This window comes from Streptomyces sp. NPDC030798, from assembly GCF_055572275.1.
In genome coordinates, this window is sequence record NZ_JBVIDR010000021.1 from 56,719 (window position 1) to 114,389 (window position 57,671).

The 57,671-nt window shown below is 72.3% G+C and carries 44 protein-coding genes, 1 tRNA gene and 1 pseudogene (2 of these 46 only partly in view); 18 read left to right on the plus strand and 28 right to left on the minus strand.

Features of this window, described 5'->3' with window-relative positions; translation table 11 throughout:
- Positions 1 to 583 carry the 5' portion of an NADH-quinone oxidoreductase subunit D gene (locus ACZ404_RS34570; protein ID WP_468446938.1) on the minus strand. The gene continues 569 nt to the left of window position 1, outside the view, so only the first 583 of its 1,152 coding nucleotides appear in the window; its start codon is at positions 581 to 583; its stop codon lies off the left edge, out of view.
- Positions 584 to 614: 31 nt separating this feature from the next.
- Between ACZ404_RS34570 and ACZ404_RS34575 the strand changes: the two genes are divergently transcribed.
- Both ACZ404_RS34575 and ACZ404_RS34580 read left to right on the plus strand, forming a co-directional pair.
- Positions 615 to 1,118: a PH domain-containing protein gene (locus tag ACZ404_RS34575; RefSeq protein WP_468446940.1), complete on the plus strand. Its 504-nt coding sequence runs from the start codon at positions 615 to 617 to the stop codon at positions 1,116 to 1,118.
- Between the two features lie 44 nt (positions 1,119 to 1,162).
- Positions 1,163 to 2,488 carry a PH domain-containing protein gene (locus tag ACZ404_RS34580; RefSeq protein ID WP_468447039.1) on the plus strand — a complete coding sequence of 442 codons (1,326 nt, stop codon included), beginning with the start codon at positions 1,163 to 1,165 and terminating at the stop codon, positions 2,486 to 2,488.
- Between the two features lie 140 nt (positions 2,489 to 2,628).
- On the opposite strand, the gene ACZ404_RS34585 is transcribed toward ACZ404_RS34580, so the two are convergent.
- Together ACZ404_RS34585 and ACZ404_RS34590 are read right to left on the minus strand one after the other, a co-directional pair.
- Positions 2,629 to 3,993: a hypothetical protein gene (locus tag ACZ404_RS34585; protein WP_468446942.1), complete on the minus strand. Its 1,365-nt coding sequence runs from the start codon at positions 3,991 to 3,993 to the stop codon at positions 2,629 to 2,631.
- A gap of 110 nt (positions 3,994 to 4,103) precedes the next feature.
- On the minus strand, positions 4,104 to 5,231 hold the full coding sequence (locus ACZ404_RS34590; protein ID WP_468446944.1) for an alpha/beta hydrolase: 1,128 nt from the start codon (positions 5,229 to 5,231) through the stop codon (positions 4,104 to 4,106).
- A gap of 232 nt (positions 5,232 to 5,463) precedes the next feature.
- On the opposite strand from ACZ404_RS34590, the gene ACZ404_RS34595 reads away from it, so the two are divergent.
- From ACZ404_RS34595 to ACZ404_RS34620, 6 genes are all read left to right on the plus strand, one after another.
- Positions 5,464 to 7,278, plus strand: coding sequence for a phosphatidylglycerol lysyltransferase domain-containing protein (locus ACZ404_RS34595; RefSeq protein WP_468446946.1), 1,815 nt, complete (start codon positions 5,464 to 5,466; stop codon positions 7,276 to 7,278).
- Positions 7,279 to 7,415: 137 nt separating this feature from the next.
- Complete coding sequence (gene folP / locus ACZ404_RS34600; protein WP_468446948.1) at positions 7,416 to 8,318, plus strand: dihydropteroate synthase; 903 nt, start codon at positions 7,416 to 7,418, stop codon at positions 8,316 to 8,318.
- Entirely contained in the window at positions 8,315 to 8,854 is a 540-nt protein-coding gene (locus ACZ404_RS34605) for a nuclear transport factor 2 family protein (RefSeq protein ID WP_468446950.1), read from the plus strand. The genes folP and ACZ404_RS34605 overlap by 4 nt, the downstream gene beginning before the upstream one ends.
- Before the next feature lie 249 nt (positions 8,855 to 9,103).
- Positions 9,104 to 9,463, plus strand: coding sequence for a dihydroneopterin aldolase (gene folB / locus ACZ404_RS34610; RefSeq protein WP_199211435.1), 360 nt, complete (start codon positions 9,104 to 9,106; stop codon positions 9,461 to 9,463).
- Complete coding sequence (folK, locus tag ACZ404_RS34615; RefSeq protein ID WP_468446952.1) at positions 9,460 to 10,071, plus strand: 2-amino-4-hydroxy-6-hydroxymethyldihydropteridine diphosphokinase; 612 nt, start codon at positions 9,460 to 9,462, stop codon at positions 10,069 to 10,071. The genes folB and folK overlap by 4 nt, the downstream gene beginning before the upstream one ends.
- A 58-nt stretch (positions 10,072 to 10,129) precedes the next feature.
- Complete coding sequence (locus tag ACZ404_RS34620; RefSeq protein WP_468446954.1) at positions 10,130 to 10,618, plus strand: DUF3180 domain-containing protein; 489 nt, start codon at positions 10,130 to 10,132, stop codon at positions 10,616 to 10,618.
- A 22-nt stretch (positions 10,619 to 10,640) separates the two neighbouring features.
- On the opposite strand, the gene folE is transcribed toward ACZ404_RS34620, so the two are convergent.
- The 6 genes from folE to dacB form a co-directional block, all read right to left on the minus strand.
- On the minus strand, positions 10,641 to 11,246 hold the full coding sequence (gene folE / locus ACZ404_RS34625) for a GTP cyclohydrolase I FolE (protein WP_468446956.1): 606 nt from the start codon (positions 11,244 to 11,246) through the stop codon (positions 10,641 to 10,643).
- Positions 11,247 to 11,380: 134 nt separating this feature from the next.
- Positions 11,381 to 13,420 (minus strand): ATP-dependent zinc metalloprotease FtsH, encoded by a 2,040-nt coding sequence (gene ftsH / locus ACZ404_RS34630; RefSeq protein WP_468446958.1) that lies wholly within the window; start codon positions 13,418 to 13,420, stop codon positions 11,381 to 11,383.
- A 195-nt stretch (positions 13,421 to 13,615) separates the two neighbouring features.
- Positions 13,616 to 14,176 carry a hypoxanthine phosphoribosyltransferase gene (hpt, locus tag ACZ404_RS34635; protein WP_003999117.1) on the minus strand — a complete coding sequence of 187 codons (561 nt, stop codon included), beginning with the start codon at positions 14,174 to 14,176 and terminating at the stop codon, positions 13,616 to 13,618.
- 86 nt (positions 14,177 to 14,262) lie between these two features.
- Positions 14,263 to 15,321, minus strand: coding sequence for a tRNA lysidine(34) synthetase TilS (tilS, locus tag ACZ404_RS34640; protein WP_468446960.1), 1,059 nt, complete (start codon positions 15,319 to 15,321; stop codon positions 14,263 to 14,265).
- Positions 15,322 to 15,513: 192 nt separating this feature from the next.
- On the minus strand, positions 15,514 to 16,647 hold the full coding sequence (locus tag ACZ404_RS34645; RefSeq protein ID WP_468446962.1) for a zinc-dependent metalloprotease: 1,134 nt from the start codon (positions 16,645 to 16,647) through the stop codon (positions 15,514 to 15,516).
- Positions 16,648 to 16,727: 80 nt separating this feature from the next.
- Positions 16,728 to 18,326, minus strand: coding sequence for a D-alanyl-D-alanine carboxypeptidase/D-alanyl-D-alanine endopeptidase (gene dacB, locus ACZ404_RS34650; protein ID WP_468446964.1), 1,599 nt, complete (start codon positions 18,324 to 18,326; stop codon positions 16,728 to 16,730).
- 79 nt (positions 18,327 to 18,405) lie between these two features.
- Here dacB and ACZ404_RS34655 point away from each other — a divergent pair, with 79 nt between their 5' ends.
- Positions 18,406 to 18,897: an inorganic diphosphatase gene (locus ACZ404_RS34655; protein ID WP_055708033.1), complete on the plus strand. Its 492-nt coding sequence runs from the start codon at positions 18,406 to 18,408 to the stop codon at positions 18,895 to 18,897.
- A gap of 114 nt (positions 18,898 to 19,011) precedes the next feature.
- Positions 19,012 to 20,667: a threonine/serine exporter family protein gene (locus tag ACZ404_RS34660; protein ID WP_468446966.1), complete on the plus strand. Its 1,656-nt coding sequence runs from the start codon at positions 19,012 to 19,014 to the stop codon at positions 20,665 to 20,667.
- Positions 20,668 to 20,681: 14 nt separating this feature from the next.
- Here ACZ404_RS34660 and ACZ404_RS34665 read toward each other — a convergent pair whose 3' ends face one another.
- The gene (locus ACZ404_RS34665; RefSeq protein WP_468446968.1) at positions 20,682 to 21,593 is read right to left on the minus strand and encodes a DedA family protein; all 912 of its coding nucleotides are present in this window, start codon (positions 21,591 to 21,593) and stop codon (positions 20,682 to 20,684) included.
- A gap of 146 nt (positions 21,594 to 21,739) precedes the next feature.
- Between ACZ404_RS34665 and ACZ404_RS34670 the strand changes: the two genes are divergently transcribed.
- The gene (locus ACZ404_RS34670) at positions 21,740 to 22,066 is read left to right on the plus strand and encodes a YbjQ family protein (protein WP_468446970.1); all 327 of its coding nucleotides are present in this window, start codon (positions 21,740 to 21,742) and stop codon (positions 22,064 to 22,066) included.
- Between the two features lie 28 nt (positions 22,067 to 22,094).
- On the opposite strand, the gene ACZ404_RS34675 is transcribed toward ACZ404_RS34670, so the two are convergent.
- Positions 22,095 to 22,862 carry a MerR family transcriptional regulator gene (locus ACZ404_RS34675; RefSeq protein WP_468446972.1) on the minus strand — a complete coding sequence of 256 codons (768 nt, stop codon included), beginning with the start codon at positions 22,860 to 22,862 and terminating at the stop codon, positions 22,095 to 22,097.
- Positions 22,863 to 22,976: 114 nt separating this feature from the next.
- Between ACZ404_RS34675 and ACZ404_RS34680 the strand changes: the two genes are divergently transcribed.
- The gene (locus ACZ404_RS34680) at positions 22,977 to 24,263 is read left to right on the plus strand and encodes an ion channel protein (RefSeq protein ID WP_468446974.1); all 1,287 of its coding nucleotides are present in this window, start codon (positions 22,977 to 22,979) and stop codon (positions 24,261 to 24,263) included.
- Positions 24,264 to 24,300: 37 nt separating this feature from the next.
- The gene (locus ACZ404_RS34685) at positions 24,301 to 25,707 is read left to right on the plus strand and encodes a glutamate decarboxylase (RefSeq protein WP_468446976.1); all 1,407 of its coding nucleotides are present in this window, start codon (positions 24,301 to 24,303) and stop codon (positions 25,705 to 25,707) included.
- A 4-nt stretch (positions 25,708 to 25,711) separates the two neighbouring features.
- On the opposite strand, the pseudogene ACZ404_RS34690 reads toward ACZ404_RS34685, so the two are convergent.
- From ACZ404_RS34690 to ACZ404_RS34710, 5 genes and pseudogenes are all read right to left on the minus strand, one after another.
- Positions 25,712 to 25,885 (minus strand): annotated as a pseudogene (locus tag ACZ404_RS34690) (ABC transporter permease); the annotation flags it as partial.
- Positions 25,886 to 25,917: 32 nt separating this feature from the next.
- On the minus strand, positions 25,918 to 26,559 hold the full coding sequence (locus ACZ404_RS34695; protein ID WP_468446978.1) for a PadR family transcriptional regulator: 642 nt from the start codon (positions 26,557 to 26,559) through the stop codon (positions 25,918 to 25,920).
- 78 nt (positions 26,560 to 26,637) lie between these two features.
- Positions 26,638 to 27,204, minus strand: coding sequence for a DinB family protein (locus tag ACZ404_RS34700; protein ID WP_468446980.1), 567 nt, complete (start codon positions 27,202 to 27,204; stop codon positions 26,638 to 26,640).
- 114 nt (positions 27,205 to 27,318) lie between these two features.
- Positions 27,319 to 28,779: an aldehyde dehydrogenase family protein gene (locus ACZ404_RS34705; RefSeq protein ID WP_468446982.1), complete on the minus strand. Its 1,461-nt coding sequence runs from the start codon at positions 28,777 to 28,779 to the stop codon at positions 27,319 to 27,321.
- 70 nt (positions 28,780 to 28,849) lie between these two features.
- A complete protein-coding gene (locus ACZ404_RS34710; RefSeq protein WP_468447042.1) occupies positions 28,850 to 29,674 on the minus strand; it encodes a helix-turn-helix domain-containing protein in 825 nt (274 codons plus the stop codon).
- A gap of 354 nt (positions 29,675 to 30,028) precedes the next feature.
- Here ACZ404_RS34710 and ACZ404_RS34715 point away from each other — a divergent pair, with 354 nt between their 5' ends.
- A complete protein-coding gene (locus tag ACZ404_RS34715; RefSeq protein ID WP_468446984.1) occupies positions 30,029 to 30,502 on the plus strand; it encodes an ATP-binding protein in 474 nt (157 codons plus the stop codon).
- 76 nt (positions 30,503 to 30,578) lie between these two features.
- Here ACZ404_RS34715 and ACZ404_RS34720 read toward each other — a convergent pair whose 3' ends face one another.
- A complete protein-coding gene (locus tag ACZ404_RS34720; protein ID WP_190016948.1) occupies positions 30,579 to 30,848 on the minus strand; it encodes a DUF397 domain-containing protein in 270 nt (89 codons plus the stop codon).
- Positions 30,849 to 31,253: 405 nt separating this feature from the next.
- Here ACZ404_RS34720 and ACZ404_RS34725 point away from each other — a divergent pair, with 405 nt between their 5' ends.
- Together ACZ404_RS34725 and ACZ404_RS34730 are read left to right on the plus strand one after the other, a co-directional pair.
- The gene (locus tag ACZ404_RS34725; protein ID WP_468446986.1) at positions 31,254 to 31,736 is read left to right on the plus strand and encodes a hypothetical protein; all 483 of its coding nucleotides are present in this window, start codon (positions 31,254 to 31,256) and stop codon (positions 31,734 to 31,736) included.
- 105 nt (positions 31,737 to 31,841) lie between these two features.
- The gene (locus ACZ404_RS34730) at positions 31,842 to 32,357 is read left to right on the plus strand and encodes a DUF4232 domain-containing protein (protein ID WP_468446988.1); all 516 of its coding nucleotides are present in this window, start codon (positions 31,842 to 31,844) and stop codon (positions 32,355 to 32,357) included.
- Between the two features lie 25 nt (positions 32,358 to 32,382).
- Here ACZ404_RS34730 and ACZ404_RS34735 read toward each other — a convergent pair whose 3' ends face one another.
- A complete protein-coding gene (locus ACZ404_RS34735; RefSeq protein WP_468446990.1) occupies positions 32,383 to 33,507 on the minus strand; it encodes a DUF2786 domain-containing protein in 1,125 nt (374 codons plus the stop codon).
- Between the two features lie 158 nt (positions 33,508 to 33,665).
- On the opposite strand from ACZ404_RS34735, the gene ACZ404_RS34740 reads away from it, so the two are divergent.
- Both ACZ404_RS34740 and ACZ404_RS34745 read left to right on the plus strand, forming a co-directional pair.
- A complete protein-coding gene (locus tag ACZ404_RS34740; RefSeq protein ID WP_468446992.1) occupies positions 33,666 to 34,436 on the plus strand; it encodes a Clp protease N-terminal domain-containing protein in 771 nt (256 codons plus the stop codon).
- 536 nt (positions 34,437 to 34,972) lie between these two features.
- The gene (locus ACZ404_RS34745; RefSeq protein ID WP_468446994.1) at positions 34,973 to 36,670 is read left to right on the plus strand and encodes a bifunctional 3'-5' exonuclease/DNA polymerase; all 1,698 of its coding nucleotides are present in this window, start codon (positions 34,973 to 34,975) and stop codon (positions 36,668 to 36,670) included.
- Between the two features lie 7 nt (positions 36,671 to 36,677).
- On the opposite strand, the gene ACZ404_RS34750 is transcribed toward ACZ404_RS34745, so the two are convergent.
- From ACZ404_RS34750 to topA, 10 genes are all read right to left on the minus strand, one after another.
- Positions 36,678 to 40,625 carry a BTAD domain-containing putative transcriptional regulator gene (locus ACZ404_RS34750; RefSeq protein WP_468446996.1) on the minus strand — a complete coding sequence of 1,316 codons (3,948 nt, stop codon included), beginning with the start codon at positions 40,623 to 40,625 and terminating at the stop codon, positions 36,678 to 36,680.
- Positions 40,626 to 41,324: 699 nt separating this feature from the next.
- The gene (locus ACZ404_RS34755) at positions 41,325 to 42,527 is read right to left on the minus strand and encodes an alpha/beta hydrolase family protein (protein ID WP_468446998.1); all 1,203 of its coding nucleotides are present in this window, start codon (positions 42,525 to 42,527) and stop codon (positions 41,325 to 41,327) included.
- Positions 42,528 to 42,694: 167 nt separating this feature from the next.
- Positions 42,695 to 43,378, minus strand: a complete 684-nt coding sequence (locus ACZ404_RS34760) for a LuxR C-terminal-related transcriptional regulator (RefSeq protein WP_468447000.1) — start codon at positions 43,376 to 43,378, stop codon at positions 42,695 to 42,697.
- Positions 43,369 to 44,895 (minus strand): sensor histidine kinase, encoded by a 1,527-nt coding sequence (locus tag ACZ404_RS34765; protein WP_468447002.1) that lies wholly within the window; start codon positions 44,893 to 44,895, stop codon positions 43,369 to 43,371. The genes ACZ404_RS34760 and ACZ404_RS34765 overlap by 10 nt, the downstream gene beginning before the upstream one ends.
- A gap of 349 nt (positions 44,896 to 45,244) precedes the next feature.
- The gene (locus ACZ404_RS34770; RefSeq protein ID WP_468447004.1) at positions 45,245 to 47,728 is read right to left on the minus strand and encodes a GH92 family glycosyl hydrolase; all 2,484 of its coding nucleotides are present in this window, start codon (positions 47,726 to 47,728) and stop codon (positions 45,245 to 45,247) included.
- Positions 47,729 to 48,002: 274 nt separating this feature from the next.
- Positions 48,003 to 48,079, minus strand: a tRNA-Thr gene (locus ACZ404_RS34775).
- Positions 48,080 to 48,187: 108 nt separating this feature from the next.
- Entirely contained in the window at positions 48,188 to 49,825 is a 1,638-nt protein-coding gene (locus ACZ404_RS34780; RefSeq protein ID WP_468447006.1) for an alpha/beta hydrolase, read from the minus strand.
- A gap of 162 nt (positions 49,826 to 49,987) precedes the next feature.
- Positions 49,988 to 51,193, minus strand: a complete 1,206-nt coding sequence (locus ACZ404_RS34785; RefSeq protein WP_468447007.1) for a DNA polymerase III subunit delta' — start codon at positions 51,191 to 51,193, stop codon at positions 49,988 to 49,990.
- Positions 51,194 to 51,429: 236 nt separating this feature from the next.
- Positions 51,430 to 54,837, minus strand: a complete 3,408-nt coding sequence (gene tmk / locus ACZ404_RS34790) for a dTMP kinase (protein WP_468447009.1) — start codon at positions 54,835 to 54,837, stop codon at positions 51,430 to 51,432.
- A 161-nt stretch (positions 54,838 to 54,998) separates the two neighbouring features.
- Positions 54,999 to 57,671, minus strand: the 3' portion of a protein-coding gene (gene topA, locus ACZ404_RS34795) for a type I DNA topoisomerase (protein ID WP_468447011.1). 186 nt of this gene lie beyond the right edge of the window; the window shows 2,673 of its 2,859 coding nt (coding positions 187-2,859); its start codon lies beyond the right edge, outside the window; its stop codon occupies positions 54,999 to 55,001.

Here is a 57,671-nt window from a genome sequence, read left to right on the forward strand (position 1 = left end):
TGCGCGAGCGCACGGCGGCGACGGCGGCACGCGCGCGTGCCGTCCATCCGGCCGGCAGATCCTCCTTGAGGCCGCCGACGCGGTTGAACATGTAGTGCATGCGCCCGCCGGAGATCTCCTCCATCACGTTCTGGAGCACCTCGCGCTCCCGGAACGCGTAGAACACGGGCGTGATGCCGCCGAGCTCCAGCGGGTACGACCCGAGGAACATCAGGTGGTTGAGCACCCGGTTCAGCTCGGCGAGCAGCGTGCGCGTCCACACCGCACGCTCGGGCACCTCCATGCCGAGCATCCGCTCGACGGCGAGGACCACACCCAGCTCGTTGGAGAACGCCGACAGCCAGTCGTGACGGTTGGCGAGCATGATGATCTGCCGGTAGTCGCGCGCCTCGAAGAGCTTCTCGGCGCCGCGGTGCATGTAGCCGACCACCGGTTCCGCGTGCAGGATGCGCTCGCCGTCGAGCACGAGCTTGAGCCGCAGCACGCCGTGCGTGGACGGATGCTGCGGGCCGATGTTGAGCACCATGTCGGTGCTTTCCGCGGCGCCGCCGATCCCGACCGTGGTCTCCGTCGTAGGAGTCATGGCCCCAGTCTCCCCTACGTACTCTGGGCGCATGGAAACGGGGAGCCCGGCGGAGACCGGGGTGGCGGGGGACGAGCCCGTGTGGCGGGGGCTGCCGCCCGGCCTGCTGCGGATGCGCCGGCTGCTGCTGGCGGTGTGGACGGCGGTGCCGGCCCTGGCGGCGGGGCTGCTGCCCGGCCTGCTCGCCGGGCCGCCCTGGGCCGCATGGGCGCTGCTCCCCCTGGCGCTGGGGGCCTGGGGCCAACGGCTGCTGGGCCGCAACTGGCGGTCCTGGCGGTACGCCGAGCGCGCCGACGACCTGCTGATCAGCCGCGGTGTGCTGTGGCGCGAGGAGACCGTGGTGCCGTACGGGCGGATGCAGCTGGTGGAGGTCACCTCCGGGCCCGTGGAGCGGTACTTCGGGCTGGCCAGCGTGCAGTTGCACACGGCTGCCGCGGCGACCGACGCGACCATTCCCGGCCTCGACCCGGCCGAGGCGGAGCGGCTGCGCGACCGGCTCACCGAGCTGGGTGAGGCCCGATCGGCGGGCCTGTGACGACGCCCCGCCCCGACGGCCCGCCGCCGCCCGGCGCCGACGACATACCCGCGCCCGCGGGCGCCGACGTACCGGCGCGTCCGTCCGTCGCCGAGCGGCGGCTGCATCCCGTCACGCCCTTCCGGCGGGCCTGGGCGCCGGTCGCCGTACTTGTCGGCTGGGCCGTGCACGACCCCGACGCGGCGCAGGAACAGCTGACTCGGCTGACCGGCACCATGCTGCTCGTCGCGCTCAGCGTGCTGGTCCCGGCGGCCGGTCTGTACGGCTTCCTGTCCTGGTGGTTCACGCACTTCGCGGTCACCGACGCCGAACTGCGCATCCGCACCGGCCTGCTGTTCCGGCGCACCGCGCACATCCGGCTCGAGCGCATCCAGGCCGTCGACGTCACCCGGCCGCTCCTCGCGCGCGTGGCAGGTGTCGCCAAGCTGCGGATCGACGTCGTAGGGGCGGACAAGAAGGACGAACTGGCGTTCCTGGGCGAGGGGGAAGCACGCGCCCTGCGCGCGGAACTGCTCGCGCGCGCCGCCGGTTTCGCGCCCGAGACGGCGCACGAGGTCGGCGAGGCACCGGCGCAGGTGCTGGTGCGCGTGCCCCCGCGCGAGCTCGCGCTCTCCCTGGTGCTGACGGGCGCCACCTGGGGCTCCCTGTGCGCCGCCCTCGTCGTTCCGCCTCTGCTGTGGCTCGCCACCCACAGCGTGTGGACGGTCCTCGCCACCGGCCTGCCCCTGCTCGGCGCGGCGGGGGCGAGCAGCGCGGGACGGTTCGTCACCGAGTACGACTGGTCGGTGGCCGACTCGCCGGACGGGCTGCGCATCGACCACGGGCTGCTCGACCGCGCGCACGAGACGGTGCCGCCGGGGCGGGTGCAGACCGTGCGGATCCTGGAGCCACTGCTGTGGCGGCGCCTCGGCTGGGTGCGCGTGGAGCTGGACGTGGCCGGGTCCGACAACTCCGTGCTGGTGCCGGTCGCCCCGCGCGCGGTCGCCGAGTCGGTCGTCGCGCGCGTGCTGCCCGGGGTGACCGTACCGGCGCGGCTGTCCCGGCCGCCGCGTCGGGCCGGCCGGTGCGTACCGGTGTGGTGGCGGGGGCACGGCCTGGCGGTCACCGACGCGGTGTTCGCGGCCCGGCACGGCCTGCTGCGCCGCCGGCTGTCGCTGGTCCCGCACGCGAAGGTGCAGAGCGTACGGCTCACCCAAGGCCCCTGGGAGCGGTGGTGGCGGGTCGCCGACGTGCACGTGGACACGGGCGCCGGAAAGACCGTCACGGCCCGTCTGCGGGACGCCGAGGAGGCCGCGCGGCTCCTGTACGCCCAGGCGGACCGCTCCCGGACGGGCCGCAGGGACGCCCGCCCGGACCGCTGGATGGCCTGAGCGAAGCCGTCCCGGCCGTGCCCCCGCACGGCTCCCGCTCGGCCACCGACCGGCCGTCGCTCAGGCATCGCGCGACCGAGCCCGGCCCTCTGGCGGGAGGACCGGGCTCAGCGGGCCGGGGGACGGCGGGTGGCGGCGGGTCAGGAAGCGGCGCTGCGCAGACGCTGGACGTCGATCTGCTCGGTCTCGTCGTGCGCGGTCAGGTCGATGACCTGACCGACGCCGCGCGACTCCGGATCGGCGGGCTTGTAGTGGCCCTCGGTCTCCGCCTTGTGCAGCGCGAGCGCCTCCTGGCCGACGACGTCCGCGAGGTCCTCGTTCTGCACGGACTCCAGCGCGGAGGACGACGTCTGCTTCTGGGTGCCGAAGAAGTCGAACCCGCCCTCGACCGCCGGGCGCCGCGCGGGGGCGGCGGGTACGACGGCCACCGCGGTCGGCACGGTGAAGTGCCCGGCGGGCCGCCGGCCCTGGGCCGGGGCGGAGTCGGCCGGTGCCGTCGGGGTGGCGGCCGCGCGCGCGTGCCCGTCGGCCGCCCCGGACTGCCCCTGGGCCTCGTCCTCCTGGGCGGAACCCTCGGTCCCGGCGGCCTCGGCAGCCGCCGTCACGCCTTCTGGGGCGCCTTCTCCTTTGGCGGGCTCGGCCACGGCGGACCGGGTCGCAGTGGACTCGGGCGCGGAGGACTCGGGCGCGGTGGACTCGGCCCGGGTGGACTCGGGCGCGGTGGACCCGGCCCGGGTGGACTCGGGCGCGGTGGACTCCGCCCGGGTGGACTCGGGCGCGGTGGACCCGGACGGCGCCGGCTCGGGTGCCGTCGGCCCGGACGTCGCCGTTGCGGGCTCCGCCGCCTCGGACTTGGCGGGCGCCTCCGGGTCGAGCCGGGCCAGCGCCGCGCCCGCCCGCAGGAACAGCCGGGAACCCTCGGGCGAGAACACCGCGTACGCCGTCGGCTCGTCGTCGGTCTCCGTGCGGGCGGCCTCGGCGCCCTCCGGCACCTCGGCCTCCGGCTCGCCCTTGCGCGCGGGCGGCAGGGCCAGGGAGCCGGACGGCTCGGTCGCCTCGATCTCCAGCAGCCGGCGCCCCTCCAGGGCGCTCGCCCGCTCGGTCTCGGCGGTGGCGTAGCGGCGCAGCAGGGCCGCGTGCTCGTTGCGCAGCCCGGCCAGCTCCGCGCGCTTGGCGCGCAGCCGCTGCTCGAGCTTGGTGCGCAGCTCGCGCGACTCCTCCAGGTCGGTCTCCAGTTCGGCGACCCGCTCCTCGTAGCGCCACTCGTCGCTGGCACGCGCGCGCGTGAGGTCGGCGACCTGCTTGCCGGCCTGGCTGTCCCAGCGGCGCATCACGACCGCGCCGACGACCGCCGTCGCCGCGGCGGCCGCGGCGAGCGTGCGCAACACCGTGGCCTCGGAGAACACCCAGGGCCCCAGCGCGCAGACGACGGAGACCCCGGCGATCGCCGAGGGAGGCAACAGCCGGTGCAGAGGTGGGGAATGGCGGTGGCGTCCACGTGGCATGGCCAGAAACTTACCGCGCGTAGGCGGATCGTGGACCCCCGCCCCGCAAAAACACGGCCACACCGAAGGCTTCACAGCGCATCAGGCGGTCTCGGACGGCCCCCGGCGGCTCAGCGGTCGCTGAGCCGGCCGCTGAGCCACTGCAGCGTCGCCGGGATCTCCCGCCGCCAGGTGTTGAAGTTGTGGCCACCGCTGTCGAGGATGATCGACGAGATCCGGGTCAGATTGGTGGCCTGCACACGCTGTATGAACCGCAGTGTGTCCGGGTAGTTGTGCTCGCCGATCCTGCTGCTGGTGACCAGCAGAGAGGTGTCCGGGGCCGGCTGGTGCTTGAGCATCCACCACAGATCTGCACGATTCTGCAGATTCCGGTCGCCACGGAAGAGGTCACCGGTCGTGGGGTCGATCGGCGCCTTGTAGTACGGCGACAGACCCGCGCCCGCCGCGTAGACGTTCGGGTGGTGCATCGCGAGCTTGAGCGCGCAGTAGCCGCCCGTGGAGTCGCCGACGACGCCCCAGCTTCCCGGCCGCTTGCCCACCCGGTAGTGCGCGAGCACGGCCTCCGGCAGATCCTTCGCGAAAAACGTTTCCGTCTGCGGCCCGCCCGGAACGTCCACGCACTCGGTGTCCCTCGGCGGCGCCACGGTCGGCCGCAGCATCACCAGGATCATCGGCTGCATCCGCCCGTTCTTGCCCAGCTCCTGCGCGATGCGCGGATAGTGCAGTTTGTCGACCAGCGCCTGCGCCGTACCGGGGTAGCCGGTCAGCACGACGGCCGCCGGGAACGTCCGCGTGCGGTACTGGGGCTGGAAGTACTCGGGCGGGAGATAGACGTACGCCGGTGTGGCGATGTGGGTCGTGCGGCCCACGATGTCCACCTTCTGGATCTGCCCGCCCGTCTCCGGCCGGGAGCCGGACGCGCCCGGCACCTGTGCGGTGGACACCACCTGGAGCGGGCCGCCCGTACTGCCGTTGGCCGAGTGGTCGACGACCACGCCCTGTTCCGTCTCCCGGCCGAACAGGTCCGCCCAGCTGGCGTAGAAGCCGAAGGCCTGGTTGGTGGCGACCCCCAGGGAGGCGAAGAGGGCGAGCTGCGTGGCAAGGAGCAGGCCGATCCGGCCGCTGACGGCACGCCAGTTCCGCGGCGCGAGCCGCGGCCACAGCCACACCGTGGCGACGAACAGCGCCGCGGCGCACACGATCGCCAGCACCAGCACTTTGTTGCTCGTGAGACCCATGGCTGTTTCCTGCCTGCGCTTTCCGCTTCCGCCTCTGGCCGCCCACGCACCGTTGCGAGGACTTGCCCGGGGCTTTCCTTGGCCTTTGACCCGACTTTCCGGAGGAGAGTGAACCTCTCTCCCGGAGACACCGTCCTAGAGGGCGCAATGTCGCCGGATGCCCCGATCGGCACCGGATTCAAGGTCTCTCGCAGAACTACGGGATGCGATGTCTGTCAGGATAGATGGGGAAATGTCGGGCGGGGTTCCGAGCCGATCAAGCCGGGCGCGGCGCATACTGCGCGGCCCGCGCCCCGAGGCCGCACCCGCTCTGGTCGCCAGGGCGTGTGCCCTCGTGGGCGTTCTGGACATTGCCGCGGGCGTGTTCCCGCGCTTCCGTCACAGCCGGATGCACGCCATGGCCGAGGTGCTGCCCGGCTCCTTCGGACCCTTCGCCGCGGCGCTCTCGCTCAGCGCCGGCGTGCTGTTGCTGCTGCTCGCGCACGGGCTCAAACGGCGCAAGCGCCGTGCGTGGCGCGCCGCCGTCGCGCTGCTGCCGGCCGGTGCGGTCGCCCAGTTCGTCTACCGGCACTCGATCGTCGGCATGCTGATCTCGGTGGCCCTCCTGGTACCGCTGCTGCGCCACCGCGACGAGTTCGCCGCCCTGCCCGACCCGCGCAGCCGCTGGCGGGCCCTCGCCAACTTCGTCCTCATGAGCGCCGGTTCCCTCGCGCTCGGCCTGGTCATCGTCAGCGTCCACCCGGACCGCACCATCGGCGACCCCAGCCTGGCCGACCGGCTGACCCATGTCCTGTACGGCCTGTTCGGCTTCGAAGGCCCCGTGGACTACGCCGGCAACACCTCCTGGACGGTGGCCTTCTCCCTCGGTGCCCTCGGCTGGATCACCGTGGCCACCACCGCCTACCTGGCCTTCCGCCCCGAACACCCGGCCGCCCGCCTCACCGAGGAGGACGAGGCCCGGCTGCGCGCCCTGCTGGACAAGCACGGCCGCCGCGACTCCCTCGGCCACTTCGCGCTGCGCCGCGACAAGGCGGTCGTCTTCTCCCCCAGCGGCAAGGCGGCGGTCACCTACCGCGTCGTCTCCGGCGTCATGCTCGCCAGCGGCGACCCGATCGGCGACGTCGAGGCCTGGCCCGGCGCCATCGAGCGGTTCATGGACGAGGCCAAGGCGCACTCCTGGACCCCTGCCGTCATGGGCTGTTCGGAGACCGGCGGTGAGGTGTGGACCCGCGAGACCGGCCTCGACGCCCTCGAGCTGGGCGACGAAGCGGTGGTGGACGTGGCGGATTTCTCGCTCGCCGGACGCGCGATGCGCAACGTGCGCCAGATGGTCAAGCGCATCGAGCGGGCCGGCTACGAAACGCGGGTACGGCGCATCCGTGACCTCGGCGACGCCGAACTGGAGCGCATCCGCCGGGCCGCAGAGGACTGGCGCGGCACCGACACCGAACGCGGCTTCTCCATGGCGCTCGGCCGCATCGGCGACGCCGCCGACGGCGACTGCCTGATCGCCACCGCGCACAAGGCGGACGAGGCCGCCGGGGAGTACGGCGATCTGAAGGCGATCCTGCACTTCGTGCCCTGGGGCACGGACGGCGCCTCCCTGGACCTGATGCGGCGCGACCGCAGTGCCGACCCAGGCATGAACGAGCTGCTCATCGTCGCCGCCCTGCAGGCCGCACCCAAGTTCGGCATCACCCGGATCTCGCTGAACTTCGCGATGTTCCGCTCCGCCCTCGCGCGCGGGGAGAAGATCGGCGCCGGTCCGGTGCTGCGTGCCTGGCGCGGGCTGCTGGTGTTCCTCTCCCGCTGGTTCCAGATCGAGTCGCTGTACAAGTTCAACGCCAAGTTCCAGCCGCGCTGGGAACCCCGCTTCGTCGTCTACCGCGCCTCTGCCGACCTGCCCCGCATCGGCTTCGCCGCCATGCAGGCCGAGGGCTTCGTCACCCTCGCCCTCCCGCTGCCGCGCTTCCTGCGCCGGCACCGCGCGTCGACCCGGCGCCCCTGCGCCCACGCGATGGCAGAACGCGACGTCAGAGCGGCCTGACCACGCACCCGCCCGACGTCGTCCCGGCGGTCCCGTCACGACCCGGCGGTCCGGTTGGGAACCCTCCCCCTCAGTACGGTGGCTCCCGCCCGGGCCGTGGCACGTGGGGTGACCCGCCCTGGGCCTACGCTGAACGTATGAACAACCTCAGCGGGCGCGGCCAGGTGGCGGGTCTTCCGGCATGGGACCGGTGCGCGGTCATGGGCGTCGTCAACGTGACCCCCGATTCCTTCTCCGACGGCGGCCGCTGGTTCGACACCACCGCCGCCGTCAAGCACGGCCTCGAGCTGGTCGCCGAGGGCGCGGACCTGGTCGACGTCGGCGGCGAGTCCACCCGCCCCGGCGCCATCCGGGTCGACGAGGCCGAGGAACTGCGCCGCGTCATCCCCGTCGTCCGCGGCCTCACCTCCGAGGGCGTCGTCGTCTCCGTCGACACCGTCCGCGCCTCCGTCGCCGAGCAGGCCCTCGCGGCCGGCGCGGCCCTCGTCAACGACGTCAGCGGCGGCCTCGCCGACCCCGACATGATTCCCGTGGTCGCCGCGACGGGCGCCCCCTTCGTCGTCATGCACTGGCGCGGCTTCCTCCAGGGCGGCAACGTCCACGGCGTCTACGAGGACGTCGTCACCGAGGTCGTGGACGAGCTGCACGCGCGTGTGGAAGCCGTCCTGGCGGGCGGCGTCGCCCCCGACCGCATCGTCGTCGACCCCGGCCTCGGCTTCTCCAAGGAGGCCGAGCACGACCTCGCCCTGCTCGCCCACCTCGACCGCCTGCACGCCCTGGGCCACCCCCTGCTCGTCGCCGCCTCCCGCAAGCGGTTCCTCGGCCGGGTCCTCGCCGGACCCGAGGGCGCGCCCCCGCCGGCCAGGGAGCGCGACGCCGCCACCGCCGCCGTCTCCGCGCTCGCCGCGCACGCCGGCGCATGGGCCGTGCGCGTCCACGAGGTGCGCGCCACGGCGGACGCCGTTCAGGTCGCACGCGCCGTGGAAGGGGCGCGGACCGCCGCGACAGGGCGGACGACCAGCGCGGAAGGAGCGCGGTGAGCGCCCCCCACACGGATGTCGAGCAGGTGGAGGCCGCCAACACGGCCTTCTACGAGGCGATGGAGCGCGGTGACTTCGAGGAGCTCTCCTCCGTCTGGCTCGCGCCCTCCGACCTGGGCGTCGACGAGGAGTACCACGACCCGGCCGACACCGGCGTGATCTCCTGCGTCCACCCCGGCTGGCCGGTGCTCACCGGCCGCGGCGAGGTCCTGCGGTCGTACGCGCTGATCATGGCGAACACCGACTACATCCAGTTCTTCCTGACCGACGTGCACGTCTCCGTCACCGGCGACACCGCCCTCGTCACCTGCACCGAGAACATCCTCAGCGGCGGACCCGCCCCGGAGGAGGGGGAGGAGCTCGGTCCCCTGGTCGGCCAGCTCGTCGTCGCCACCAACGTCTTCCGCCGCACCCCGACCGGCTGGAAACTCTGGTCGCACCACGCCTCCCCCGTTCTGACGGAAACCGACGAAGAGGAAGAAAACGGGTCAGGAGGGATCAACGGGGTGGATCCGGACGGCGACCCCCTCGCCTGAGCGGGCATACATCCACCGGGACCAAGAAGTGGTCGGAATCACGAGCCCCGGGGCAGGTGCCGCTTCCCACCCCTGGCCCGGGAGGGTTTCCCCAGGGGGAACACCGGGTGAACCCTGCGGGACCCGCCCCGGATGCGCGCCACCGCGGCCCGGCCTTGTCCGTGCCCGCAGGTAGATTCGTCTGAGGCCGGTGTGCCGCCCGCACGCGTCACCGACCGGCCGTTCCCGACGATTGCAGGAGTGATTCGCGTGGATCGTGTCGCGCTGCGCGGCCTGAAGGCCCGCGGGCACCACGGAGTGTTCCCCAAGGAGCGCGAGGAGGGCCAGACCTTCCTCGTCGACCTCGTCCTGGGGCTGGACACCCGGCCGGCCGCGGCCGACGACGACCTGACGAAGACCGTGCACTACGGCATCGTGGCCGAGGAGGTCGTGGCCGTGGTCGAGGGCGAGCCGGTGAACCTCATCGAGACGCTCGCCGAGCGCATCGCCCAGACCTGCCTGAAGCACGAAGGGGTCCAGGAGGTCGAGGTCTGCGTCCACAAACCGGACGCGCCGATCACCGTCCCCTTCGACGACGTGACCGTCACCATCACCCGGAGCCGAGTATGACCCGACCGTTCCTCCAGGGTCAGAGCGACCCGACCGTCCAGCCGGTGCCCGCCTCCGTCGTCGAGCAGGTCGACGCCGCCGACACGACGCTCAGCAACCCCAAGTGGGCCGTCATCTCCATCGGCTCCAACCTCGGCAACCGCCTGGAGACCCTCCAGGGGGCCGTCGACGCCCTCGAGGACACCCCCGGTGTCCGCGTGAAGGCCGTCTCGCCGGTGTACGAGACGGAGCCGTGGGGCGTCGAGCCGGGCAGCCAGCCGTCGTACTTCAACGCGGTGATCGCCCTGAAGACGACCCTGCCCCCGTCCTCCCTCCTGGAGCGCGCGCACGCCATCGAGGAGGCCTTCAACCGGGTCCGCGACGAGCGCTGGGGACCGCGCACCCTGGACGTCGACATCGTCGCCTACGCCGGCGTCACCTCCGACGACCCGCACCTGACCCTCCCCCACCCGCGCGCCCACGAACGCGCCTTCGTGCTCGCCCCCTGGCACGACGTCGACCCGCAGGCCCAGCTGCCCGGGCACGGCACGGTCGCCGACCTGCTGTCGGCCCTCACCCGCGACGGCGTCGAAGCCCGCACGGACCTGGAACTCCGACTGCCCGAGTAGCCGTTAAGGTCAACACGAGCACAGTCCGGGAGCGGTCCGGGGGAGCTGAAGGGACACCGTGAAACAGCTGCGCATCAGGGTGCTGGTCGGCGTGTTCGTCGTGGCCGGAATCCTGTCCTGGGCGGGCGCCCGCCTCTGGAACTCGATCGGGACGCTCCCCAGCGTCCCCCTGGCCGCCCCCGTCGTCCTCGCCCTGATCGCCGTGGTGCTCCTCGCCACGGCGCTCTCACTGCGCGCCCGCCTCAGGGCCCAGCGCGAGCGCCGCCCCGGCGCCAAGGGCGTCGACCCCCTGATGGCCGCCCGCGCGGTCGTCTTCGGCCAGGCCAGCGCCCTGGTGGCCGCCCTGGTCGCCGGCATGTACGGCGGCACGGGCGTCTTCCTCCTGGAACTCCTCGACATCCCCAACCGCCGGGACCAGGCCTTCTACGCGGGCTTCTCCGTCGTCGCCGGCATCGCCGTGATAGCGGCGGCCCTGTTCCTGGAACGGGTCTGCAAACTCCCCGAGGACGACGACCAGAACCACCCGGGCGCGGAGCCGGTGGCCTGACCACCGGCTCCGCGAGGGGCGTTCAGCTCGCCATGATGAGGCTCATCGCCTCGTTCCGCGTCGCCGCGTCCCGCAGCTGACCACGCACGGCCGAGGTGATGGTCTTCGCGCCCGGCTTACGGATGCCGCGCATCGACATGCACATGTGTTCGCACTCCACGACGACGATCACGCCGCGGGGCTCGAGAATCTCCATCAGGGAGTCCGCTATCTGCGTCGTCATGCGCTCCTGCACCTGGGGGCGGCGGGCGTAGACGTCCACGAGACGGGCAAGCTTGGACAGCCCGGTAATTTTGCCGGAAACGGACGGAATGTATCCGACGTGGGCAACCCCCCTGAAAGGCACCAGGTGGTGCTCGCAGGTCGAGTACACCTCGATGTCCTTCACGAGCACCATCTCGTCGTGCCCCAGGTCGAACGTCGTCGTCAGGACGTCCTCCGGCGCCTGCCACAGACCCGCGAAGATCTCCCTGTACGCCCGGGCCACCCGTGCCGGCGTCTCGCGCAGGCCCTCGCGGTCCGGGTCCTCGCCGACCGCGATCAGCAGCTCCCGTACCGCGTTCTCGGCGCGCTTCTCGTCGAACTCGCCGATGGTGCCCTCGCCGTCCAGCGTCACCGGGTCGGTCATCTGGTTCCTCGTTCCTGTACCTGCCACGCGTGGGGCCACGTGCTCTCTTCCGCGGGCATATGAAAATGCCGCGCCCCCCAGGCTAGAACCTGGGGGGCGCGGCAATCATTCCGGGCCTTGTCGGCCGGAAACGGTCAGCTCTCGGAGCGGTCCTCCGGGGTCTGTTCCGTGACCGGGGCCGACTCCGCGGCCGTGGACTTGGCCGTGCTGATCGCCGCCGTCGCACCGTTCGCGCCGTTGGTCAGTGCCAGCTCCTTCGGGGAGAGCACCGGCGGGCGGGTGGACGGGGTGCGGCGGGAGGAGCCGGTCCAGGCGGGCCGGGGCGGGCGCTTGACGATGGGGGCGAAGATCTCGGCGATCTCCTCCTTGCCCAGGGTCTCCTTCTCCAGCAGCTGCAGGACGAGGTTGTCGAGGACGTCGCGGTTCTCGACCAGGATCTCCCAGGCCTCGTTGTGCGCCGTCTCGATGAGCTTCTTGACCTCTTCGTCGACCAGCGCGGCGACCTCTTCCGAGTAGTCGCGCTGGTGAGCCATCTCACGTCCGAGGAACGGCTCGCTGTTGTCGCCGCCGAACTTGATGGCGCCGAGCCGCTCGGTCATGCCGTACTGCGTGACCATCGCGCGGGCCAGGTTGGTGGCCTTCTCGATGTCGTTCGCGGCGCCGGTGGTCGGGTCGTGGAAGACCAGTTCCTCGGCCGCGCGGCCGCCCAGCATGTATGCGAGCTGGTCGAGCATCTCGTTGCGCGTGGTCGAGTACTTGTCCTCGTCGGGCAGGACCATCGTGTAGCCGAGGGCGCGGCCGCGGGACAGGATCGTGATCTTGTGGACCGGGTCGGAGTTCGGCGAGGCCGCCGCGACCAGAGCGTGGCCGCCCTCGTGGTACGCGGTGATCTTCTTCTCCTTGTCCGACATGATCCGGGTCCGCTTCTGCGGGCCCGCGACCACGCGGTCGATCGCCTCGTCCAGCGCCCTGTTGTCGATCAGCTTCTGGTCACCGCGGGCGGTGAGCAGCGCTGCCTCGTTGAGCACGTTCGCCAGGTCGGCACCCGTCATGCCGGGGGTGCGGCGGGCGACGGCGGCGAGGTCGACGTCGTGGGCGACGGGCTTGCCCTTCTGGTGGACCTTGAGGATCTCCAGGCGGCCCTGCAGGTCCGGCGGGTCGACCGCGATCTGGCGGTCGAAGCGGCCGGGGCGCAGGAGGGCCGGGTCGAGGATGTCGGGCCGGTTCGTCGCAGCGATGAGAATCACACCGCCCTTGACGTCGAAGCCGTCCATCTCGACGAGGAGCTGGTTCAGGGTCTGCTCGCGCTCGTCGTGACCGCCGCCGAGGCCGGCGCCGCGGTGGCGGCCGACCGCGTCGATCTCGTCGACGAAGACGATCGCCGGGGCGTTCGCCTTGGCCTGCTCGAAGAGGTCGCGGACACGGGAGGCACCGACACCGACGAACATCTCGACGAAGTCGGAACCGGAGATCGAGTAGAAGGGCACTCCGGCCTCGCCGGCGACGGCGCGCGCGAGGAGCGTCTTGCCGGTGCCGGGGCGGCCGTAGAGGAGCACGCCCTTGGGGATCTTGGCGCCGACGGCCTGGAACTTGGCCGGTTCCTGCAGGAACTCCTTGATCTCGTGGAGTTCCTCGACGGCCTCGTCGCAGCCGGCGACGTCGGAGAAGGTCGTCTTCGGGGTGTCCTTGGTGATGAGCTTGGCCTTCGACTTGCCGAAGTTCATCACCCGGGAGCCGCCGCCCTGCATCTGGTTCATCAGGAACAGGAAGACGACCACGATGAGGACGAAGGGCAGCAGGGAGAGCAGGACGCCGACGAACGGGTTCTGCTTGGACGGCGAGACCGTGTAGCCGTCCGGAATCTGCTTGTCCTGGAACTTGGTCTGCAGCGTGCCGGCGATGGTCACGCCCTGGTCGCCGATGTAGCTCGCCTGGATCTTCGAGCTGCCGTCGACCTTCTGACCGTCCTTGAGCGTGACCTTGACGGTCTGCTCGTCACCGGTGGTGAGCTTGGCCGACTGGACCTTGTTCTCGTTGATCGCCGCAACGACCTGGCCGGTGTCCACCGTCTTGTAGCCGCCGGACGAGCCGACGACCTGCATCAACACGACCACGGCAAGGACGGCCAGCACGATCCACATGACCGGCCCACGGAAGTATCGCTTCACGTCCATCCATACGGAGCGGTGCCGCCCCGTCCCTCCTGCCATAGTGAGTTTGATAAGACAGTTCTTCTGACGGTACCCCAGCATTGTTGCCCGAAGCCGCACGGAGCGGCACGGACGGCAGGCAATCCCGTCTCTGCATGCTCCAACGCGGAGAAACCCGCTGGGGTTCCCGATCGTCTTACAAGGGCTCGCCCTGTTGGCTCAGCCGCCGTAGACGTGAGGCGCGAGCGTACCGACGAACGGCAGGTTTCGGTACTTCTCGGCGTAGTCGAGGCCGTAGCCGACGACGAACTCGTTGGGGATGTCGAATCCGACCCACTCGACGTCGATGGCGACCTTGGCGGCGTCGGGCTTGCGCAGCAGCGTGCACACCTTGAGGGAGGCGGGCTCGCGCGAGCCGAGGTTGTTGATCAGCCAGGACAGGGTCAGGCCGGAGTCGATGATGTCCTCGACGATCAGGACGTGCTTGCCCTTGATGTCGGTGTCGAGGTCCTTGAGGATGCGGACGACACCGGAGGACTGGGTGCCCGCGCCGTAGGAGGACACGGCCATCCAGTCCATGGTGACGGGGGTGGACAGCGCCCGGGCGAGGTCCGCCATGACCATCACGGCGCCCTTGAGGACACCGACGATGAGCAGGTCCTTGCCCGCGTACTCCGCGTCGATCTTCGCGGCCAGCTCGGCCAGCTTCGCGTCGATCTCTTCCTTGGTGATGAGTACCTGCTTGAGGTCGGCACCCATGTCTTTCGCGTCCACCCGCATCACTTTCGGTCGTCCCGCACTTACGGCCGCTGGTACGGCCTCCGGCCGGCTCGGGCCCGCCGGAGGGTTTCTCCGAGGGGCGCGGCTCAGCCCTGCCGAATCACCAGTCTGCCACCCTGGCGCTGGGCGACGACTTTGCCCGGGAGATTGATGGCTCCCTGGCCGCGCCAGCCGGTGATCAGCCGGTCGACTTCCTCGATGTGGCGGGCGAAGAGGGACCCGGCCGGGGCGCCGGCCTCGATGGCGGCGCGGCGCAGGATGCGGCGGCGCACGGCGGGCGGCAGGGCGTAGAGCTTGGCGCACTCCAGCAGGCCCGCGGCGTCGCGCACGGAGGCCTCGGCCTGGCTGGCCCAGGCGTCGAGGGCGTCGGCGTCGTCGCGGGAGAGCTGGGCGGTGCGGGCGAGGGCTTCCACGACTCCTTTGCCGAGGGCCTTCTCGAGGGCGGGCAGGCCCTCGTGGCGCAGGCGGGAGCGGGTGTAGGCCGGGTCGGCGTTGTGCGGGTCGTCCCAGACCGGCAGGGACTGGACCATGCAGGCCTTGCGGGCGGTCTGCCGGTCCAGGTGCAGGAAGGGGCGCCGGTAACGGCCGCCGGCCCCCGAGACCGCGGCCATGCCGGACAGGGAGCGGATGCCGGAGCCGCGGGCGAGGCCGAGCAGGACGGTTTCGGCCTGGTCGTCGCGGGTGTGGCCGAGGAGGACCGCGGCGGCGCCGTGGCGAACGGCGGCGGCGTCGAGGGCGGCGTAGCGGGCGTCCCGGGCTGCTGCCTCGGGGCCGCCTTCGCGGCCGACACGCACGGCGACCGACTCGGCGGGGTCGAGGCCGAGTCCGCGCAGCCTGAGGACGACTTCCTCGGCACGCAGGTCGGAGCCGGGCTGGAGGCCGTGGTCGACGGTGATGCCGCCGGCGCGGATGCCGAGTTTGGGGGCCTCGAAGGCGAGGGCGGAGGCGAGCGCCATGGAGTCGGCGCCGCCGGAGCACGCGACGAGGACGAGCGGGGAGGGCGGCCGCTCGGCCGGGGTGCCCTGGTCGGGGGCGCGCCGGGTGTGTCCGGGGTGTTCGTCGGCGGGGCTGTGGTCGGTGAGGATGTCGTGGAGGACGCGGCGGACCGCCAGGCGTATCGCCGCGACCGCAGGATGGGGACCCATGTCCGGTTCCCTTCATGAAGTTTTCGGGGGGTGAGCCCGAGGTCGGTCACTCAGAGTGTGTAGATGGTGACAGAAGCGGGCCGTTCCCCGAGCATTGCACGCCTACCCCTGGCTCACGGTCCCTCGGACGGGTGATTGCAGGGGCGTCCGCCTGCCGTCGGCCGGATTCGTTTCACGCCCGCCGTACGTCCTTCACGACTCGGGCTTGCGGTGCACCCGTGCGACCCAGTCCGCCGGTTTGGCGATCTCCGCCTTGGTGGGCAGGGTGTTGGGGGAGGTCCACACGCGGTTGAAGCCCTCCATGCCGACCTGTTCGACCACGGCGCGCACGAACCGTTCGCCGTCCCGGTACTGCCTGAGTTTGGCATCCAGACCCAGCAGCTTGCGCAGGGCGAGGTCGAGGCGGGAGGCACCCTTGGCGCGGCGCTGCTGGAACTTCTCGCGGATCTCGGAGACGGTCCGTACGACATCTGGACCCACTCCGTCCATGACGAAGTCGGCGTGGCCCTCGAGCAGGGACATCACGGCGGTGAGACGGCCGAGGATCTCGCGCTGGGCCGGGGTCTGGACGAGTTCGACGAAGGAGCGTCCGCCGTCGTCCTCCTCGCCCTCGGGGCGGCCGCCGGCGAGGGACTGCGCTGCTTCCCGGACGCGTTCGAGGACGGTCATCGGGTCGACGTCGGTCTCCGCCAAGAACGACTGGATTTCGCCCTCGAGGTGGTCGCGGAGCCAGGGCACGGCGGTGAACTGGGTGCGGTGGGTCTCCTCGTGGAGGCAGACCCAGAGCCGGAAGTCGTGCGGCTCGACGTCGAGTTCGCGCTCGACGTGGACGATGTTGGGGGCGACGAGGAGCAGGCGGCCGCCGCCGTTCTCGCCCGCGGGGAGGTCGCGGCCGGCCGGGGCGAAGGTCTCGTACTGGCCGAGGACGCGGGAGGCCAGGAAGGACAGCAGCATGCCGAGTTCGACGCCGGTGACCTTGCCGCCGACGGCGCCGAGGACGGCGCTGCCGGGGTTGCCGCCGCGCCGTTCCTGCATCTTCTCCAGGAGGGGTTTGAGGATCTCCCGGAAGCCGGCGACGTTGGCCCGGACCCAGCCGGGGCGGTCGACGACGAGAACCGGGGTGTCGTGGGTCTCCTCGGTGCCCAGACGAGTGAAGCCCCGGACGTGTCGCTCCGAGGCTTTCGCGTGCCGGCGCAGCTCCGCGACGACGGCCCTGGCCTCGTCGCGGCTGACCTCCGGGCCCGGTCGTACGAGCCGTGTCGCGGTCGCCACCGCGAGGTTCCAGTCGACCATCCCGGGAGATGCGGTGCCACCGAAGCTCGTCATGTGTCAACCGTACGTGAGCCTCCCCACTTGGGGCAGGCCGTGTGGGGGGCGGGGCGGCGGGAGGGCCGTGGGCCGGCGGCTCAGTCGCAGCCGCAGCCCGCCAGGGTCGTCGCCGTCCTGTCCAGGGCCGACTGGGCCGCTGCGGCGTCGGTGGTGTCGGAGGCGAGGAAGGCGAAGGCCAGGAGGTGGCCGTCCGTGTCGACCACGGTGCCGGCCAGGGTGTTGACGCCGGTGAGGGTGCCGGTCTTGGCGCGTACGACGCCGGCCGCGCCGTCGGTGTAGCGGTGGGTCAGGGTGCCCGTGAAGCCGGCGACGGGCAGGCCGGTGAGGACCGGGCGCAGGCCGGGGCGGGCGGGGTCGCCGGCCGTGACGAGCAGGGCGGTCAGCAGGTTCGCGGTGAGCTTGTCGTTCCGGTCGAGCCCACTGCCGTCGTGGAAGGAGGCGCCGGCCAGCGGCAGCCCGAGCTTGCGGAGCCGGGCGGCGATGGCCTGGGCACCGCCGGCGAAGCTGCCGGGCCGGCCGCTGGCGAGCGCGGTCTGGCGGGCCAGGGCCTCGGCGATGTCGTTGTCGCTGTTGGTCAGCATGCGCTCGACCAGCGCCGACAGCGGGGGCGAGGAGACGGTGGCGAGGGTCTCCGCGCGCGTGGAGGCCTTGGAGGGGCCGGGGGCCGTGGTCTTCACGCCGGCGGCCCGGAGGAGGCCGGCGAACGTGTCGGCCGCGGCCTTCGCCGGGTCGCTGACGCGGGTCGCCGGGCCGCCGGCGGAGTCGTCGGTGCGGCCCTCGTCGGCGACCAGGGCGCTCACGGGCGCGAGGTTGTCGTTCACACCGATGGGGTGCAGTGACGGCCCGGAGAAGAGCGTGGTGTCGTACGACAGCGTGACCTTGTGGATGCCGCGCTCGGTGAGCGCGGCGGCGGTGTCGGCGGCGAGGGCGCGCAGGTCGGCCCAGCCCCCGGCGTTCTTGCGGGCGGTGAGGGTCGGGTCGCCGCCGCCCACGAGGACCAGTTCCCCGGTGTCGGGTTCGAGGGCGGCGCGGGTCGTGAACCGGTGGTCGGGGCCGAGCGCGGACAGGGCGGCGACAGCGGTGGCGATCTTGGTGGTGGACGCGGGCGTGAAGGGCTTGTCGGCGCCGGCGCCGTAGAGCCGCTTGCCGGTGCTGACGTCGACGACGGCGGCCGCGTGGCCGCCGGGGAGCGCGGGGACGTCCAGGAGGGGCCCCAGGACGTCCGTGAGGGCCTTCTCGGCGGGCGGGGCCTTCTTGGTGCTGACGGTGCCCGTGGCGCTGCCCAGGCCCGCCAGGACGGCCGCGGCGCTCGGTGCGGGCGCGGGTGCCCGTGCCGCCGTACCGGCGCCGTGATCTGTGCCACCCGGCCGCTCCAGGGCAGCGGCGCGGTCCCGCTCGGCCGTACGCTGACCGTTGGCGTCCCAGGGCCCGGCGGCGGTCACCACACCGGCGGCGAGTGCCAGCCCGGCGGTGGCGGCGCCCGCGGTGTACTGCCAGGTCCTCACGGTCCGCGGACGACGCAGGTGGGCACGCGGGGACCGGACGGCTCGGGCCAGCCGCGCGACCCGCGGCCTCGCGGCCGTCGCGGCGCGGGCCAGCCGCGGTCGTACGGCGTTCGCGATCCGCTCCACCTGCGGTCTCGCGGCTCGCCAAGGCCCGAGCTCTGGCACGACCACCAGCCCCTTTCGCGATCACACACCTGCGTGAGGGACACTTAATCACCAGAACTATGTGTTGATCATGGAGGAGCCACCGGTGGAGTTCGACGTCACGATCGAGATCCCTAAGGGTTCGCGGAACAAGTACGAGGTGGACCACGAGACCGGTCGGATCCGCCTGGACCGTCGTCTCTTCACCTCGACCGCCTACCCGACCGACTACGGCTTCGTCGAGAACACCCTCGGCGAGGACGGCGACCCGCTGGACGCGCTGGTCATCCTGGACGAGCCGACCTTCCCGGGCTGCCTGATCAAGTGCCGCGCGATCGGCATGTTCCGCATGACGGACGAGGCCGGCGGCGACGACAAGCTGCTGTGCGTCCCGGCGACGGACCCGCGTGTGGAGCACCTGCGTGACATCCACCACGTGTCGGAGTTCGACCGCCTGGAGATCCAGCACTTCTTCGAGGTGTACAAGGACCTGGAGCCCGGCAAGTCGGTCGAGGGCGCCAACTGGGTGGGCCGTACGGACGCCGAGGCGGAGATCGAGCGGTCGTACAAGCGCTTCGAGGAGCAGGGCGGTCACTGACCCCCGCGCTCGGTACGGGCCGTACGCGCACGCGTGCGGCCCGTTTGCGTGTCCGCTGTGCGTGCATGCGCATACTGAGGCTTACGTGAGGTGTCGTGCAGGGAGCGGTGCGAGGTGACGGAGGCGGAGGACAGCAAGCCCCGGTCGGACGAGGCGCGCTACGACCCCGAGATCACGTCCGAGTTCGCCGTCCCGGTGGGCCTGGAGCTGTCCCGGGTGGTGGCCGGGCCGGAGACCACGTCCGAGTTCGCCGTACCCGAGGGCCTGCAGGCGCCGCAGCCGTCGAGCGCCGAGCCGGAGGGATCGGCGTTCACCCCGCCGCGCACCTACAGCGCCAAGGACGCCCCGGCCGCGTTCACCCCGGCGACCGGCATGCCGGCGGTCAGCCTGGTCAAGGACGCGCCCTGGCAGGACCGGATGCGCACGATGCTGCGCATGCCGGTGGCCGAGCGGCCGGCGCCCGAGCCCGTGCAGCGGGCGGAGGAGGGCGTGCCCGCGATCCCGCGCGTGCTCGACCTGACCCTGCGCATCGGTGAACTGCTGCTGGCCGGCGGTGAGGGCGCGGAGGACGTGGAGGCCGCGATGTTCGCGGTGTGCCGGTCCTACGGCCTGGACCGCTGCGAGCCGAACGTCACCTTCACGCTGCTGTCGATCTCCCACCAGCCGTCCCTGGTGGAGGACCCGGTGACGGCCTCGCGCACGGTGCGGCGGCGGGGCACCGACTACACGCGGCTGGCGGCCGTGTTCCGGCTGGTGGACGATCTGACCGACCCGGAGACCCATGTCTCTCTGGAGGAGGCCTACCGGCGGCTGGCGGAGATCCGCCGCAACCGGCATCCCTATCCCGGCTGGGCGCTGACCCTGGCGAGCGGGCTGCTGGCCGGTGCGGCCTCGGTGCTGGTCGGCGGTGACCTGATCGTGTTCGTGGCGGCTGCGGTGGGCGCGATGCTCGGCGACCGGCTGGCCTGGCTGTGCGCGGGGCGCGGGCTGCCGGAGTTCTACCAGTTCACGGTGGCCGCGATGCCGCCCGCGGCGATCGGCGTGGCGTTCGCACTGGCCCAGGTCGACGTGAAGGCCTCCGCCGTCGTCACCGGTGGGCTGTTCGCGCTGCTGCCCGGGCGGGCGCTGGTGGCGGGCGTCCAGGACGGCCTGACGGGCTTCTACATCACCGCCTCCGCGCGCCTGCTGGAGGTCATGTACTTCTTCGTCGGCATCGTCACCGGCGTGCTGATCGTCCTGTACTTCGGCGTGAAGGTCGGCGGCAAGCTGAACCCGGACGCGGCGCTGGGCATCAACGAGCGGCCGCTGGTGCAGATCGCGGCGTCCATGCTGCTGTCGCTGACGTTCGCGGTGCTGCTCCAGCAGGAGCGGTCGACCGTGCTGTGGGTGACGCTCAACGGGGGTGTCGCCTGGTCGGTCTACGGCGCGATGCACTACCCCGGGGGCATCTCGCCGGTGGCCTCCACGGCGGTGGCGGCCGGGCTGGTCGGGCTGTTCGGGCAGCTGCTGTCGCGGTACCGGTTCGCGTCGGCGCTGCCCTACACGACGGCCGCGATCGGGCCGCTGCTGCCCGGGTCGGCGACCTACTTCGGGCTGCTGTCCATGGCGCAGAACGACGTGGACAAGGGGCTGGTGTCCCTGGCGAAGGCGGCGTCCCTGGCGATGGCCATCGCCATCGGGGTGAACCTGGGCTCGGAGATCTCCCGGATGTTCCTGCGGATCGGCTCCGCCGGGAAGCGCAGGGCGGCCAAGCGGACCCGGGGGTTCTGACCCCCGCGCCCCTGTCAGCGGTTGCGGTGGTCGTAGGGGTACTGCCCCTGGTGGTACTGGTTCTGGCCGTACTGGCTCTCGTCGTACTGCTGCTGGGGGTGCTGCTGCGGATACTGCTGCTGGTGCGGGTACTGCTGGTGCTGGTCGTAGTACTGGTTGTCGTAGCCGCCCTGGTCCCAGTACTGCTGCTCCTGCTGGGCGCCGTACGGCTCGTTCGGGTCGATGCGGCGCAAGCGGGTCGTGGCGTCGTCCATGACCGGCGGCGCCGGGCGCGCGGCTTCCGGTGCCGGCTGCGCCGCCGCCTTCTTGTTCTTGCCGCGCGCGCGGAGGAACTCGATCGCGACCGGGACCACGGAGACGAGGACGATCAGGATGAGGATCGCCTCGATGTTGTCCCTGACCAGCTTGTGGTTGCCCAGCCAGGAGCCGAGCAGGGTGACGCCCGCGCCCCACAGGACGCCGCCGATGATGTTGAACACCACGAACGAGCGGTACCGCATGCCGCTGACGCCCGCGATGATCGGCGTGAACGTACGCACGATGGGCACGAAGCGGGCGAGGATCAGGGACTTCGGGCCGTACTTCTCGAAGAACTCGTGTGCCTTGGTGACGTTCTCCTGCTTGAACAGGCGGGAGTCCGGGCGGTTGAACAGCGACGGGCCGACCTTCTTGCCGAACATGTAGCCCGCCTGGTCGCCGAGGACCGCGGCGAGGCAGATCAGGGCGATCGCGCCCCACAGCGGGAAGTCCAGATCGCCGGACGTGATGAGCAGACCGCACGTGAACAGCAGCGAGTCACCCGGCAGGAAGAAGCCGATGAGCAGGCCGGACTCGGCGAAGACGATGAGCAGCAGGCCCCAGACGCTGTACGTCTGGAGCAGGTGGTCGGGATCCAGCCAGCTCGGGCCGAGGGCGAGTGTCGTCACGAGTCCGGGCTCCTGAGGGGGTGAGGCGGCTACGGCGGCTGACGTCGATGAGTGCCGCACAAAGCTATCAACGCGGGCCGACCGCCCCAGGTTCCACCGAGGTCTCCGGGATGCGCTGTGGGAGGACGGGGAGAAAGCTGTGACTCATGGGACTCGACGACTACGGCGGCGGCCAGGGGCCCCGGCCGGACGTGCTGGTGGTGACGACCAACGACGTGCCCGGACACCGGGTGGAGCAGGTGCTCGGCGAGGTCTTCGGGCTGACCGTGCGCTCGCGGCATCTGGGCAGCCAGATCGGCGCCGGGCTGAAGTCGATGATCGGCGGCGAGCTGAAGGGGCTCACCAAGACGCTCGTGCAGACCCGCACGCAGGCCATGGATGTGCTGGCGTTCCGCTTCGACGTGACGGAGGCCGCCGACGCCGGCACCGAGGTGTGCGCGTACGGCACGGCGGTGGTCCTGGCCCGGGAGTGAGCGCCGGGCCCACCCGGGCCAGGACCGGTCAGGAGGTGTGCCGGTCGGCGTTGGCGAGGATCGCGGCCCGCAGGTGCACGGCGAGATCCGGCCCCATGGAGTCGTAGTACGCCTTGAAGCGCTCGTCGGAGACGTACATCTCCGCGAAGCACCGGTGCATCTCGTAGGGGACCGCGAAGAACCAGCGGTTCATGTGCTGCCGGTGTTCCTCGGCCATGTCCATGGCCGCCTCGCCGGTCGGCTCCTCCCCGGCGGCCACCAGGGCGGCGTAGCGCTCGCCCCAGTCGTCGACCTCGTCCTTGATCCGCTTCCAGTCCTCCTTGGTGTAGCGGGCGGCGCGGCGCTGGGACTCGGCCCATGCCTCGGTGCCGCCCCAGCGCTGCTCGGCCTCCTGGGTGTACCCCTCGTTGAACGGGTCCTTGTCGCCGAACACCTCGAACCGCTCCTCCGGCGTGAGGTTGATGCCCATCGTGCGTGCCTCCATGGCGTGCTCCACGGCCGCGGCCATCTTCTGCAGCTTCTCGATCCGGGCGGTCAGCAGTTCGTGCTGGCGGCGCAGGTGCGCGCGCGGGTCCGCGTCCGGATCGTCGAGCAGGGCCGCGACCTCCTCGAGCGGGAAGCCGAGCTCCCGGTAGAACAGGATCTGCTGGAGCCGGTCGAGGTCGGCGTCGTTGTAGCGCCGGTGGCCGGCGTACGTGCGCTCGCCGGGCACGAGCAGGCCGATCTCGTCGTAGTGGTGCAGGGTGCGCACCGTCACGCCGGCGAACCCCGCGACCTGTCCCACGGAGTAGCTCACTGTTCCGCTCCTTGTCGTCGGTACGCCGTCCACGCTGAGGCCTCACGCGGCGTGAGGTGCAAGCCGGATTCGGTTCGGGATGTTGGGAGGGATTTGTCCGCTTATGGTGAGTCAGTGGCCCAGGAGACCGCGCAACAGGCGCCCCCGACCGCTCCCACGGCCCCGGCACGCGCGCTGCTGCCGTTCATCCTGCCCGCCGCGGTCGTGGGCGTGGCCGCGAGCCTCGTCTTCGTCGGCGTGAGCGTGGCCGCCGAGCAGCTCCAGCGGGTGCTGTGGGGCCCGCTGCCGGACGCGCTGGGAGTGGGCCGGTACTCGGCGCTCTGGGTGTTCGTCATGCTCATCGCGACCGGGATCGCCGTCGGGCTGGTCGTCTGGAAGGTGCCGGGGCATGCCGGGCCCGACCCGGCCACCCTGGGCCTGAACGCCCCGGTGATGCCGCCGCTCGTGCTGCCGGGCCTGGTGCTCGCCACCGCTCTGATGCTGGCGGGCGGCCCGAGCCTCGGCCCGGAGAACCCGATCATCGCGGTGAACGTGGGCCTCGCGGCCTGGCTCGGCGGGCGTTTCCTGCCCCGCCTGCAGGGAGCGCTGTGGCCGGTGCTGGCGGAGTCGGCGACGATCGGAGCGCTGTTCGGCACGCCGGTTGCGGCGGCGCTGGTCATCTCCGAGGCGCTGGCCGGGCGGCCGATGCGGGGGCGGCTGTGGGACAACCTGTTCGCGCCGCTGACCGCCGCCTCGCTGGGGTCGATGACGACCGAGCTGGTGTCCCGTCCGAGCTTCGACCTGAACCTGCCGTCCATGGGCCGTCCGGACGGCGGGGATCTGCTGGCCGCCCTGGTGATCACCTCGGTGGCGGCGGTGCTCGGCATGTGCGCCGTCTACGCCTTCCCCTACGTCCACCGGGCCTTCGGGCGGCTGCGGCACCCGATGCTGGTGCTGCCGGCCGGCGGGGTCGTCCTGGGGGCGCTGGGGGTCCTGGGCGGTCATCTGACGCTGTTCAAGGGGCTGGCGGAGACCACCGAGCTGGCGCGCCACCCGGAGGGCTGGTCGGCGGGGCAGTTCGCGACGATGGCCGTCGTCAAGCTGGCCGCGCTGCTGGTCGCCGCGTCCTGCGGTTTCCGGGGCGGCCGGATCTTCCCGTCCGTGTTCGTCGGCACCGCGCTGGGCCTGGGCGCCCACGCGCTCGTTCCGGCCGTCCCTCCGGCGCTGGGCGTGGCGACGTGCGTGCTGGGCATGCTCCTGGCGATCACCCGGCAGGGCTGGGTCAGCCTGTTCACGGCCGCCGTCCTGGTCGCCTCGCCCGCCATCATCGCCGTCCTGTGCATCGCCTCGCTGCCGGCCTGGCTGCTGGTGACGGGGCGGCCGCAGATGCAGTTGCGGGAGGACGGCACCCCGGTCCGCTGAATTCCTTCCCGGAAACCTTCTCTCTGGAGGCATGTCCATGGCCCTGCACAAAGGTCCCGCGAAACACCAGGAGCGGGCGCTGTCGGTCAACCCGTTCTACGGGGAGGCGAATCCGGTCGGCGGGATGGCCGAGGCCCCTCCCACGCACCGGCTCCCGGACGCCCCGCTGGCGCCGTCGACGGCGTACCAGCTGGTGCACGACGAGTTGATGCTGGACGGCAACTCCCGGCTGAACCTGGCCACGTTCGTCACCACCTGGATGGAGCCGCAGGCCGGGGTGCTGATGGGCGAGTGCCGGGACAAGAACATGATCGACAAGGACGAGTACCCCCGCACGGCCGAGCTGGAGCGGCGCTGTGTGGCGATGCTCGCCGACCTGTGGAACGCCCCCGACCCGGCGGCGGCCGTGGGCTGTTCGACGACCGGTTCGAGCGAGGCCTGCATGCTGGCCGGGATGGCGCTGAAGCGGCGCTGGGCCCAGCGCAACGCCGACCGCTATCCAGGAGCGCGGCCGAACCTGGTCATGGGCGTCAACGTCCAGGTGTGCTGGGAGAAGTTCTGCACCTTCTGGGAGGTCGAGGCGCGGCAGGTCCCCATGGAGGGCGAGCGTTTCCACCTCGATCCGCAGGCTGCGGCCGAGCTGTGCGACGAGAACACCATCGGCGTCGTGGGCATCCTCGGCTCGACCTTCGACGGGTCCTACGAGCCGATCGCCGACCTGTGCGCGGCCCTGGACGCCCTCCAGGAGCGCACCGGACTCGACGTCCCGGTGCACGTGGACGGTGCCTCCGGGGCGATGGTGGCGCCCTTCCTGGACGAGGACCTGGTGTGGGACTTCCGCCTCGCGCGCGTGGCCTCCATCAACACCTCCGGGCACAAGTACGGCCTGGTCTACCCGGGCGTCGGCTGGGCGCTGTGGCGGGACAAGGAGGCGCTGCCCGAGGAGCTGGTGTTCCGGGTGAACTACCTGGGCGGCGACATGCCGACCTTCGCGCTCAACTTCTCCCGCCCCGGCGCCCAGGTGGTCGCGCAGTACTACACCTTCCTGCGGCTGGGCCGGGAGGGCTACCGGGCGGTGCAGCAGTCGACCCGGCAGGTGGCGCGTTCGCTCGCGGACAGGATCGAGGCGCTCGGCGACTTCCGGCTGCTGACCCGGGGCGACGAGCTGCCGGTGTTCGCCTTCACCACCGCCGAGGACGTCACGTCGTACGACGTGTTCGACGTCTCCCGGCGGCTGCGCGAGGGCGGCTGGCTGGTGCCCGCGTACACCTTCCCGCCGGACCGGGAGGACCTGTCGGTGCTGCGGGTCGTCTGCCGCAACGGCTTCTCGCACGACCTGGCCGACCTGTTCGTCGACGACCTCACCCGCCTGCTGCCGGAGTTGCGCCGGCAGCCGCACCCCCTCACCCGGGACAAGGAGGCGGCCACCGGCTTCCACCACTGACCGCTCAGCGGTCCGGACGGGCGAACTTCCGCACCGCCGGCGGGAAGAAGACCGCCAGCAGGGCGAGCGGCCGGAGGACGGCCGCCCACAGGTGCCCCGGTTCGGCAGCGGAGCCGCCCAGCAGCTCGCGCACGGCCGTCGCCGTCCGGGACAGCGGGTTCCACTGGACGGCCGTACCGGGCCGGCCTCACCTGCCGGGAGCCCTCCGGGTCAGCGGGCGTCGCCGGGGTGCCGCTCCCCGGTCGCGTAGGGGTTCTCCTCGCCCTCGGCGAGGACGCCGACGAACGGTTCGCCCTCGCCGGCGAAGGTGTAGGCGCCGCTCTCCAGGCGGGCGACGAGGCCGTGGGTCCACGCGGCCTCGGAGTCGGCCGTGTGGACCCACATGTTCATGATCTCGCCGATGTGGCCGAGCGGTTCCGGCCCCTCCTCGGGCACGTAGTGCTCGGTGACCGAAGACCGCCAGGCCTCGATCCGGCGGATGCGCTCCTTCAGCAGGGTGACCGCCTCCGCCCTGGGGAGGTCGACCATGAAGCCGATGGCGGTCGCCTTCATGTCGCCGCGCTGGTCGAAGGTGACCAACGCCTCGCGCAGCAGGGCGAAGTACTCCTCGGTGCCCTTGCCGGTGAGCTCGTACTCGGTGCGCGGCGGGCCACCGGCCGTGGACGGCGCGATCTCGTGCGCGTGCAGCAGTCCCTGCTTGGCCATCTGCTTCAGGGCGTGGTAGATGGAGCCCGGCTTGGCGTTGGACCACTCGTGCGCGCCCCAGTACTCCAGGTCGCCCCGCACCTGGTAGCCGTGGGCCCGCCCGTGCTGGCGGACCGCCCCCAGCACGAGAAGACGGATCGCTGACATGCCGTCCAGGTTATGGCCGAGCCCCTGATCCGCCTGCTCCAGCCCTCAGTCGGCGCAGTACGGGCCGCGGCCCCGGTCTCACTCCTGGCCTGGTTCCTCCTCTTGTGCCTGGCCTCGCTCCAGGGCCACCAGCTCGAAGGCCGTCTTTCCGTCCAGGGACTCCCGGATGATGTCGGCGTGGCCGGCGTGCCGGGCCGTCTCGCGGATCAGGTGCAGGCAGAGCCAGCGCAGGGAGACACGGCCCTCCGGCGGGAACCAGGGGGCGGGCGGCAGCGGGAAGGTGTCGTCCAGGCTCGGCGCGGAGCGGATGTACTTCTCCGTCTCGGCGGCCACGTGCTCCCAGTGGGCGAGCTGGGAGGCCACGGTCTCGTCCCCGACCAGCTCGAAGCTCTCGTGCCAGGTGGACTCGTCACGCTGCACCTGCGGCGGCTCCTGCTTGGCCATGGCCAGCCAGCCCTGCTCGGTCTCGGCGACATGCTTGAGCAGGCCGCCCAAGGACAGCGCGCTCGCGCTGGGGCGCGTGCGGGCCTGCTCCTCGGTCAGCCCCAGCAGTGCCCGGCGGATGCCCCCGCGCTGCTCCTCGATGAACGCGAGCAGCGCTCCCCGCTCGTCCCCGCTCTTCTCCGCCGCCACGTGCGTGACCATGACCGGCCGCCTTTCGTCGCTCTCGGCTCGCTGCCTGACACCAAAGACGCTACGGGCCCTTGCGGTCAGGTTCTGTCCGCAAGGGCCCGGCGGGCGAAAAAAATCTTCAGCGGCTCAGAACGGGAAGCCGCTGCGTCCGTGCTGCACCGAGATCCACTTGATGGTCGTGAAGCACTCCAGCGCCGTATCACCGTTCAGGCGGCCGATGCCGGAGTGCTTCTCGCCGCCGAACGGGACGATCGGCTCGTCGTGCACGGTGCTGTCGTTCACGTGGAACATGCCCGTGTCGATCTGCTTGGCGAACGCGACCCCGCGCTCGATGTCACCGGTGTGGACCGCGCCGCTCAGACCGTACGGCGTGTCGTTGACCAGGCGCACGGCCTCCTCCTCGCCGTCGAACGGCACCAGGAAGACGACCGGTCCGAACACCTCCTGGCGCAGCAGCGCGGAGTCGGCGGGTACGTCGGTGAGCACGCTGGGTTCGACCAGGTTGCCGTCGGTGCCGCCGCGCACGAGAGCCGTGGCGCCCTCCTCGAGCGCCTGCTCGACGGCGCCGGAGATGGCGTTGGCCTGCGCGGAGTTGATCACCGGGCCGATGACGGTCTCCGGGTCGCGCGGGTCACCGACCTTGAGCGTCCTGACCTTGGCGACGAACTTCTCGGTGAACTCCTCGGCGATCGAGCGGTCCACCAGCACCCGGTTGGCGGCCATGCAGACCTGGCCCTGGTGGACGTACCGGCTGAAGACCGCCGCGTCGACGGCGTAGTCGATGTCGGCGTCGTCCAGGACCACGAGCGCGCTGTTGCCGCCCAGTTCGAGCACCGAGCGCTTGAAGTTGGCGGCGCAGACGGTGGCGACGTGCCGGCCGACCTTGTCGGAGCCGGTGAAGGAGATGACCTTCGGGACGGGGTGCTCGATGAAGGCGTCGCCGATCTCGGCGATGTCGGTGACGACGACGTTGAGCAGGCCGCCGGGCAGCCCGGCCTCCTCGAAGATCTTCGCGACCAGGGTGCCGCCGGCGATCGGCGTGTTCTGGTGCGGCTTGAGGACCACGCCGTTGCCCAGGGCGAGGGCGGGGGCCACCGACTTGATCGACAGCAGGAAGGGGAAGTTGAACGGGCTGATCACGCCCACGACACCCACCGGCACCCGGTAGACGCGGTTCTCCTTGCCGTCGGCCGGCGAGGGCAGGATCCGGCCCTCGGGGCGCAGCGCCAGATGGATCGACTCGCGCAGGAACTCCTTGGCGAGGTGCAGCTCGAAGCCCGCCTTCACGCGCGTGCCGCCCAGCTCGGCGATGATCAGGTCGGCTATCTCCTGCTCGCGCTCCTCTATCAGCCTGAGCGCCCGCTCGAGCACGGCACGGCGGGTGTAGGGATTGGTGGCCGCCCATTCCTTCTGCGCCCTGGCCGCCGCGCGGTAGGCCTGGTCGACCTCGTCGACCGTGGCCACGGTGATCGAGGCCAGCTTCTCGTCGTCGTACGGATTGAAGTCGATGACGTCCCAGGAGCCCGTGCCCGGTCGCCATTCACCGTCGATGTACTGCTGGGCCAGGTCGCTGAAGTAGGACGACATGTGATCCCTCAATCATTCGCAGAGGCCAGATCCCGGTCACGGTCTGATCACACGTCATCGTACTTGTGTTTCAAGAGAGTTGAAGGAGACCCCGGAGAAGATCCCGGCTCTCGTCCGGCCCCGGACTGTCCTGCTGCAGCTCCTTCAGCGCCTGCTCGTACTGGGCGACGTCCTCGCGCTTGTCCAGGTACAGCGCGCTCGTCAGCTGCTCCATGTAGACCACGTCGGACAGGTCCGACTCGGGGAAGCTGAGGATGGTGAAGGCACCGCTCTCGCCGGAGTGCCCGCCGAAGCCGAACGGCATGATCTGCAGCCGTACGTTGGGGCGCTGGGAGATGTCGATCAGGTGCTGCAGCTGGCCGCGCATCACCTCGCGGTCGCCGTAGGGCCGGCGCAGGGCGGCCTCGTCGAGGACGATGTGCAGCTCGGGCGCGTGGTCCGCCAGCAGGTGCCTCTGCCGCTCGAGCCGCAGTGCGACCCGCCGCTCGACGTCGGCCGCGCTCGCGCCCTTCATGCCGCGCCGGACCACCGCGCGCGCGTAGTCCTCGGTCTGCAGCAGGCCGTGCACGAACTGCACCTCGTAGACCCGGATGAGGGAAGCGGCGCCCTCCAGACCCACATAGGTGGGGAACCAGCTGGGCAGCACGTCGGTGTAACTGTGCCACCAGCCCGCCACGTTGGCCTCGCGGGCGAGGGAGAGCAGCGACTCGCGCTCCGCCTCGTCGCTGATGCCGTACAGCGTCAGGAGGTCTTCCACGTCCCTGGTCTTGAAGCTCACCCGGCCCAGCTCCATCCGGCTGATCTTCGATTCCGAGGCGCGGATCGAGTAGCCCGCCGCCTCGCGCGTGATCCCCCGTGCTTCACGCAGTCGCCTGAGTTGCGAGCCGAGCAGCATGCGCCGCACCACCGATCCGGGCTCTCCCGCGCTCACGTTCGCCAGCCTCCCCAACCGTCTTCAGGGGCCGAAGTCTGCCACTAAATCACTCCGAGCAGTACTCGTCCGGTTACGGAAACGGAAAGAGGTCGGCCGTTTTACGCAGCGAGAGGTCCGTACCTCTGGCATTCGGCCGATCCAACATGGCGGAAAAAATGGCCAAGAAGCGGTACGGGAACGGCCAATTCGGTCGCGTGCACGTGCATCTGCCCTTGCATCTGCTCTGCGCATCCGAAACCATGGTCCCGCGCCACCGCTGCATCGCAACGACCGCGAATTCCGGGAGTGCCTCGCATGGGGACGAATGGATCGACCATGCTCAAGCCGTTACGGCAGGGCCTTCCGCCGCTGGATCCCGCGGCCGTGTCCAGTGCCGCCTCCTGCGCCCTCCCCGCCCGGTACGAGGCGGTGCGCGAGGCCCGGCGCTTCACCCGCTGCACCCTGGACCAGTGGGACGTGGGCGACCGCTTCGACGACATATGTCTCGTCGTCTCCGAACTCGTCACCAACGCCCTGCGGCACGGTCTGCCGGCCGACGCCGGCTGCGCCGACACCCACTCCTCGGTGCGGCTGCACCTGATGCGCTGGACCGAGCGGCTGGTGTGCGCGGTGCGCGACCCCAGCCACGAGACGCCGACGCCGCGCGACTCCGACGACTTCTCGGCCGAGTCGGGCCGCGGGCTGTTCCTGGTCGACTCCTTCGCCGACGGCTGGGGCTGGCACCCGCTCGCGGGCACGCTGCAGGGCAAGGTGGTGTGGGCCCTCTTCCGGCTCCGGACGGCGGGCTGACACGGCACTTCCACCGTTGCCGTGCGGGGGCCACGACATCGTTGCCAAGGCCTTGCGCGGGGCGGCTGCGCGTGTGTCAGCTCGCTATGAGGTGGTCGAACTCGCCGTCCTTGACGCCGAGGAGCATGGCCTCGATCTCCGCACGGGTGTAGACGAGCGCGGGTCCGTCCGGGAAGCGCGAGTTGCGTACGGCCACCTCGCCGCCGGGCAGCCGCGCGAACTCCACGCAGGAGCCCTGTGAGTTGCTGTGCCTGCTCTTCTGCCAGGCCACTCCGTCCAGCTGCGTGGCAGCCATGCCGTTGTACACGTCGAACCCCCCGTACACGCCGTCAACGTCGCGGTCCACAGGTCGCTCCCCGATGGTGCACTGGCTGGTGTGGCCATGGATGCTGGTGTCAACCGAACCGGATCATAACCTTGTTCATGTGCGGATGCATGAGCAGATGCACGTGCACGAGGGGTGGTCCTGCGATTACAGCTTTGGCGTCGCCTTTAACGAAGGGCGACGCGAGCCCCCGTACACAGGGAGAGACGCACGCCGGGCCGTTCCTGTTCCCCCGAGCGCGCGGAATGGTCCAGTCCGCAACGAAAGGTCGGGGTGCGGGCCTGGCCGCGGTCGTCGTGGGGATGGCGCGAGCAGGCTCACACGGGATTCCCGCCCGGCGCCCCCGAGGCCTCCGGGGAACGGCTGGTAGCTTGCTGCGGTCCCTCCGGCCACGGGCGGCCGGCCACTGGAGCTTGGGAGCATGACGTGACTACGGCGACTGCAAGGGTGCGGATCGCGGCCGCGGCCGCGGGGCTGGTGGGCGCGCTCGCGCTGACCGCGTGCAGCGGAGGCGGCTCCCAGGACGACTCCTCCCCCACGGCCGGTACGACCTCGTCGCCCACCGCCGGGTCCACCAGCGCCGTGACGGGCTCCTCCGGCAAGCTCCAGGGCAGCTGGGTCACCACCAGCAAGGGCACCATCGTGGCCCTGGTGATCACCGGCAAGAAGGCCGGGCTCTTCGCGACCGGCGGCACCGTGTGCAGCGGCACCGCGGGCAGCGAGTCCGGCATGCGGATGATCCACCTGACCTGCAGCAACGGCAACAAGGACCGGGTCACCGGCATGGTCGACTCGGTGACCGGGGACGGCATGAAGGTGACGTGGTCCGGCAAGCTCGGCCAGGAGACGTACACCAAGGCCGAGGGCGGCAAGCTGCCGTCCGGTCTCCCGACGGCGATCAAGCAGTGAGGGCCGCCCACCTGAAGCGGTGAATTCCGCAGGGGTGCGTGATCCGGTCCCCGGCGCAGGGGCCATGATGCGGGGAGACCGTCACGACCTCGATGGGACCTGCTCATGCGCCTCATTCCGCTCACCGTCACCGCCGTCGCCGCCGCCCTCCTCCTGACCGCCTGTGACGACGGTGGCGGCGGCAAGAACGGCAAGAGCGGCTCCGCCTGCGAGATCGGCGGCGTGTTGGTGCAGGTCGGGTCGGCGAGTGTGGCCCCGGCCGCCGGGGACACGGGTGAGGTGCCGGTCAGCATCACCAACCAGAGCAGGCCCTGCACCCTGGACCACTTCCCCGGGGTGTCGCTGGGCTCGGGCGGCTCGCAGGTCTCGCTCGGGGCTCAGCAGGGCGCCAAGGCTCAGAAGCTGAAGCTCGCCAAGGGGGACTCGGCGTCGTTCAGCATCACGTACGTGCGCGGCAAGGCGGGCGACCAGGCCACTCTGGACGCGAGGACGGTGCGCATCAGCCTGCCCGGCTCCAAGGCCACGCGCACGTTCCCGTGGAAGTACGGCCCCGTCGCCGGCAAGGGGGGCACCGGCGCCCCGAACGCGTCCGTCAGCGCCTTCCAGCAGGTCGGGGACTGAGCGGGCCGGCCCTGGTGCCGCTCGGTCACCGGTGACCCGGCGCTCGGCCGAGGCGTGGGCGGGCGGTGACCTGGGCGTGGTCCGCCGCCCGGGCACCCTCCGTCCAACCCGCCGCGTCGCTCACGCCGCGCAACCGGGTCGTGGTGGTCTCCGGGAACATGCGCTCCAGCCGGTCGGTGACGGATATCTCCCGGGTGGCGAGGACCGGCAGCAGGTCCTCGGTCACCTGGGTCTCGGCCGCGGCGGCGAGGCGGTCGCCGACGCGGTGGGCGTAGGCCGCGAGGAACGACTGCCGGAAGGTCTTGGTGCGCTTGCGGCCGCCGGCCCGCTGGGCCGCCTCCGCCTTCGTCATCGCGTGCGTGGCCTGCACCAGCAGCGAGGTGTAGAGCAGTTCGACCGCCTCCAGGTCCGCCTCGAAGCCGACCACCGTGGAGAAGCCGAGCGGTTCGTTCCACACCGCGCGGCAGTGGTTGGCGGTGGCGACCGCGTCGAGCAGCACCGCCTTGGCCTGCTCGTACGGCGGCTCGACCCCGATACGGCAGGCTCCGGGCGCGTCCGGCGCGGGGGCGGCCGCGGCGAGCAGCGCCTCGTCGATGCTGTGCCGGGCCATCAGTTCCTGCGCCTTGGCGCTGAGCGCCTCCGCCTCCTCGGGGTATCCGGTCGCCTCGGCCTTGGCCAGCAGGGCGCGGATACGGCCGAGCATCCGGGAGACACCGGGCCGGGGATCGCGGCGGGGCTCCTCGAGGGTCTCCAGCGCGGGCAGGCGCAGCAGCAGACGGTACAGCTCAAGGACGGCGGTGGCGTGCGAGAAACGGTCCGTCGCGCGCACCGGCTCCCGGGGCAGGGCCTCGAGCTGGGCGGCCCAACGGGGCCCGCGCGGGCGGTCCTGCGAGGCCTGCTCACGGATCAGCGCCGCCGCCATCGGCACGTGCACGTCGTCCAGCTCCCGCCGTACGAGCCGTACGACATCGGCGGGCTGCCAGCCACGCTGCCAGGCCGTGGCCACGAACTGCGCGCCCCGGCGCCCGAGTTCGTCGTCCGCGGCGGGGTCGGCCGCGAGCAGGGAGGCGCCCGTGTCGAGGCCGGTGTCGGTGTCGTCGTACAGCGCGGCCCGGAAGGCCCGCTCGACGGTGCTGGCGGTGCTGGTCACGCTGTCGATCGTGCCACGCCCCGCTGACAGCGGGCCGGCGCCGTCCACACCCTGTGGACAGCCACTCCCCCGGGCCCGCGCGCGGACGCGCGCCGAGCACGAGGTAGGACTGTCAACCATCAGTTGACAGTGAGTGGGTGACAACCTACGGTTGACACATGGCGACCAACCCCACCATCACGGCATCCGTTCGCCTCGACGACCTCATCGAGGCCATCAAGAAGGTTCACTCCGAACCCCTCGACCAGCTCCAGGACGCGGTGATCGCCGCCGACCACCTCGGTGACGTGGCCGACCACCTGATCGGCCACTTCGTCGACCAGGCCCGCCGCTCGGGCGCCTCCTGGACCGACATCGGCCGGAGCATGGGCGTGACCCGGCAGGCGGCGCAGAAGCGGTTCGTGCAGAAGGAGTCGGCCGACCTCGACCTCAGCCAGGGCTTCAGCCGCTACACCCCGCGCGCGCGGAACGTGGTCATGGCCGCGCACAACGAGGCCGTGGCCGCCCGCAACGCCGAGGGCCGGCCCGAGCATCTGGTCCTCGGGCTGCTCGTCGAGCCGGAGGGCCTGGCCGCGAAGGCGATCACCGCGCAGGGCGTCCTGCTGGACTCCGTACGCCAGGCCGCGACCGCCGCGCTGCCGCCGGCCGCGGAGAACGTCCCCGAGCTCGTCCCCTACGGCCCGGACGCCAAGAAGGCGCTCGAACTGACCTTCCGCGAGGCCCTCCGGCTCGGCCACAACTACATCGGCACCGAGCACATCCTGCTGGCCCTGCTGGAGCACGAGAACGGCGAGGGCGTGCTCAGCGGCCTCGGCATCACCAAGGCGGCGACCGAGGAGTACGTCGGCAAGGTGCTGTCGCTGCTGCTGGAACAGAAGAAGGCGGCGTCGGACGCGGCGGAGGCCGCGACGGAGGATCAGGAGGACTGACACCGGGGCTGCAGCGGGCCGCAGTGGGGCCGACACCCTCGGACGGAACCACTGCGGCCGACACGGCTCCGGGCGCGGTGGCTCCACGGGCGGGGCGGAAACCCTCGAGCGGGCCCGCTGCGGCCGACACTGCTCCCGGCGGGATGGCTCCACGGGCGGGACAGATCCGCGGGCGGGACTCCTGGAGCCGGCACGGCTCCCGGCGGGATGGCTCCGCGAGCGGGACCGCCCCGAGCGGGACAGATCCACGAGCGGCACCGCTGCGGCTGGCACGGCTCCCGGCGGGATGGCTCCGCGAGCGGGACCGCCCCGAGCGGGACAGATCTGCCGGCGGGGTCGCTCCGGGCGGTGGATCCGCGGGTGGGATCACTGCGGCCGGCAGCGCTCAAGGCAGCACCGCTCCGGGGGCATGGCTACGCGTCCGGGATCGCTCTCGGACGGCACCGATACGGGCGGGTGGCACTGCTCCGGCGTCATTGTGGTGGAGAATGCGCAGGTCAGGGGCGTTGTCAGACCCCCCTGCCACACTCGCAGTCATGACCGACCGGTGGGCTCTCGCGCCGGCCGAGGACGGTGGCGTGGACGTCGCCCCCCTCGGCCCGGACGGGCTGCCCGCCGGGCCGGTGCGGCGGGAGAGCGATCCCGCCGGGGCGGTGCGGAGCCGCCCGGAGGTGACGCGCTGGGTGTGGCGGTCGACCGCCGAGGTCTACCCGCGACTGCTCGCCACGGGGGTGCGAGTCGCGCGGTGCTACGACGTCGAGGACGCCGAAACACTCCTGCTGGGCCACGAGGGCCGGTACGGCGAGCCGCGTTCGGCCGCCGCAGCCCTGGCCCGCCTCCGGGGCGGCCCCGTACCGCCCGACCCGCCGCAGCGCCCCGCCGAACCGGGCGCGCAGTCCCCGCTGTTCGAGCCGGCCGGCACCCGGCTGCCCCTGCAGGACCTGCTCGCGGTCTACGCCGAGCAGCAGCGGCGGCACGAGCACACGGCGCATCCCGACCGCATGCGGCTGCTGACCGCCGCCGAGTCGGCGGGGACCCTGGTGGCCGCCGAGTTGAACCGTGCCGGCCTCCCCTGGAGCGCCGAGGTCCACCGCGGCCTGCTCCACGACCTGCTCGGCGAGCGGTACGCGGGCGGTGGTGAGCCCCGCCGCCTGGCCGAGCTGGCGGACGAGGTGTCCGCTGCCTTCGGCCGCCGGGTGCGGCCCGACCTGCCCGCCGATGTGATCAAGGCCTTCGCGCAGGCCGGGATCAAGGTGCGCTCCACCCGCCGCTGGGAGATCGCATCCGTCGACCACCCGGCCGTCGAACCCCTGCTGGAGTACAAGAAGCTGTACCGGATCTGGGTGGCCCACGGCTGGTCCTGGCTGCAGGACTGGGTGCGCGACGGGCGCTTCCGGCCGGAGTTCCAGGCCGGCGGGACGGTCACCGGCCGCTGGGTGACCAACGGCGGGGGCGCGCTGCAGATCCCCAAGGTGATCCGGCGGGCCGTGGTCGCCGACCCCGGCTGGCGGCTGGTCGTGGCCGACGCCGACCAGATGGAGCCGCGCGTGCTGGCGGCGATCTCCCGCGACCCCGGCCTGATGGAGGTGGCCGGCCGCGCGAGCGACCTCTACCAGGCCGTCTCCGACCGCGCCTTCTCCGGCGACCGGAACCAGGCCAAGATCGCCGTGCTCGGCGCGGTCTACGGGCAGACCTCCGGCGACGGCCTGAAGAACCTCGCCGCGCTGCGCCGCCGCTTCCCCAAGGCGGTGGCCTACGTCGACGAGGCCGCGCGGGCCGGCGAGGAGGGCCGGCTCGTGCGCACCTGGCTGGGCCGGACCTGCCCACCGGCCGCCGGGGCGGGCGAGGACGCGGCGGAGGAGGCGGGCATCCCCGTCGCGGACGACGACACCGAGGGCCAGGCGGACGGCCAGGCCTGGGTTCCCGGCTACGCCTCGACCAACTCCCGCGCGCGGGGCCGCTTCGCGCGCAACTTCGTGGTGCAGGGCAGCGCCGCCGACTGGGCCCTGCTGCTGCTCGCCGCGCTGCGGCAGACGCTGTGGGACATGAAGGCCGAGCTGGTCTTCTTCCAGCACGACGAGGTGATCGTGCACTGCCCCGCCGAGGAGGCCGACACGGTCGTGGAGGCCATCAAGGACGCCGCCGGTCTCGCCGGCCGGCTGACGTTCGGCGAGACCCCGGTGCGCTTCCCGTTCACGACAGCGGTGGTGGAGTGCTATGCCGACGCCAAGTGACCGCGTCTTACGGCGCCGTGCCGCCGGTCAGCAGCTCCCGCAGCTCCTCCAGCACCACCTGCTCGTCGGTGCCGTCCAGGGCCGCGAGAGCCGCACGCCAGGCGTCACGCGCCTGCGCCGTCCGCCCCTGCTCGCGCAGCAGCAGCCCCTGCTGGTGGCGGGCGAGACCGCCCATGTACCGGTCGGCGCGGGCGTCGGCCCGGCGCAGCAGCTCGCCGCACTCGCGCAGGGCCCGCTCCCCCTCGCCGAGCTGCCGCAGCGCGCGGACCAGTCCGAGCCGGGTCTGGGACTCGCCGTGCCAGTCGCCGTGTCCGCCGAGGATGCGCAGGCTCTCCTCGAAGTGCCCGGCGGCCGCCTCCGGTTCGCCGAGCGTGAGGTGGGCGTACCCGATGTTGCAGTGCGCCGAGTGCTGCACGATGACGGCTCCGATGGCGTCTCCGATCGCCAGCGAGCGGCGGTGCTGCTCGATGGCGGCGCGCGGGTCGGTGTGCTCGTAGAGATTGCCGAGGTGGCTGTGGGTGACCGCCTCCCCGTAGGGGTCGTCCAGCTCCCGGGAGTGGGCGAGGCTCTGACGCAGCGCCTCCCCGGACTCCGCGTACCGGCCGAGGCCCTCGAGCAGCAGCCCCCGGTTGTTCAGGCAGCGCCGGATCCAGGAGACCCGGCCGAGCCGCCGCCAGATCACCAGTGCCTGGTCGGTGAGGCTGAGGGCGTCGTTCTGCCGCCCGGTCAGGAAGTGCAGTCCCGCGAGGTCGCCCAGTGCGTACGCCTCGGCCGCCGCGTCGCCGAGCCGCCGCGCGGTGACGAGCGCGGCCCGCCCCAGCACCTCCATCTCGGCGACGCGGCCGCTGCGCTGGACGTACGGGAAGAGCAGGCGGACGAGCGTGGAGAGGTGGGCGGCCCTCCGGTCGTCGTCCGTGTCGGCGTTCCGCGCCACGAGCGCGACGATGTTCTCCAGCTCCCCGTCACCCCACCCGAAGGCCTCCTCGGCGGACTCGAAGGGGGGCACGGCCGCCACGTCCGCCGCGTGCTCGGGGGGCTGGGCGCAGGTGGGCTGCCGGCGGTCGTCGTGGTCGAGACCGGGCTCGACGATGGCGGTGAGAGCGCGCTCGGCCACGGCCGCGTACCAGCGGAGGGCGATCAGGTCGGGGGCAGGGGCGTGGGCGGGAGGCGTGGCCGGCCCGGGAGCCGGGGTCGGGCTCTTCGCCGAGGCGGGGGCCGTGCCTGCGGAGTCGTGGGGCCGGGGAGTCGTGGCGGGCGCGGGTGCCCGACCTGGGATCGGCGCCGTGGCCGGGTTGGGGGCGGTGCCTGCGGGGCGGTCGGCGCAGAGGGCCTGGGTGGTGCCCGCCGGGCGGTTCGTGGGGGTGGCGGGCGTGCCGGGGCCGGTGGGGGCGGTGGGGCCGGCCGTGGCGTTCGTGGGAGGTGCGGTGTGTTCGTCGGCCAGTTCGCGGGCGTAGTCGCGGACCAGGTCGTGCGGGGCGTAACGGCCGTAGGCCGTCTCCTCCAGCAGCGCCACGTCGACCAGTCGGTCCAGGGCCGCCTCGGCGCGCCGCTCGTCGGTACCGGTGAGGCGGGCGACCAGCGGGGCGCCGTAGGTCGGCAGATCGAGGGTGCCGATGCGGCGCAGGGCGAGGGCCGCGTCCCGGTCGGCCTCGCGCTCGGCTGCGGCGAGGGCGTCGTGGGCGACGGCCAGCGAACGGCGGACGCTCAGATCGTCGTACTCGAGGTGATGCAGCCTGCCTTCCTTGGCGGCCAGTTGACCGGCCAGCACGTCCGGGGTGAGGGCCTGGCGGGCGGCCAGCCGGGCGGCGACGACCCGCAGGGCGAGTGGAAGCCTGCCGGTCAGCTCCACCAGGGCGTGGCCGGCGTCGAGGCCTGCGCGGCCACTCACCGCGCGTAGCAACGCCGCGCTGTCCTCACTCGTCAGCGGTCCGAGCGGGACGCGACGGGCCCCGTCCAGTGCGGTCAGCGGCGAGCGGCTGGTGACGATCACCGCGCAGCCGGGGCCGGCCGGCAGCAGGGGGCGCACCTGGGCGGCGCTGGCCGCGTCGTCCAGCAGGAGCAGGATGCGGGCGGGGGCCAGGAGGGAGCGGAGCAACGCGGCGGCGGCATCCGGGTGTTCGGGGATGTTGCGGGGGTCGGCGCCGAGGTCGCGGAGCAGGGCGGTGAGGGCCTGCGCCGGGCTGAGGGGGGTCATGCCGGGGGTGGCGCCGTGCAGGTTCACGTACAGCTGGCCGTCAGGGAAGCGTTCGCGCAGGGCGTGGGCCGCCTGCAGGGCGAGGGCACTCTTGCCGACGCCGGCCATGCCGCTGATCACGGCGAGGTGGCTGCGGCGAGTGGCGAGGGTGTGCTGCAGGTCGGTGAGTTCGGGGGTGCGGCCGGTGAAGTTGGCCGGTGGCGGGGGGAGTTGTGCGGGTGCGGGCCGGCCTTCGGCCGGGCCCGGGCTCCCACCCGCACCACCCGTGCGACTTTCGTCGTCGGGTGCGGGTGGCCCCTGCGGGGCGGGAGCACCGTCGGCGGCTGCGGGTGCGGGGGCCGGACCGCCAGTGCGGAGCGACCTGCCGTCGACGGGCACGGACGCGGGGATGCCAGAACCGAGCGACGCACCGTCGGCGGGCGCGGTCGCGGAGGCGCCGGAGCCGGGCAACGCACCCTCGGCGGACGCGGGGCCGCTGAAGCGAGGCGACGCGCCCTCGGCGGTTACGGATCCTTCGGCGCCGGAGCGAGGGGACTCGCCGTCAGCAGGCGTGTCGGCGGGTGTGGGGCCGGCAGGGCGAAGCGACTCGCTGTCCGTGCGTGCGGGGGTGTCGGAGTGAGGCGGCTTGCCGTCAGCAGAGGTGGGGGCGGCCGACGGGAGTCGCTCGGGGTCGGCAGGTGACGGCGGGCCGGGTCGGGTGCGGTCCGCGGCGGTGGGTGCCGGGGCGGCTTCAGGCGCCGGTGCGGGGGTGCTCTCGGACGGATTCTCGGCGTCGGTCGGCTCATGGTCGGCCGGGGTGGGGGTGTGCCCGGGTGCGGGCAGCGGAGTGACCGGTGACTCGTGGTCGGCCGGGGTGCGGGTGTGCCCGGGTGCGGGCAGCGGAGTGACCGGTGGCTCGTGGTGGTGGGACGGTGTCGTCAGGTCCCGCAGGACCTCCGCGTGGGCCTCGCGGATGGCCGGACCGGGCTCGATGCCGAGCTCCTCCACCAGGCGGGTGCGCAGATCGCGGTGGACGGCCAGGGCCTCGGCCTGGCGACCGGTGCGATGCAGGGCGAGCATCAGCTGGCGGTGGTACGCCTCGCGCAGCGGATGCTCGGCGACCAGCGCCGCCAGCTCGGGGACAAGAGCGGCCAACCGGATCCCGCCGAGGGCGAGTTCGGCGTCGTACCGCCACTCCAGCAGGAGCAGCCGCGCCTCCTCCAGGCGCTGGACGAAGGCGTAGCCGCCGAAGTCGGCGGGCAGTCCGCTGAGCGGGGTACCGCGCCACAGCGCGAGCGCCGCCGTGGAGGTGTCCATCACGCGGGCCCAGTCGCGCCGGGCGTGCGCGGCACGCGCCTGCTCGACCCGGGCATCGAACACGTGCACGTCGAGCTCGCCGCCGTTGACCCGCAGCAGATACCCGGGCGCCACGGCCCTGAGCCGCTCGGGGTTGTCCAGGAGCCGGCGCAGCCGGGTGACGTGGTTGTGCAGCGAGGCCTGTGCGGAGACAGGGGGCGCCCCGCCCCACAGGGCGTCCTTCAGCGACTCGACCGACACGACACGGCCGGCTTCCAGCAGCAGCGCGGCGAGCAGGGCGCGTACCTTCGGGCTGCCGATGGGGCGGACGAGGTTGCCGAGAGCGGAGTCAGGGCCGTCCTCGTGAGCGCGGTGGGGGGAGCCGGGGGCGTGGCGGGGGGCGTCGTACGAAATCCCGTACAGCTGTCGGTCGTAGAGGACCGGGGGTCCCAGCAGTCCGAACCGCAGCTCGCACCGCCGCCTCACGCCGCTCCTCTGCCTCTCGCGCTGTCCTGTCCGCCGTGCCGCGCGGCGGGCACGTGCCCGCCGTTCCCTGGCGGAATCCCGCCCTTCCACATCGGTTTCCCGCCACGTTCCGTCTGCCGGTCCGCGCCGGGATCCACTAGGGTTCCCGCTTGCCGCCGCTTCTGTCCGGCGACTTCCGGCCAACTGGTCCGCGGCTTACGGACGAACCGTTGGCCACATGTTAGCGATCCGTTGGCGAACCCTGATGTGATCCTTTCATCGGATCGGGTCCAACGGTGCGCGCGTGATGTCGCGTAACTCGGGGGAGTGTCGCCGCAGGCCTGATCCGGGGACGCAGGAGGGCTCCGGTCGGCGGAGGTGAACGACCGGGGCCCTGTCCCGTCCCTTGTGCCCGCGGACTCGGACGAAGCCCCAGTGCCCGGCACGCCCGGGTCGTGTCTCCAGGGTTGGGCGGGATCCTGCAGCCGCGCCCTGGCGTCGGCCACCCCGGCACGGCCCGCCGTCAGCCGCAGCGTCACGACAGCCAGGATTCCCGCGATCAGGCCGAAGGCCAGTGGGTCCGGACGCCGCCGCCGAGGACGAGAGGTGAACGAGTCCGCAACCGACGGCGAGCAGCAGCGCGTCGCCGGCCCGGTGGAGCAGCCAGTCGTCGAACTGCGTACCCGTCGGTCCCGACCGGGCGCCGCGCGGTCCGCCGCTTCACGGGACGAACGTCACCTCCGGGAAGGCCGGGCTCGGGCCGTCGAGCAGGTGGCGGTGCGTCCGGTGCCGCAGGTGCAGGTCGAAGAAGGCGAGCGGGTACGCCTGCTGGATCCGCACCGCCCGGGCCGGATCGAGGGTGCCGATCCAGCCCTGAAGATCCGCGGGACTCATCCCGACAGCCTGTGCCAGCTGCGGGATCAGGAACTGGACGTCGCAGTACGACGAGTGAACCGCGCCCTCTGCCTGGATGTTGAGCCGCCATCCCCGCAGGTGCGACCAGAAATCGGCGACGCTCGGCTGCGTGGCCCTGGGGAACTCGGCGGTCATCAGCATGAACGGCCGGTCCAGGTCGGTGGTGACCGTCGGCTGCATCGGCCCGTCAAAGCTCAGCCCGGCCTGCAGGCGCCGGTCTTCGCTCATCACCCAGGCCGTCGCCGTCGCACCCTTCGACCAGCCGAACATGCCGATGCGCCGCGGATCGAGGGCGCCGAGCAGGCCGGCCGGCAGCGGCCGCTCTTCGGCGTCGGGGTTGCGCCCGGCCGCGAGGTCCTCGACGCGGTCGAGCACGAATCGTATGTCGGTGGCGAAGTCCCGCGGTGTCAGGGCAGGTCGATCGAGCGGGACCGTGAGCCGGCCGTCGGGGAACACGCTGAACGCGTCGTACGTGTGGTCGACCGTGACCACGACATACCCGTGGCTGGCGAGTTCCTGCACCACGATGGTGGCGTCCGCCCGGTGATCGTGCGCACCGTGCGAGAAGACGACGACGGGCAGTCGCCGGCCCGTGCGCAGCACCGGGGCGCCCTCGTGACCGGCCGTGAGTGGTGCCACCGCGACATCGGCCGGAAAGCCCGCCGACGTGAGGAGTGCCCGCGCCACGGCGGGGGACGTCCAGGCGGCCCGTGGATACCGTTTGACGCCCCGGGCGGGGTACCAGACGGCGGCCATCAACGCGCGGTGATGCCCGGAGCCGGCCACGGGATCGGGACGTGAGGTGTCGACGAGGTGCAGGGGCACCGTGCCCACCGGGTACGGTCCGGTCGGCGCGGGCAGGGTGAGCCGCACCGGGTCCGCGGTGGTCGAAGCCGCCCGGGCCGGGCCTGCGACGCCCATCGGCACGGCGGTCCCGACCGCCAGCGCGGCTCCGAGCATGCCTCGGCGGGTCATCCCTTCTCGGTTCACGAACGGAGTGGTCGTCATGGGTCCTCCCTGGGTTTCTGGACAGCACTGGACAGCACCGGACAGCACTGGACTGCACCGGGCGCCTGGGCCGCCCCCGGCCCGAATTTCGCTCCGGCCATGGCCCGGCCCCGGTCCCCGGCCCCGGTCCCGGTCCCGGTCCCGGCAGTGTTTCGGTCTCGATCGGCTCAGTGGCTCGGTGGAGTGCGGCCTTCACGCGGCGCGGACATGAGGTGGGCGAGCACGGCCAGCACCCGACGGTTGTCGTCGTCGGAGGGGGCGAGCCCCAGCTTGGCGAAGATGCCGGTGCTGTGCTTCGACACGGCCTTCTCGCTGATGAACAGCCGGTTCGCGATGGCGCTGTTGGAGCGTCCCTCGGCCATCAGCTCAAGCACCTGACGCTCCCGCTCGGTCAGCCTGGAGATCGGTTCGCCTTCACCACGGCTGCGGCGGCCGAGCAGCTTGGTGACCACTTCCGGGTCCATGACCGTGCCACCCGCGGCCACCGTACGGATCACGTCGACGAACTGGTCGTCGCTGAACACCCGGTCCTTGAGCAGATAGCCGACCCCTCCGGCCTGATCGGCGAGCAGCTCCTGGGCGTAGATCTGCTCGACGTACTGGGAGAGCAGCAGAATCGGCAGCCCGGGTATCCGTTCCCGGGCGGACAGCGCCGCACGGAGTCCGTCATCGGTGTGGGTGGGCGGCAGCCTGATGTCCACGATCGCGAGGTCCGGCCGGAGCTCCAGCAGCGCTCGGAGCAGGCCCGGCGCACTGTCGGTGGCCGCCACGATCTCGAACCCACGTGCCTTGAGGAGTCTGACCAGCCCTTCCCTGAGCAGGAACAGATCCTCCGCGACGACTACGCGCACGGCACCTCCATGACCACGATCGTCGGCCCCCCGAGCGGGCTGCTGACCGCCAGGATGCCGTCGAAGGCCGCCAGCCGTCGCTCCACCCCGGCCAGCCCGGTGCCCCGGGCGGGATCCGCGCCGCCCACCCCGTCGTCGGCCACCTCGATGCGCACCAGCCCGTCCGTCCGGGCCATCCGGATCCGGAGGCCCTGCGCCGAGGCGTGCCGGACGGCGTTGGTGACCACCTCGGCGACCGCGAAGTAGCAGGCCGACTCCAGCGGGGCGGCGAGCCGTCCGGGCAGATCGATCTCGGTCTCACACGGCAGGGGCAGGTCCAGTGCGAGCGCCCGGACCGCCTCCCCCAGGCCCCGGTCGGCCAGCATCGGCGGGTGTATCCCCCTGATCAGGCCGCGCAGTTCCTCCAGTGCCGCGGCCGAGGCGACGCGGGCCTCCACCACCAGTGCGGCGGCCTCGTGCGGATCGCTGTGGATCATCTCCTCCGCGACCCGGAGGTTCATACCGATGGTGACCAGCCTTCCCTGCGCCCCGTCGTGCAGATCCCGCTCGATCCTGCGCAGTTCCGCGGCCGCGGAGCCGACCGCCTCGGCCCGTGTCTCGGTCAGCTCCGCCACCCGCCGGGCCAGCGCCGGATCCGGCCCCCGCCCGAGCAGCCGCCGGGCATCCGGCAGCACGGTCAGCGGCAGCAGCCACAGCCCGAGGGCCAGCAGCACCGCCCCCTGGATCCCGCCGAGAACCGACGCATGGTGAGCCGTCTCGACGGGGAGCAGCGGCGCCGGCCCGGTCGGGGAGCCGAACTTCTGCACCACCACCAGCGACTTGCCGAACCCGCTCTGGGCGACGTCGTACACCCCGATCCCGACCAGCCCCAGGGCCGCCAGGTTCGCCGCCGCCCGCGGCCACCTCACCAGCCCGAGCACGACGGCCGCCAACAGCGCCAGCCCCGCCAGGTAACTCACCACTGCCGGCCCGATCCCGGTGCCCGGCGAGGCGGACTGCCACAGATCGAGGCCGAGCAGGTCACCGGTCATCACCACGACGGCGGGCAACAGCAGGGCCCAGCGCGCGGACCTCGGCGCGTCGGCGGCGGCCAGACGCGCGAGCCTGCCGCTCGCCGTCCGGCGCAGCGCCGCACCGGCGAAGGCGGCGAGCACGGGGACGCTCACACAGCCCACCAGGACGTTCAGCAGTACCCGTCCATAGCCGGCAGAGGAATGCGTGAGCCAGTACGTGCATTCCAGCAGTTCCCCGGTCACCGCCCCGACCGCGGGCAGCACCCACCGCCCGGGCACGCTCGCCGAGGTGAGCAGCGCGGTGGCCAGCAGGCCGGCCATGAGCAGCGCCGCCGGGAGCAGCCCGTCGGGTTGCAGTTCCGGCACGGTGACGACGTAGCCGGCGCCTCCGGCGGAGTTGTGCAGCGCGAACAGCAGAGCGGGCACACTGCCGTACGCCGCCGTGCCCAGCAGTCCCGCCACGACGGGCCAGCCGATCCGCCCGGCCGGTCGCACGGTGTTCACCGGCCGGCCCCGCGCCGGCTCCGCCCTGACGGCCAGCACAGCGCAGACCGCGGTCAACACCACGAGCACGCCTCCCGGCCAGGGCGCCCCGCCCACCGGAAACGGCCACATGTCCGCCCCCCCGTCTCGTCACCGGGCCACGCGCTGTGACCCGGGGATCATGCTGCTGCGAGGGGCCCGGCAGACGCCATGGGCCGAAACCTACTTCTGGGGTGGGTGAACACCTACCGCGGCCGGCCGTCGGGTGGCCGCGGTCGGCGATTCACGTCCCCGCCCGTCGGCGCCGTCCGCCGCCCCCGGGACCGGATGCGCTGCCCGCGAGCCACTCGAAGATGTCGGTGGTCCTTCGTCATCGCCGTCCGCGGTCGACGGGACGGTGGCTGTGCGCTCGCCACCTGCCGTGGTGGTGGGGCCGGCCGCGGTGACGGTGACGGTGACGGTGACGGTGGCATCGTGGGGCGTGGCGCCCGTGCGGTGCACAGTGGTGTCGGGACCGCGCAGTGCCCGTTGACCGCGGGGTGTCCTGCCGGAGCGTCGCGCGGCCGGGGGGTGGGCTGGTGGGGGACAGGGCCTGCCCGTCGAAGGACGGCGGGGCGTCCCTGCCTGCGGCGCCCCAAGCCGTGTCGGGGGCGTCGCCGAGTGTGTAGTCGAGGGTGCCGCCGTACCGTACGAAGGACTCCGGGAGCCAGGCCCTTGAGGAGTTCACGCCGTTGACCTTCAAGGCATGCACATAGGGCGTGTCCGCGGTCGCGCCGGGCGCGCGGATTCTCATCGACCGGCCGCCGTCACGGTGCACGGTGACGGCCGGGAACAGAGGGCCGGCCAGCACCAGTTCGGCCCGGCCCGGCACCTGTGGATACATGCCGAGTGCCGACCAGACGTACCAGGACGACAGGGTGCCCAGGTCGTCGTTGCCCACCTCGCCGTCGGGGCCGGGCCCCCACAGGGTGTTGACGGCGCGGCGGACCACGCTCTGGGTGCGGTACGGAGCGCCGGCGTAGACATACGCCCAGGGAGAGTTCAGGGACGGTTCGTTGCCGAGGAAGGCGTACGGCTTGTCCGGCCCCGCGTCGAGTTCGGTGAAGAACTCGTCCAGCCGCGGGACGACCTTGTCGTTGCCTCCCATCGCCGTGAACAGCCCGGCGAGGTCGTACGGCACCATCCACTGGTACTGGGCGGCGTTGCCCTCCACGTACCCCTTCTGGTCGGCCGGATTGAACGGCGACCAGAAGGAGCCGTCCCGGCCGCGCGGCTGAATCCAGGAGCCGGCGGGGTTGAACAGGTTCCGCCACTGTTGTGCCCGCCTCATGAACGTCGCCTGGGTCCTGGTGTCGCCGAGCCGTCCGGCCAGTGCCGCGATTCCGAAGTCGGCGGTGGTGTACTCGAGGGTGGTCGACGCGTCGTCGGGCAGGTATCCGAGTGACAGGTAATCGGCGAGACCGGGCCGCTCGACGTAACGCACGCCGGTCTGCTGGACGGTGGTCGCACCCTTGACCATGGACGCCAGCGCTGCCCGGGCGTCGAAGTCGGTGGCCCCGAAGGCGTACATGCCGGCGAGGATCGAGTGGTACGGATCGCCGTTCATGACGCCTGTGAAGTCGTTGTCGACCGACCACCGGTCCCACACGTCGCCGGCCTGGTGCGCCTGGTTGTACATGGACTGGGCGATGTCCGAGGCCACGTCGGGGGCGAGCAGGGCGAGCAGCTGAGCCTCACATCGGTATATGTCCCAGCCGGAGAAGTTGGCGTACTGGTGGTGGCCGTCGGGGACTTGGTGGATCTGGCCGTCGAAGCCGATGTACCGGCCGTCCACGTCGTCGAAGACGTTGGGCTGGAGGAGTGAGTGGTAGAGGGCCGTGTAGAAGGTCGTCCGCTGGGTGTCGGTGCCGCCGGCGACCTCGATCTGGTGCAGCCGGGCGTTCCACTGTGCCCGGGTCCTCTCGGCAACGGTGTCGAACGACGCGGAACCCTGCTCCTGCGCTGCGTTCTCGGCGGCGCCGGCGATGCTCACGTAGGACAGGCCGACCTTGACGCCCACGGCATGTGACCTGGTGGTGTCGAAGGTGACGTAGGCCCCTGAGTGTGCCCCTGAGACACGAACGTCCCCCTTGCCGTCGGGCGAGACGACGGCGTCGTGCCATGTGCCGGCGGAGGCGAAGGGCTGGTCGAAGGTGGCCGAGAAGTACACGCGGTAGCGGTTGCGGCTGCCGCAGAAGCCGCCGCTGGTGACGTAGCCGGTGATGGTGCGGCGGGCCTTGCTGATGGTCGCTCGGGCATCGGACGTGCCCCCCACGGAGCCGGAGACATTGACGAGAAGGGATGCCGTACTTCCGGCGGGGTAGGTGAAGCGGCCGGCGCCGGAACGCTGGGTCGCGGTCAGCTCGACCTTCGTACCGGAGGCGAGCGTGACACCGTAGTAGCCGGGTCGCGCCGACTCGGCGTCGTGCGAGAAGCCGTCCAGATAGGTGCCGGGCTCCGTGGCCGGCGACTGGGTCACGGCGCCTGAGTGGGGCATGAAGGGCAGATCCTGGGCGGCGGTGCAGCCGGCGCCGGAAAGGTGGGTCAGGCTGAAGCCACGGATCTCGTGGTCGGTGTAGGCGTAGCCGCCGGGCGTGCGGCTGCGGGTGTCCGGGCTCCACTGCACCATGCCGAAGGGAGCGTCGGCACCGGGGAAGGTGTTGCCTCCGTCGTAGGCGGTGCTGCCGGTCTTCTTCGTGCCGACGAACGGGTTGACGTACTGGGTGAGATCCTGCGGAATGCTGCCGGTCCCGTCATCGGTCGCTGCCCGGACGGGGACCGTCAGGGCGGTGGCGATTCCGACACTGACGGCCATGGCCGGGAGTAACCGGCCCCAGCGCCGCCACTTCGTCAGCACTGGCATAGGAAGCCTCCGCCCAACGCCCCGTCGGCAACGCTGTCACCAGGAGTATTCATGATTTCAGCGGAGAGTGACCAAATGGACGAGGCAAACGAGGTGAGGGGTGGTGCGCAGCGCGGGACGCGGCCGAGAAGCCACCTGGAGCCGGCCGGTGGCACGCGTTTCACGCCGACGTCGCATCCGTGCACGAGAAAGCCCAGCTCAGAACCTGTCTGAGCTGGGCTTCGAATGGAGCCGCTTTCGGGATTCGAACCCGAGACCTACGCATTACGAGTGCGTTGCTCTGGCCATCTGAGCTAAAGCGGCGCGCTGTCCGCACCATGGTGCGATCAGCAACGTCGGTAAGTCTACACAGTTTCGGGGGGTGCTTCGTACCCGCCCCGGAGCAGGCTCGTCCGGGGCGGGCGGGAGGGGCTATGAGCAGCGCTTCCGGGGGGTCGGTGGGGTGCCGTGGAGGAGGTAGGTGTCGATCGCGGAGTCGATGCAGGTGCTGCCGCGGCCGTAGGCGGTGTGGCCGTCACCGACGAAGGTGAGGAGGCGGGCCGAGGTGAGCTGGCTGGCGAGGGACCGGGCCCAGGGGTAGGGCGTCGCCGGGTCGCGGATGGTGCCGACGACCACCAGGGGGGCCGCGCCCTTCGCCTCGATGCGGTGCGGCCGGCCGGTGGCCCGCACCGGCCAGTACGCGCAGTTCAGCGACGCCCAGGCCAGGGCCCGGCCGAAGACCGGGGACGCCTTCTCGAACGCGGGCAGGGCCTTCTCGACCTGCTCGGGGCTGTCGAAGGCGGGCGGCAGGTCGAGGCAGTTCACTGCGGCGTTGGCCATCATCAGGTTGCTGTAGCGGCCGCTCTCGTCGCGTTCGTAGTAGCTGTCGGAGAGGGCGAGCAGGCCGGCACCGTCCTGCTCCTTGATCGCCGAGGTCAGCGCCTCGCGCAGCTGCTCCCAGGCGCCCTGGTCGTACATCGCCGCGATCACCCCGGTGGTGGCCAGTGCCTCGTCCAGCCGGCGGCCGTGCGCGTCGCCCGCCGGGATGGGGTGGGCGTCCAGCCTGCGGAAGAAGGCCCCGAGGCGGACGCCGACCTGGGCGGGCGTCGCGCCCGGGCCGCCGAGCGGGCAGTCGGACTGCCGTACGCAGTCCTTCGCGAACGCCTGGAACGCCGTTTCGAACCCCTTCGTCTGGTCCAGGTTCAGCGTGCGCGCGTCCAGGGACGGGTCCATCGCGCCGTCCAGCACCAGGCGGCCCACCCGCCCCGGGAACAGCCCGGCGTACGTCGCACCGAGGAACGTGCCGTACGACGCCCCGACGTAGTTCAGCTTCGGGTCGCCCAGCACCGCCCGCAGGATGTCCATGTCGCGCGCGGCCTCGACAGTGGACACGTGCCGCAGCAGCCGCGCCGAGTGCGCCCCGCAGCCCTCGGCGAACTTCCGGTACTGCCCGACCAGCTGGTTCGTCTCCCTGCGGTCGTCGGGGGTGATGTCCGTCGCCGTGTACGCGTCCATGTGAGGGCCGTCGAGGCACTCGACGGGCTCGCTGCGGGCGACGCCGCGCGGGTCCATCGCGACCATGTCGTAGCGGGCGCGGACCTCGGCGGGGTAGCCGATGCCCGCGTAACTCTGCAGGTAGCTGATCGCCGAGCCGCCCGGGCCGCCGGGGTTGACCAGCAGCGAACCGAGCGGGGTGCCCTTGCCGGTCGCCTTCTTGCGGGCCACGGCGAGCCGGACGTCGCCCGAGGCGGGCTTGGCGTAGTCCAGGGGCGCCTTCATCGTGGCGCACTGGAACCCGGGGACGCCGCAGGTGCGCCAGCGCAGGTGCTGGCTGTAGTACGGCGACAGCACCGACGGCGTCGACCTGGGCAGCGCGGCCAGCGCCGCCTCCGCCGCACCGCCGGCCGACGTGCCCGGGCTTCCGGCGGAACAGGCGGACACGAGCAGTGCGGCGGCCGCGACGAGGGCGCCCGTGACGCGGGCCGACGCCCCGGTGCGGAGGCGTGTCCGCGTCGGGTCGGTCCGGGTCCCTGGTCGACGGGTCCGGCGGAGGGAGGGCCAGGTGTGCATCAGGCGAGCGTAACGCTGAGCGACGGGGTGCGTGCCGTGCGTGCGGGCGGTCGCCTCGTACGGGGGACCCTCGTACGAGGGACGCCGTCCGTCAACCACCGTACGCCCGAGCCTTGGCCCGCAAAGACGCCGGGCGCTCCCCGCTCGGCTGCCGGTGCCGGCTCAGCCCGACCGCAGTGCCATCGTCATCGCCTCCACCGCCAGCAGTGGGGCCACGTTGCGGTCCAGGGCCTCGCGGCAGGCCGCGATCGCCTCTATGCGGCGCAGTGTGGACTCCGGGGTGCTGGAGCGGGCCAGCCGGTCCAGGGCGTCCTCGGCGTCCCCGTTCGCCATCGCGATCCGGGAGCCCAGCTGGAGGGCGAGGACGTCGCGGTAGAAGCCGGTGAGGTCGCTCAGGGCGACGTCGAGGCTGTCGCGCTGCGTGCGGGTTCTGCGGCGCTTCTGCATGTCCTCGAGGTCCTTCATCACGCCCGCCGTACCGCGCGGCAGCCGGCCGCCCTGGGCCGCGCCCAGCGCCGCCTTCAGTTCCTCGGTCTCCTTGCCGTCCATCTCCTCGGCGAGCTGCTTGGCGTCCTCGGCGGCCGCGTCGACCAGTTCCTGGGCCGCCTTCAGGCAGGACCCCACCTCGTCGAGCCGCAGCGGCAGCCTGAGCACGGCGGCGCGGCGCTCCCGGGCCGCCGGGTCCGTGGCCAGACGCCGGGCCCGGTCGACATGGCCCTGGGTGGCGCGGGCGGCGGCCACCGCGACCTCGGGTTCGATGCCGTCGCGGCGCATCAGCATGTCGGCCACGGCGTCGACCGAGGGCGTGCGCAGGTTCAGGTGGCGGCAGCGGGAGCGGATCGTCGGCAGGACGTCCTCGATCGAGGGGGCGCACAGCAGCCACACCGTGCGCGGGGCGGGCTCCTCGACGGCCTTGAGGACGGCGTTGGCCGACTTCTCGTTCAGCCGCTCGGCGTCCTCGACGAGGATGATCTGCCAGCGACCGTTCGCCGGGGCGGTGAACGACTTGCGGACCGTGTCCCGCATGTCCCGCACGAGGATCTCGGAGCCGACGGCGGCGACGGTGGTGACGTCCGCGTGGGTGCCGAGCAGGGCCGTGTGGCAGCCGTCGCAGAAGCCGCAGCCGGGGGCTCCGCCCAGGGCGCGGTCGGGGCTCACGCACTGCAGGGCGGCGGCGAAGGCCCGCGCCGCCTGGTTCCGGCCCGCTCCGGGCGGACCCGTGAACAGCCAGGCGTGCGTCATCTTCGACGCCTGCGGCAACGGCTCGTCCGCCGCGGCCGCCGTGACGAGGGCGTCGGCGTCCCGCGCCGCGGCGTCGAGCACCGCGGTCACCTTCTCCTGCCCGACGAGGTCGTCCCATACGGTCATGGGTCACGCCGCCCTTCCGTCACCTTGCGCGTTCCGGAATCCATTGTGCGGGTGGGCACTGACACCGACGGCAACGAGGCGGCGCCCGCCGGAGCTCCGACGTGCTCCACGGGCGCCCTTGCGAGCCGGTGGTCCCAGCCGTTGTGTCCTGGTGGCTTCAGCCGTGCGCTTCGGGTGGCCGAGCCGAGCGGGCCGCCCTCGCCGCGGCGACCCGACCCGGACCGGCGGATCCGGTCTCAGCCGCGTCGGCCACGCCCCCGGCCCCGGCGGCCCCGGTCCTCGTCGGGCTCGCCGTACTCCCGCTCGTCGTACGACCCCAGCAGCTCGTCCGCCAGCGACGGCAGGTCGTCCAGCGGAGTCTCCTCGGCCCAGTCGGAGCGCGGGCGGCGGCGGGGCGCGCCGTCGGCGTCGAGCTGGGGCATCTCGCGGGTACGGTCCTCGGAGCCGTCGGGGCCTGCGGCCGGCTGCTCGTCCCGGAAGAAGCCGGGCGGCACCCGGTCCGCCGGGGAGTCCCCCCGCACGGGCGGCAGTACGGCGGTCTCGTCCGCCGCGCCCGGGGTCACCGGTGGGAGGACGGCCGTCTCGTCGGCGGCACCCGGGGTCACCGGCGGGAGGACGGCCGTCTCGTCGGCGGCACCCGGCGGCACGGCCGGCAGCACCGCGGTCTCGTCCGCCGCGCCGGGGGCGGCGGGCGGCTGCGGCAGCTCGGCCGTCACTTCGGAGTCGGGGCCCTTACCGGCCGTGCGGGTACCGGCCGTGCGGGCGTCGTCGGCCCGCCCGTCGCGCACCGGCCGCAGCACTGTCGTCTCCTCCGGGCCCGGAGAGACCACGGGGGTGGGCACCGTCTCGTCGGCGCCCGGCGAGCCGGCCCCGGTCCCGGGCCTCTGTGCGTCCGCCTGCCGGGAGTCCGGCGACACCACCGGGGTCGGCACGGTCACCGCCTCCGGTGTCGCGCGGGGCACCGCCGGCGGCGGTGTGCTGGGCCGGCGGGCGGCCACGTCCGCCGCCGCTGCCGCCTCGGCCGCCTGACGGCGTGCCTCCTCGGCGCGCAGCAGAGCTTCCTCGGCCTTCCGCTGCGCCTCCAGGCGCCGGGCCTCCTCCTCGGCACGCAGCTTGGCCTGCCGGGCCTCTTCCTCGGCCCGCAGGCGGGCCTCCTCCTCGGCCTGCTTGCGCCGCCGCTCCTCCTCGGCCTTGCGGCGGGCCTCCTCCTCGACGCGGGCCTTCTCCTCGGCGATCAGCCGCTGCCGCTCCTCCTCCGCGCGCCGGGCGGCCTCCGCGGCCCGCTGCCGGGCCTCCTCCGCCTGCCGTTCGGCCTCGCGGCGCTGAGCCTCCTCCAGCTCGCGCCGCTTGCGCTCCTCCTCCTCGGCGCGCAGGCGGGCGAGCTGCTCCTGGCGCTCGCGCTCCAGGCGCTCCTCCTCGGCCTTGCGCGCGGCCTCCTCCTCGGCCTTGCGGCGCGCTTCCTCCTCGGCCTTCTTCCGCGCCTCCTCCTGGGCCTTGATCTCGGCCTCGGACAGCGGCAGCACGGTGTCGAGCCGGTGCCGGATCACGGTGGTGACGGCCTCGGGCTCCTGCCCGGCGTCGACGACCAGATAGCGGCCGGGGTCGGAGGCGGCGAGGGTGAGGAAACCGGCCCGCACGCGCGCGTGGAACTCGGCGGGCTCCGACTCCAGGCGGTCGGGAGCCTCGGTGAACCGCTCGCGGGCGGTCTCCGGGGAGACGTCCAGCAGGACGGTGAGGTGCGGGACGAGCCCGTTGGTCGCCCAGCGGTTGATGCGGGCGATCTCCGTCGGGGACAGGTCGCGGCCCGCGCCCTGGTAGGCCACCGAGGAGTCGATGTACCGGTCGGAGATGACGACCGCGCCGCGCTCCAGGGCGGGCCGTACGACGGTGTCGACGTGCTCGGCGCGGTCGGCGGCGTACAGCAGCGCCTCCGCGCGGTGCGACAGGCCCGCCGAGGAGACGTCGAGCAGGATGGAGCGCAGCCGCTTGCCGACCGGGGTCGCCCCCGGCTCGCGGGTGAGCACGACCTCGTGGCCCTTGCCGCGGATCCACTCGGCGAGGGCTTCGGCCTGGGTGGACTTGCCGGCGCCGTCGCCGCCCTCCAAGGCGATGAAGAAGCCGGTGGCCGCGGGAGCCGTCTCCGGGTCGTCGCCGCCGAGCAGCGCGTCCTTGAGGTCCTGGCGCAGCGGGACCCCGGAGCGGTCGTCGACCTTGGCGAGCACGAGCGCGGCCACCGGCAGCAGCAGCGCGCCGACCAGCATCAGGGTGAAGGCGGCGCCGCCGTGCGCGAAGACGAACCTGCCGTTCTCCAGCCGGTGCGGGCCGATGAGGGCCGCGACCAGGGGTGCGATCAGGGCGCCGAGAGCCACGAAGACCCGGACGACCGCGTGCAGGTGCTCGGTGGTGCGGGACCGGCGGTACTCCTCGGTCTCCTGGTCGAGCAGCGCGTGCCCGGTGTTGGCGGCGACGCCGGCGGCCACGCCCGCCAGGGTGACGATCAGCAGCACCGTGGTGACGTCCGGGACGAGCCCGGCGGCCAGCAGGGCGATGCCGGTGAAGGCGATGGCCAGCGCGAGGAGCCGGCGGCGCGAGAGCGAGGGCAGCACCGAGGGCGCCGTACGGATGCCGACGGCGACACCACCGGTCAGGCCCAGCACCAGCAGGCCGTACAGGACCGGGCCGCCGCCCAGGTCCTTGGCGTGCAGCACGCACACCGCCACAGCGGCGGAGATGGCCCCGGCCACGGCGGCGCAGGCCGGGACGAGCAGCGGGATCGCGCCGGTGCGGCCCTTGTCGACGCCGGTGCCGGTGCGCGGGCGGCGCAGGCCCTCCAGCGGGGAACGCGCGCGCGGGGTGCGCGTGCCGGGCAGCTCCAGGTAGACGAGCACGGACAGGGACGCGGCGAAGAGCCCGGCCGCCACGTACGACGCGAGGGCCGCCTTGTGCTGGTCGAACCAGGCGACGCCGGTGCCGAGCAGATTGTTCAGCAGGGCGGCCACGACCAGGGCGGCGGCGGCGAGCGGGATGGCCAGGAAGCCGGTGCGCAGCGCGAGCCGGCGCAGGGCGTCGAGGTGGTCCGGCAGCGGCCGCACCGTCGCACCCTCCGGCGGCGGGGCCGGCAGCAGTGCGGGCGCGGCGCTCTCCCGGCACACCGTCCACAGCCGCTCGGCGACGCCGGTGAGGAAGGCGGTGACGAGCAGCAGGGCGAGCGCGTTGTCCGGGGTCCAGTCGATCCACAGGGGCGCGACGATCAGCAGCGCGGCCCGCACGCCGTCGGCGCCGACCATGGTCCAGCGGCGGTCGAGCGGGCCCTCGTGCGCGGTGAGCGTGGTCAGCGGACCGAGGAGGACGGCGCCGAAGAGCAGCGTGGCGAGGATGCGCGCGGCGAAGACGGTCGTCACCGCCAGTGCCACACCCCGGTAACCGCCGCCGAAGGAGCCCTCGGCGATCGATGCCTGCAGGACGAGGAGGACCAGCACGAGCAGCGCGAGGGTGTCACCGACACCGCTCACGAGCTGTGCGCTCCACAGGCGCCTCACCTGCGGGCGGCGCAGCAGTGAGCGGACGGCGCGCTCGCGGGAGTCCGCGATGAGGGCGTCGTCCGGTTCTGTGGTGGGGGCCGTTGGCTGCTCGGCTCGCGTCATGCGTTCAGACTATCCGCAGCCGCTGACACCACACCTGGGTCGCCCCACGCACGCGATCGCCCCGACATCAAAGCGATGCCGGGGCGTTGGATTCGCGCGTCCGGGGTGGCGGACGTGTGAAGTCCCTGTCGCGGTACGAGGGATGCCCCCGAGGGGAACGCTCAGTCCTCCGTGCCGGAGGCCGACGCCTTCGTGGCCGTCGCCTTCTTGGCGGTCGTCTTCTTCGCCGCGGTCTTCGCCGTCGTCTTCTTCGCGGCCGCCGTCGTCGTCTTCGCCGCCGTCTTCTTGGCGGCGGTCTTCTTCGCCGGGGCGGCCTTCTTGGCCGTGGTCTTCTTCGCGGGCGCCTTCTTCGCCGTCTTCTTGGCGGGCCCCTTCGCCCGCTTCTCGGCGAGCAGCTCGAAGCCGCGCTCCGGGGTGATCGTCTCCACGCTGTCGCCGGAGCGCAGGGTCGCGTTGGTCTCGCCGTCGGTGACGTACGGGCCGAAGCGGCCGTCCTTGACCACGACCGGCTTGCCGGAGACCGGGTCCTCGCCCAGTTCCTTCAGCGGCGGCTTGGCGGCGGCCCGGCCACGCTGCTTCGGCTGGGCGTAGATCGCCTGCGCCTCCTCCAGCGTGATCGTGAAGAGCTGCTCCTCGGACTGCAGCGAGCGCGAGTCCGTGCCCTTCTTCAGGTACGGGCCGTAGCGGCCGTTCTGCGCGGTGATCTCCACGCCGTCGGCGTCGGTCCCGACGACGCGCGGCAGCGACATCAGCTTCAGCGCGTCGGCGAGGGTCACGGTGTCCAGCGACATGGACTTGAACAGCGAGGCCGTGCGCGGCTTGACCGCGTTCTTGCCCGTCTTCGGGGTGCCCTCGGGGAGGATCTCCGTGACGTACGGGCCGTAGCGGCCGTCCTTGGCGACGATCTGGTGCCCGGTCTCCGGATCGGCGCCCAGCTCGAAGTCGCCGCTGGGCTTGGCCAGCAGTTCCTCGGCCAGCTCGACGGACAGCTCGTCCGGCGCCAGGTCGTCGGGGATGTCCGCGCGCTGGTGCTGCTCGGTGTCCTTCTCGCCGCGCTCGATGTAGGGGCCGTAGCGGCCGACGCGGAGCACGATGTCGTTGCCCACCGGGAACGAGGACACCTCGCGCGCGTCGATCGCGCCCAGGTCGGTCACCAGCTCCTTGAGGCCGCCGAGGTGGTCGCCGTCGCCGTTGCCGGCCTCTGCCGCGCCGCCGATGCCGTTGGCCTCGCCGAAGTAGAAACGCTTCAGCCACGGCACGGCCTGGGCCTCGCCGCGGGCGATGCGGTCGAGGTCGTCCTCCATCTTGGCGGTGAAGTCGTAGTCGACGAGCCGACCGAAGTGCTTCTCCAGGAGGTTGACCACGGCGAAGGACAGGAAGGACGGGACGAGTGCCGTGCCCTTCTTGAACACGTAGCCGCGGTCCAGGATCGTGCCGATGATCGACGCGTACGTCGACGGGCGGCCGATCTCGCGCTCTTCCAGCTCCTTGACCAGGGAGGCCTCGGTGTAGCGGGCCGGGGGCTTGGTGGCGTGCCCGTCGACCGTGATCTCCTCGGCGCTCAGCGCGTCGCCCTCGGCGACCTGGGGCAGCCGGCGCTCGCGGTCGTCCAGCTCCGCGTTCGGGTCGTCGGCGCCCTCCACGTAGGCCTTCAGGAAGCCGTGGAAGGTGATCGTCTTGCCGGAGGCGCTGAACTCGACGTCCCGGCCGTCGGCAGCGGCGCCGCCGATCTTCACCGTGACGGAGTTCCCGGTCGCGTCCTTCATCTGGGAGGCGACGGTCCGCTTCCAGATCAGCTCGTAGAGCTTGAACTGGTCGCCGGTCAGGCCGGTCTCGGCGGGCGTGCGGAAACGATCACCCGAGGGGCGGATCGCCTCGTGGGCCTCCTGCGCGTTCTTGACCTTCGCGGCGTACGTACGCGGCTGCGGCGGCAGGTAGTCCGCGCCGTAGAGCTGCGTGACCTGGGCGCGGGCGGCCGCGATCGCGGTCTCGCTCAGCGTCGTGGAGTCCGTACGCATGTACGTGATGTAGCCGTTCTCGTACAGCTTCTGCGCGACCTGCATCGTCGCCTTCGCGCCGAAGCCGAGCTTGCGGCTGGCCTCCTGCTGCAGCGTCGTCGTACGGAACGGGGCGTACGGCGAGCGGCGGTACGGCTTGGACTCGACGGAGCGCACGGAGAAGCGGGTGTTCTCCAGGGCGGCGGCGAGGGCGCGGGCGTTCGCCTCGTCGAGGTGGAGGGTGTTCGCGCTCTTGAGCTGTCCCAGGGAGTCGAAGTCGCGGCCCTGCGCGATGCGCCTGCCGTCGACGGTCTGCAGGCGAGCGACCAGCGACGACGGGTCCGAGGGGTCTCCCGCGCGGCCGGTCGCGAACGTGCCCGTCAGGTCCCAGTACTCGGCGGAACGAAAAGCGATGCGCTCGCGTTCCCGCTCGACGACCAGCCGGGTCGCGACCGACTGCACACGGCCGGCCGACAGCCGGGGCATGACCTTCTTCCACAGGACCGGCGAGACCTCGTAGCCGTAGAGGCGGTCGAGGATGCGTCGGGTCTCCTGGGCGTCGACCAGCTTCTGGTTGAGCTGGCGCGGGTTGGCGACGGCCTCCCGGATCGCGTCCTTGGTGATCTCGTGGAACACCATGCGCTTGACCGGGATCTTCGGCTTGAGGACCTCCTGCAGGTGCCAGGCGATGGCCTCGCCCTCCCGGTCCTCATCGGTGGCGAGGAAGAGCTCGTCGGAGTCCTTCAGCAGGTCCTTGAGCTTCTTGACCTGGGCCTTCTTGTCCGCATTGACAACATAGATCGGCTGGAAGTCATGTTCGACGTCCACACCGAGGCG

Coding starts and splice junctions, on each gene's coding strand:
- ACZ404_RS34730 (WP_468446988.1), top strand. CDS start 31,842: ATGCGCCTCATTCCGCTCACCGTCACCGCCGTCGCCGCCGCCCTCCTC.
- ACZ404_RS34710 (WP_468447042.1), bottom strand. CDS start 29,674: ATGCTGCTCGGCTCGCAACTCAGGCGACTGCGTGAAGCACGGGGGATC.
- ACZ404_RS34780 (WP_468447006.1), bottom strand. CDS start 49,825: ATGCACACCTGGCCCTCCCTCCGCCGGACCCGTCGACCAGGGACCCGG.
- ACZ404_RS34685 (WP_468446976.1), top strand. CDS start 24,301: ATGGCCCTGCACAAAGGTCCCGCGAAACACCAGGAGCGGGCGCTGTCG.
- ACZ404_RS34595 (WP_468446946.1), top strand. CDS start 5,464: ATGTCGGGCGGGGTTCCGAGCCGATCAAGCCGGGCGCGGCGCATACTG.
- ACZ404_RS34715 (WP_468446984.1), top strand. CDS start 30,029: ATGCTCAAGCCGTTACGGCAGGGCCTTCCGCCGCTGGATCCCGCGGCC.
- hpt (WP_003999117.1), bottom strand. CDS start 14,176: ATGCGGGTGGACGCGAAAGACATGGGTGCCGACCTCAAGCAGGTACTC.
- folK (WP_468446952.1), top strand. CDS start 9,460: ATGACCCGACCGTTCCTCCAGGGTCAGAGCGACCCGACCGTCCAGCCG.
- ACZ404_RS34645 (WP_468446962.1), bottom strand. CDS start 16,647: ATGACGAGCTTCGGTGGCACCGCATCTCCCGGGATGGTCGACTGGAAC.
- ACZ404_RS34785 (WP_468447007.1), bottom strand. CDS start 51,193: ATGACCGTATGGGACGACCTCGTCGGGCAGGAGAAGGTGACCGCGGTG.
- folE (WP_468446956.1), bottom strand. CDS start 11,246: ATGACCGACCCGGTGACGCTGGACGGCGAGGGCACCATCGGCGAGTTC.
- ACZ404_RS34755 (WP_468446998.1), bottom strand. CDS start 42,527: ATGACGACCACTCCGTTCGTGAACCGAGAAGGGATGACCCGCCGAGGC.
- ACZ404_RS34700 (WP_468446980.1), bottom strand. CDS start 27,204: ATGGTCACGCACGTGGCGGCGGAGAAGAGCGGGGACGAGCGGGGAGCG.
- tmk (WP_468447009.1), bottom strand. CDS start 54,837: ATGACGCGAGCCGAGCAGCCAACGGCCCCCACCACAGAACCGGACGAC.
- ACZ404_RS34695 (WP_468446978.1), bottom strand. CDS start 26,559: ATGTCAGCGATCCGTCTTCTCGTGCTGGGGGCGGTCCGCCAGCACGGG.
- ACZ404_RS34740 (WP_468446992.1), top strand. CDS start 33,666: ATGGCGACCAACCCCACCATCACGGCATCCGTTCGCCTCGACGACCTC.
- tilS (WP_468446960.1), bottom strand. CDS start 15,321: ATGGGTCCCCATCCTGCGGTCGCGGCGATACGCCTGGCGGTCCGCCGC.
- folP (WP_468446948.1), top strand. CDS start 7,416: ATGAACAACCTCAGCGGGCGCGGCCAGGTGGCGGGTCTTCCGGCATGG.
- ftsH (WP_468446958.1), bottom strand. CDS start 13,420: ATGGACGTGAAGCGATACTTCCGTGGGCCGGTCATGTGGATCGTGCTG.
- ACZ404_RS34590 (WP_468446944.1), bottom strand. CDS start 5,231: ATGGGTCTCACGAGCAACAAAGTGCTGGTGCTGGCGATCGTGTGCGCC.
- ACZ404_RS34770 (WP_468447004.1), bottom strand. CDS start 47,728: ATGGCCGTCAGTGTCGGAATCGCCACCGCCCTGACGGTCCCCGTCCGG.
- ACZ404_RS34575 (WP_468446940.1), top strand. CDS start 615: ATGGAAACGGGGAGCCCGGCGGAGACCGGGGTGGCGGGGGACGAGCCC.
- ACZ404_RS34585 (WP_468446942.1), bottom strand. CDS start 3,993: ATGCCACGTGGACGCCACCGCCATTCCCCACCTCTGCACCGGCTGTTG.
- ACZ404_RS34705 (WP_468446982.1), bottom strand. CDS start 28,779: ATGTCGTCCTACTTCAGCGACCTGGCCCAGCAGTACATCGACGGTGAA.
- ACZ404_RS34745 (WP_468446994.1), top strand. CDS start 34,973: ATGACCGACCGGTGGGCTCTCGCGCCGGCCGAGGACGGTGGCGTGGAC.
- ACZ404_RS34670 (WP_468446970.1), top strand. CDS start 21,740: ATGGGACTCGACGACTACGGCGGCGGCCAGGGGCCCCGGCCGGACGTG.